This window comes from Mesorhizobium marinum (assembly GCF_040813675.1).
Classification (GTDB): Bacteria; Pseudomonadota; Alphaproteobacteria; order Rhizobiales; family Rhizobiaceae; genus Mesorhizobium_K; species Mesorhizobium_K marinum.
The window spans coordinates 54,204-109,137 of sequence record NZ_JBFOCI010000005.1 but is presented as its reverse complement, the minus strand read 5'-3'; the positions used below and the strand labels follow the sequence as shown (position 1 = coordinate 109,137).

Here is a 54,934-nt window from a genome sequence, read left to right as displayed (position 1 = left end):
ACACGCTCGCCGTCCAGAAGCTGGTCGGCCCGGTCAACGTCATCGACTGCTCGAAGGAAGCGGCGGCCGACGCCGACTTCCTGCTCACCGTCGACCACATCAAGGCCTGGGAAGCCGAGCACGGCGCGATCAACGCCGGCGAGTGGGTGGTGATGCGCACCGACTGGTACAAGAAGAACGGCTCGGAAGCCGCCTTCCTCAACGCCAACGAAACCGGCCCGCACACGCCCGGCCCGACGGCCGAGGCGATCCAGTACCTGATCTCCAAGGATATCGTCGGCTGGGGTTCGGAGACGATCGGCACCGACGCCGGCGCCGCCGGCGGCATGGAGCCGCCGTTCCCGGCGCACACCCTGATGCACAAGGCCAACAAGTTCGGCCTCGCCAGCCTCTGCCATCTCGACCGGCTGCCGGCCAAGGGCGCCGTCCTCATCGCAGCGCCGCTGAAGATCGAACACGGCACCGGCAGCCCGATCCGCGCGCTGGCGCTGGTGCCGAGGAAGTAAGGGAAGGTTCGGAGAGGAGGTTCCCATGATACCCCCCTCTGGCCTGCCGGCCATCTCCCCCTCATGGGGGGAGATGGATCTGTATCACGACCTTTGCCAATCTCCGAGGTTGCAGGAAGTGCGTCTCCATCGAAGCCGCCAATCTCGCCCCTTGCGGGGGAGATGCCCGGCAGGGCAGAGGGGGGCGAGCAGCGCCGCACCCAGGTGGCTGTCATGAACGCCCCCGACCACATCATCGTTGGCAGCGGCATCAACGCGCTGGTCTGCGCCGCCCTGCTGGCGGGCAAGGGCCGCAAGGTGCTGGTGCTCGAGCGCAACGACACGATCGGCGGCTGCATCCGCACCGAGGAGATCACCGCGCCGGGCTTCGTGCACGACGTGATGGCGACGACCTTCGTGCTGTTCATCACCTCGCCGGCCTATGCGGCGCTCGCCGCCGACCTCGGCCGCCACGGGCTGCAGTTCTGCAACACGAAGGCGCCGACCGGCGTACTCAGGCCCGACGGCAGCCACCTCATCCAGCGCACGGACCGGGCGGCCAACGTCGCGGCGCTGGGCGGCGACGGCGCGCAATACGCCATCGATGTCGGCGACATCGAGAAGAACGCCGGCCTGCTGTTCGGCCTGCTCGGCGGCGGTCTGTGGACCTATCCGACCTTCAAGCTGCTCGCCGGCGAAGCCTGGCGCAGGAAGCCGCGCAACCTCGCGGCCTTCCTCGGCGATGCGCTCGTTCCGGCGCGCGGCTGGCTGGAAACGTCCTATGATTCGGAGCTTTCCCGCGCGCTCTGGGCGCCCTGGTCGCTGCATGCCGGCCTCGGACCGGAGGATGCCTTCTCCGGACAGATCGCCAAGGTCATCGCGTTTGCGCTGGAGGCCGCCGGCGCGCCGGTCGTCAAGGGCGGCGCGAAAAACCTGCTCGCCGCCTTCGAGGCGCTGATCGAGGAAAAGGGCGGCGTGATCCGCACCGACGCCGACGTCGCGTCGATCATCGTCGAGGACGGACGCGCCGCCGGCGTAAGCCTGGCCTCCGGCGAAACCGTCCATGCGTCCAGGAGCGTCATCTGCTCGGTCACCCCGACCCAGCTCTACCAACGCCTGCTCGGCAAGGCGGCCCCCGAGGCCGACGTCGCGGCGACCAGGAAATACCGCTACGGCAAGGGCAACTTCCAGATCCACTATGCGCTCGACCGCCCGCCGGCCTGGCGCCACCAGGCGCTCGGCGAGGTCGCGCTGCTGCACCTGACGCCCGGCCTCGACGGCGTCTCGAAGGCCGGCAACGAGGCCGCGCGCGGCATGCTGCCGGAGACGCCGACCATCTGCGTGGGGCAGCCGCATGCGCTCGACCCGTCGCGCTGCCCGCCCGGCAAGGCGATCCTCTGGCTGCAGCTTCCCGAGGCGCCGCGCCACATCAAGGGCGACGCGGCGGGCAAGCTTGCCGCGCCCGCCGACGGACAATGGACCGAGGCGCTGCGCGAGGCCTATGCGGACCGCGTCGAGGCGATCCTCGCCTCCCACATCGACGCCTTCTCGGCCACCGTGCTCGGCCGCCGCGCCTATTCGCCCGCCGATCTCGAGGCGATGAACGTCAATCTGGTCGGCGGCGATCCCTATGGCGGCTCATCGACCATCGACCAGTCGTTCCTGTGGCGACCCTTCAAGACCAGCCGCAACCACGAGACGTCGATCAAGGGCCTCTACCACATCGGCGCATCGACCCATCCAGGCGCGGGCCTTGGCGGCGGGTCGGGCTTCCTGCTGGCGCAGAGGCTGTGATGGAAGCGAAGGCTCCCGAGCGCCGCGAGCGCATCTCGACGCTCGGCCAGATCGGCCTGGAGCAGTTCGCGCCCTATCTGATGAACCGCATCATGGGCCGCTACAACGCCACGCTGCGCGACGATTTGCGCCGTCAGCACCGCACCATCCCGCAGGTGCGCACGCTGGCCGTGCTGTCGGTGACCGATGGCGTCACCGTCGGCGATCTCTCCGTCTACACCGTCATCGAGCAGTCGACGCTGTCGCGCACGCTCGACGCGCTCGAGGCGCACGGCCTCGTCCGGCGCGAACCGGGCGACACCGACAGCCGCGTGCGCAAGGTGTTCCTGACCGACGAGGGACGCGCCGAGTTCAACCGTGCATGGCCGGCCATGCACGAAGCCTTCGAGCAGATGTTCGAGGGGATCGAGGACAGCGAATATGCCGGGCTGGTGTCGACGCTGCAGAAGATGCTGAGAAACATCCGCAAGCACGACATCTGAAGACGCAGCGCCGCGTGTGTCAGCGGCGGCAACGGAGTTGAGACAAGATGGCCGAGCGGTCATTCGCCAGGGAAGTGGAGAAGCTGAGGCTGGGCGACGGCGAGGAATTCGCCGGCGAGGGCATCTTGGCCATCACCAAGGCGCTACTGCAGTGCGGCGTCGGCTATGTCGGCGGCTACCAGGGCGCGCCGATCAGCCACCTGATGGACGTGCTGGCCGACGCCCAGGACATTCTGGGCGAACTCGGCGTGCATTTCGAGGCCTCGGCCTCGGAGGCCACCGCCACCGCCATGCTCGCCGCCTCCGTGCACTACCCGATCCGGGGCGCCGCGACCTTCAAGTCGACGGTCGGCACCAACGTTGCCTCCGATGCGCTCGCCAACCTCGCGTCCGGCGGCGTCACCGGCGGCGCGCTCCTGATCGTCGGTGAGGATTACGGCGAGGGCTCCTCCATCATGCAGGAGCGCAGCCACGCCTTCGCCATGAAGAGCCAGGTCTGGCTGCTCGATCCGCGCCCCAACCTGCCGTCGATCGTCAAGGCGGTGGAGGACGGCTTCGAACTCTCCGAGGCGTCGAACACGCCGGTCATGCTGGAAGTTCGGATTCGCTGCTGCCATGTGCACGGCAAGTTTACGGCGAAGGACAACAAGCGCCCCGAGATGACGGTTGCCGACGCGCTGGAGACGCCGCGCCGCGACACCGGCCGCATCGTGCTGCCGCCGGCTTCCTTCCTGCACGAGAAGGAAAAGGTGGCGAAGCGCTGGCCGGCCGCCGTCGACTTCATCAAGTCGCGCAAGATCAACGAGTTCTTCGGGCCGGACCACGGCGCGATCGGCATCGTCATGCAGGGCGGCATGTACAACGCGGTGATCCGCGCGCTGCAGCGGCTCGGCCTCGCCGACGCCTATGGCGAGACCGACATTCCGCTCTATGTGCTCAACGCCGTCTATCCGCTCATCGACGACGAGTTTTTGTCCTTCTGCGAGGGCAAGGACGCTGTGCTGGTGGTCGAGGAAGGCCAGCCCAACTACATCGAGCAGGCCTTTGCCGCGATGCTGCACAAGGCCGGCCGCGGCACCAGGCTGGTCGGCAAGGAATACCTTCCGATGGCCGGCGAATACACCGGCCAGGTGATGCTCGACGGGCTCGGCGCCTTCCTGCGCGCCGAAGCGCCGCTGCTGCTCTCGGCCGAAATCCGCGCGCCCAACAAGCAGGACCACGGGGAGGAGATTCCCGACCTGTCAAAGGTCGTTCCCGGCCGTCCGCCGGGCTTCTGCGTCGGCTGCCCCGAACGGCCGATCTTCGCCGCGACGAAACTGGTCGAGCAGGAACTCGGCAGGCACCACATCGCCTCCGACATCGGCTGCCATCTGTTCTCGATCATGCCGCCCTTCGAGCTCGGCGCGACCACAATGGGCTACGGCCTCGGCCCCGCCTCCGCGTCGGCGTTCAATTCGCCGGACGCCAAGCGCCGCTCGATCTCCTTCGTCGGCGACGGCGGTTTCTGGCACAACGGCCTGACCTCGTCGATCGGCAACGCGGTGTTCAACAAGAACGACGGCGTCATCGTCATCGTCGACAATTTCTACTCGGCGGCCACCGGCGGGCAGGACATCCTGTCGTCGCGCGCCGACAACCGCACCAAGGCGACCAAGCACCCCATCACCAAGGCAGTCGAGGGAATGGGCGTCAAATGGCTGCGCCATATCGACCGCACCTACGACGTCGGCAAGATGCAGGCCACGCTGAAGGAAGCGCTGACGACGGAAGAGAGCGGCCCGAAGGTCATCGTCGCCTCGTCGGAATGCATGCTGAACCGCCAGCGCCGCGAAAAGCCGCTGGTCGCCAAGGCGATCAACAACGGCGAGCGCATCGTGAAGCCGAAATTCGGCGTCGACGAGGACATCTGCACCGGCGACCACGCCTGCATGCGGCTCTCCGGCTGTCCGTCGCTGTCGGTCAAGTCGCTCGACGATCCGCTGCGCGACGATCCGGTCGCCAGCATCGACCAGAACTGCGTCGGCTGCGGCAATTGCGGCGAGGTGGCGGACGCCGCCGTGCTCTGCCCGTCCTTCTACCGCGCCGACGTCGTGCACAACCCGAGCGGCTGGGACCGTTTCCTCGACCGCACGCGGTCGCGCGTTATCGCGTTCCTGCAGCGCCGTCGCGAAAGAAGCAGGCTGGTCTTCGCCGATGCTTGACGTGGTTTCCCAATCGAATGGCCAGGGCAAGGCCGGCGATGGCGGCATGATAAAGCTCGCCATCCTGGCGGTCGGCGGGCAGGGCGGCGGCGTGCTGTCCGACTGGATCGTCGATGTCGCCGAACGCAATGGCTATCTCGCCCAGTCGACCTCGGTCGCGGGCGTCGCCCAGCGCACCGGCGCGACGATCTACTATATCGAGATGTGCCCGGATGCCGGCCGTCTCCCGATCTTCGCGCTGTCGCCCTCGCAGGGTGACGTCGACATCCTGATCGCCGCCGAGTTGATGGAAGCTGGACGCGCCATCATGCGCGGTTTCGTGACGCCCGACCGCACCACGCTGATCGCGTCGTCGCACCGTATCGCCGCCGTGTCCGAGAAGATCGAGCCGGGCGACGGCCGCGCGTCCTCGGCCAAGGTGCGCGAGACGGCGGAACTGGCCTCGAAACGTTTCATCTCCTTCGACCTGGAAAAGGTCGCGGTGGACAGCGGCTCGGTCATCTCTGCCAGCCTGTTCGGCGCGCTGGCGGGTTCGGGCGCGCTGCCCTTCCCACGCGAAGGCTACGAGCAGACGATTTCCGAATCCGGGCGCGGCGTGAAGGCGAGCCTCGCCGCCTTCGCCGGCGGCTACGAGGGAGCGCGGGGGCAGTCGGCGGGGTCGACGCAAGCACCCTTCTCCGAGTCCTCACGGGGAGAAGATGGCGGCAGCCAGATGAGGGGCGGCGCTGACCTCTCAGGCAGGGAACCTTCCGGCCCCTCTCGCCTTCTCGACAACTGGAAACACCTTGCCGCCCGCGTCGAGCGCCTGCCCGAAGAGGTCCGCGACATGGCCGCGCGCGGCCTGCGCAAGGTTGTCGACTTCCAGGACGCCCGCTACGGGCAGGAGTATCTCGACCGGCTGGAGCGGGCCGTCGGGCGCGACGATGCCGCGCGCGGTTTCGCGCTCTCGACCGCGGCGGCGAAACATCTCGCCAACGCGCTCTGCTACGACGACGTGATCCGCGTCGCCGACCTGAAGACGCGTTCGACGCGCGGCGCGCGCGTGCGTCGCGAGGTCGGCGTCAAGGACGACGCGATCCTGCAGACCACCGAATATTTCCACCCGCGCGTGGAAGAGTTCTGCGGCGCGATGCCGGCCGGGATCGGCCGCTACATCGAGGCGCGGCCAAAACTCGCCGCGTTCATCGACCGCCGCATCAACAGGGGACGCCGCATCCGCACCGACAGCTTTACCGGCTTCGCGATGCTCTGGATTGTGGGCGGCCTGCGCCGCTGGCGGCGCTCCCTGCTCAGGCATGAGGTCGAGCAGGCGCATCTCGACCGCTGGTACGACCTGGCGCTCGACACCGCGCCGCAGGACTATGCGCTGGCGGTGGAGGTGCTGAACACACGCCGGCTCATCAAGGGCTACAGCGACACCCATGTCCGCGCGCAATCGAAGTTCGACCGCGTGTTGTCGGCGCTGCCGATGCTGAAAGGCCGCCCCGACGCCGCCGACTGGCTGCGCCGCCTGCGCGAGGCCGCGCTGAAGGACGAGAAGGGCGACATGCTCGACGGCGCGCTGAAGACGGTGGCGACGCTGGGTGAGGGGCCGATTTAACAGCGTTGCGCGGTTCGCGCAGGGCTTAGCATATGAGAATTCGACCCCCACTCCGTCTCGCCTTCGGCGAGCCACCTCTCCCCCGATCGACGGGGGAGAGGAAGGCCGGTGGCACGGCTTGGCGTCTTTCCTCTCCCCCACTGTGTGGGGGAGAGGTGGCTCGCCGAAGGCGAGACGGAGCGGGGGAATATGCTCGCAAAGCCTTCACAAGGGCGAGGAGAGGGCACCAACCCCGCAGGACGCACTATTGCTCCCCGTCACACCAAAATTGACTTTTGTCAGCGGTCGTGACTATTGTCGGAAATGGCAATCCGACCGGCAGACCAGATCGTCCACAAGGCTGCGTGGCTCTACTACGCGCACGGCCTGAGACAGGACCAGGTCGCGCAGCAGCTTAACATTTCGCGCGCCTCGGTCGCCATGTATCTGCGCAAGGCGCGCGAGACCGGCATCGTCAACATCTCGACCTCGACGCAGCTCTTCACCGACGACGTGATGGCGCGCGAGATCGAGGACGCCTACGGCCTCGACGCCGTCTGGATCGCGCCGCATGGCGACCATGTCGATCCCGCCGCGGAAGTGCCGGTGCTGGCGTCCAGCGTCTTCCTGGAACTCGTCAAGAAGGGCGACCGCATCGGCGTCGCCTGGGGCCAGACCGTCTACGCCATCGCCGACGTCATGGCCTATGCCGACCTGCAGGACGTCACCGTCGTGCAGCTTTGCGGCAATCTCGGCGCGCCCTTCGCCTACCGGCCCGACCAGTGCACGATGGAAATCGCTCGCCGGCTGAACGCCAAAGGCCTCAATTTCTACGCGCCGCTCGTTCTCTCGACCGAGGGACTGGCGAAACAGCTGCGCGACGAGCCCGTCATCCGCGAACAGCTTGCCGGCATCTCCGACTGCGACCTCGCGCTCTATTCGATCGGCACGGTGGACGGCGAAAGCCATGTCGTCAAATGCGGCGCGCTGACGGTGGAGGCTATGGACGCGCTGCGCCGCGATGGCGCCGCCGGGGTCGTCGCCGGCCAGATCATCGATAGCAAGGGCGCGCTGCTCGACTGCAGCTACAACCGCCGCTGCATCTCGGCCGACCTTGCCTCGCTGCGCGCCATCCCCCGGCGGCTGGTGGTGGTCCAGGAGGAAAACAAGTTCGATCCGCTGCTGGCGGGTCTCGCCGGCGGGCTCGCCACCCATCTCGTCGTCAACCATGCGATGGCCCGGCGGCTGCTCGACCACGCCAGGAGCGGAGCCTGGCGCAAGGCGTCCTAGCGGGCCGCCCTGTCATCCGCCTGTCGCCCATTTCCTTTCAAACCCGATATCGAACAACCGGACAAAGACCATGAAGAACCTTTGGAACGACGCCGAAGCCGAGAAGCTGGTCGCGCACTATGCCGAAAAGGGCGTTGGCCGCGACCTCGCGCTGCGCGTCTACACCACCCGCCTGCTCGGCGGCGACCCGCGCCTCGTGCTGCACGGCGGCGGCAACACATCGGTCAAGACCAAGGCGACCGACCTCATCGGCGACGAGTGGGACGTACTCTGCGTCAAGGGCAGCGGCTGGGACATGGGCGTCATCGAGCCGCAAGGGCTTCCCGCCGTAAAACTCGGCGCGCTGCTCAAGGCGCGCAAGCTGGACAAACTGTCGGACGAGGACATGGTGGCGCTGCAGCGCGTCAACCTGCTCGACCCCTCATCGCCCAATCCGTCGGTCGAGACGCTGCTGCATGCCTTCCTGCCGCACAAGTTCGTCGACCACACGCATTCGACGGCCGTGCTCGGCCTCGTCGACCAGGACAACAGCGAGGAGATCTGCCGCAAGGTCTACGGCGACACCTTCGGCTTCGTGCCCTACATCATGCCGGGCTTCGACCTCGCCAAGGCGGCGGCGGAAGTTTTCGAGCGCGACACGTCGGTGATCGGCCTGATCCTCGACAAGCACGGCATCTTCACCTTCGGCGATGACGCCAGGCAGGCCTACACGCGGATGATCGACGCCGTCACCAAGGCCGAGGAGTTCATCGCCGCCGGCAGGCAGCCCCGGCCCGCCGCGATCGCGCTGCCGGCGAAGGTCGCCGCTGCCGCCGAGATCGCCTCGACCATCCGCGGCGCAGTCGCCGTCGACAAGGGCGAGGGCCGCTTCGACCGTATGATCTCGGACTTCCGCGTCTCCGAAACGATCCTCGACTTCCTGGCCTCCTCGAAGCTCGGCGAACTGGCCGGACGCGGCGTCTCGACGCCCGATCTCTCGATCCGCATCAAGACCGGCCCGATGGCGCTGCCCGCGCCGGAAGCGGGCAAGCTCGGCGACTACCGCAACGTCGTGAAGGAGCATGTCGCTGCGTTCGCGAAAGACTACCGCGCCTATTTCGAGACCAACGACGCGCTCGACGACGTCAAGCGCACCATGCTCGACCAGATGCCGCGCCTCTCCCTCGTGCCGGGCGTCGGCATGTTCGGCCACGGCCGCACGCTGAAGGACGCGAAGATCGCTTCCGATGTCGGCGAGATGTGGATCGAGGCGGTCAAGGGCGCGGAAGCCATCGGCGACTTCAGGCCGCTTTCCAAGGCCGATCTCTTCCCGCTCGAATACTGGTCGCTGGAGCAGGCCAAGCTCGCCTCCAGCAAGCCGAAGCCGCTCACCGGCCAGGTCATGCTGGTGACCGGCGGCGCCGGCGCGATCGGCGCGGCCACCGCAAAACTGTTCGCCGACTACGGCGCGCATGTGGTGGTGGTCGACCTCGACGCCGACAAGGCGGCCGAGGCCGCGAAGAAGGCCGGCAACGCCTCGATCGGTGTCGGCGCCGACATCACCGATCCCGCGCAGGTGCGCACCGCCTTCGACAGGGCGGTCGCCGTCTATGGCGGCGTCGACATCCTCGTCTCCAATGCCGGCGCCGCCTGGGAAGGCAGGATCGGCGAGATCGACGACGCGCTGCTGCGCAAGAGCTTCGAGCTCAACTTCTTCGCCCACCAGACGGCCGCGCAGAACGCCGTGCGCGTCATGCTGGAGCAGGGCACCGGCGGCGCGCTTCTGTTCAACACCTCCAAGCAGGCGGTAAACCCCGGCCCGAAGTTCGGCGCCTACGGCCTGCCCAAGGCGGCGACGCTCTTCCTTTCGCGCCAGTACGCGCTCGACTACGGCGCCGACGGCATCCGCTCCAACGCGGTCAACGCCGACCGCATCCGCTCGGGCCTTCTGACCGACGCCATGATCGCCAGCCGCTCGGGCGCGCGCGGCCTCAGCGAGAAGGATTACATGTCGGGCAACCTGCTCGGCCAGGAGGTGACGGCGCATGACGTCGCGCAGGCCTTCCTGCATCATGCGCTCGCCGACCGAACCACCGCCGACGTCACCACCGTCGACGGCGGCAACATCGCGGCGGCGCTGCGCTAGGGCAGCCTATCAAGGAGCGCTGGTCGAAGACCGGCGTTCCTTGTCCTATTTGATGCGTGATGCTTGATGCTGGTTGGAGATGCACGCGCATGCGAACGACCCTGGCCATTGACGATGACGTTCTCATGGCTGCGAAAGCCATTGCCGACCAGCAAGACCGTAGCTTGGGCGATGTCATCTCCGATCTCGCGCGCAAATCCCTGCGTAAGCCGCAGCCGCCCGCCGAGCGCAATGGCGTCCCCTGCTTGGCGTTCGACCCGGCGCACCACCGGTGACGCTGAAGACGGTGAACACGCTCCGCGACGAACTTCCGTGATATCTGCTCGACGTTAATGTACTCGTCGCCTTGATCGATCCCGGCCACGTTGCGCACGACGCGGCTCATGGCTGGTTCGCAACCTCAGGGCAACCAAGACTGGGCAACCTGCCCGATGACCGAGAATGGGGTGATCCGGATTGTCGGAAGTCCGAAATATCCGAACACGCCGGGATCGCCCGCCGCTGTTGCGGCGATAATGACCAAGCTGTGCAGCCTTTCCGGCCATCGTTTCTGGCCAGATGACCTCAGCCTGATTGCGTCCGACCTTGTTGACCCGGGCCGCATCCTCACTTCGACGCAGGTTATCGACACCTACCTGCTGGCGCTTGCCAAAACCAACCGCGGCAAGCTGGCGACGTTCGACCGCCGGCTTTCCGTCGCCGCCGTCAAAGGCGGCAAGGCGGCGCTGCACATCATCGAAGGATAATGCTCGAGTCAAAAAAGGGCGGGCCCTCCAGCCCGCCCTTCCTGCTTCAGCCCTGCGGCCGAAAAGTCACTTCGCGTTCGGGTTCGGCATCCAGGCCGGCATGGCGACATCGGCATGCGCGAACTGCGGCATCTTCGCCGACAGCTCTTCCATGTTCTTGATGTCGTTGTCGTTGAGGTCCTTCTGCGTGATCAGCGTCGGCGGCACGATCACGCTCTTGCCCGGATCCTCGCCGGCGAGCAGCTGCGCCAGCGCGCGCACCGAAACCTGGCCGACGACGGCCGGGTTGGTCGCCGCGGTCGCCGCCCAGGCGCTGCCGGGCTCCCGCATCGCCGCGATGTCGGAGGTCGAGACGTCGGCCGAGTAGATCTTGATGTCCGACGACAGGCCGGCCTCGTCGACCGCGATCTTCACGCCCTTGGCGAACTCGTCATAGGGCGCGAACATGACCTGGATGTCCGGGTTCGCCGTCAGCACGGAGCGCGCCTGGTTGGCGACCGAGTTGGCGATCGGGTTGTCGAGCGTGCCGAACATGGCCTTTTCCTCGATGCCCGGATACTTGGCCTTGAACTCCTTCCAGGTCTCGTCGCGGCGGTCGAGCGGCGCGATGCCGGCGACGTAGACATAGCCGGCCTTCCAGGCTTCGCCGTTGTCCTTGACCGCCTGCTCGAGCGCCAGGCGGGCGAGGTCGCGGTCGGACTGCTCGATCTGCGGGATCTTCTCGTTCTCGACGTTGACGTCGAAGGCCACGACCTTGATGCCGGCGTCGACCGCGCGCTGCGCGGCTTCCTTCATCGATTCCGTCAGGCCGTGCTGGATGATGATGCCCTGCACGCCGAGCGCGATCGCCTGGTCGACCATGTCGGCCTGCAGCGCGGCGTCCTGCCGGCTGTCGAAGACACGAAGGTCGACGCCGAGCGCCTTGGCCTGCGCTTCCACGCCGCTGAGATAGGCCTGGAAGAAGTCGCCGGTCGAGAGATAGCGCACCAGCGCGATCTTGACGTCGGCGGGCTTGTCGAACGGCGCCGGACGGTCCTGCGCCAGGGCCGGCGCCGAGATGAGGCAGCTGGCGGCGGCGAGGCCGATCGCAAGTCTGCCGAAGGTTCTACGCGTAAAGTTCATTCCTTCCTCCACTTTGTGTCTGGTCGGTTGATGTTTAGGTTCTGCCCCGGTTCGAAAGGGCAAATGTGAAGACGAGGGCCACGACCAGGACCGCCCCCTTCACGAAGTCCTGCGTGTAGTAAGGCGCATTCATCATCGTCAGCCCCTGCAAGAGGACGCCGACGAACAGCGCGCCGATGGCGGTGCCGAAGGCATTGGGCTTGGCCGCACCCAGGACCGCGAAGCCGATGAGCGCCGCGGCGACTGAATCCAGCAGCAGATTGTTACCCGAGGCGATGTCGCCGCGTCCAAGCCTGGCGGCGAGAAGAATGCCGCCGATCGAGGCGAAAACTCCCGAAATCACATAGGCCCAGATCTTGTATGCCTTGACAGGCGCGCCGGCGAGTTCGGCGGCCTTCGGATTGCTGCCCACGGCGTACATCATGCGCCCGAAGCGGGTGTATTCGAGGAAGAACCAGATCAGCACCGCCAGCACCAGCAGCACCACCACCGACACCGGGATCAGGTTCGGGATGAAGAAGTCGAAGCGGTGGCGGCCGAGCGCCAGGAAGGCGGCGCTGAACGTGCCCTCGGCGGTCGAGCCGTCGGGCATGGTCATGCCAGTGGCGATGGAGCGCCCTTCTGTCGGGATGCGCTGCAGGCCGACCAGCAGGAACATCATGCCGAGTGTCGCCAGCAGGTCGGGCACGCGCATGTAGACGATCAGGAACCCGTTGATCAGCCCGACCACCACGCCGATGACCAGGCAGATCGCGACCGCCACCAGTGCGTTCTGCTCCAGCACCACCATCGCGTAGGCCGCCGCCATCATCGCCGTCGTCGCCACCGAGCCGATCGACAGGTCGAAGCCGCCGACCACCAGCGTCGCGGTGACGCCGAGCGCCAGCACGCCGGTGATCGCCACCGACTGGAAGATGAACACCGCCGCCTGCGGCGAGCCGAAGCCGTCCGTCGATAGCGTGAAGAACACGATCAGCCCCAGAAGCAGGGCGATGAAGCCGTATTTGATGGCGAAGTCGCGGAGAGTCATGAATGTGCCTGAGGTATTTGTTTGCGCACATCGCGCGTGTTGCCACCCCCCTCTGGCCTGCCGGCCATCTCCCCCTCAAGGGGGGAGATTGGCGGCTTTGACCACATCGCCTTATCGGCGCCTTTGGAGATTGGCGAAGGTTTCGATGATGGCTGATCTCCCCCCTTGAGGGGGAGATGGCCGGCAGGCCAGAGGGGGGCGCGAAGGAATGAAGCGCCTGTCATCATGCCGCCCCCTTGAGGTGCTGTCCGGCGATCTCGGCAAGCAGCCGGTCGATGTCGACGTCGGCGTTGCGGTGTTCGCCGACGATGGTGTGTTCCGACATCACGAGGATGCGGTCGGCCGTCTCCAGCGCCTCGTCGAGTTCGGTGACGAAGATCAGCGTGGCGCGGCCGGCCGCACTGGCGCGCAGTTTCGCCGCGATGTCGCGTCGTGCCGCGATGTCGACGCCCTGGAACGGCTCGTCGAGAATGAACAGGCCGGCCGGCTGCGACATCCAGCGCGCCACCATCACCTTCTGCTGGTTGCCGCCCGACAGCGTCGCCATGTCGTCCTTCTCGGACCGGCAGACGATACCGAGGTCGGTGATGGCGTCGCGCGCGACCGCGCGCTCGGCGCCGCGCCGCGCCACCCCGAAGCTCGAGATGCGGTCGAGGAAGGGCAGGCTCATGTTCTCGTAGAGATTGAAGTCCTTGACGATGCCGCTTTCGGCGCGGTCCTTCGCCACCAGGAAGACGCCGGCTGCGATGGCGTCGGCCGTCGATGCCGGTGCATAGGGCCGGCCGCGCAGGCTCATCGTGCCGCCGAGCGGCCGGCGCACGCCGAACAGCGTCTCGGCGAAGGCCGTCTTGCCGACGCCGACAAGGCCGGTGACGGCGACGATCTCGCCGTCGCCGAGCTTCATCGAGAAGGGCCGCGAATGCGCCGCAATCGACAGGTTCTCCGCCGAAAAAACCGCGCCGTCGCCGTCGCGCGCGGCGATCTGGGCGCGATGCATCTTCTGGCCCAGCATGGCGTTGACCGCGCCTTCGTAGTCGAGCGGTTTTTCGTCGAACACGCCGGTGATGCGGCCGTCGCGCAGGCTGACGATGCGGTCGGCAAGCCGCCTTATGTCCGACATGCGGTGCGAGATGTAGAGGATCGCCACGCCGTGGTCGCGCAGCCGGTCGATCACCTCGAACAGCCGGTTCGCCTCCGCGCTAGACAGCGACGAGGTCGGCTCGTCGAGGATCAGCACCTTGGGTTCGTGCGCCATGGCGCGCGCGATCGCCACCATCTGCCGGTCGGCCAGCGACAGGTCGCCGATCTCGGCGTCGAGATTGACGTCGAGGCCCATGCGAGCCGCCACTTCCTGTGCCTGGCGGCGCACGCGGCGTGGATTGAACAGGAATTTCGCGCCGGCGCCGTTCAGCCGGTCCAGCGTCAGGTTGGTGGCGACATCGAGCGCCACCACCACGCCGTCGTTGATGTTCTGGTGCACGGTCACCACGCCGGCGCGGATCGCCTCGGCCGGGCTTGCCGGCGCAAAATCCTTGCCGTCGAGCGTGATCGCGCCGCCGTCGCTCCGGTAGACGCCGGAAACGACCCTCACGAGTGTGGACTTGCCGGCGCCGTTTGCGCCCATGAGCACGGTGACCTCGCCGGCGTGGAGCTCAAGGCTCACGCCGCCCAGCACCTGCGTCGGGCCAAAGGACTTCCTCAGGTCCGCTATGCGGAACGCGGGGTCTGCCATTCATCCTCCCATGGACCAACGCTATGGAGGAAGTCGGCAATTGTCAATACGATTGACAATTGCCAGAACACTCCCTTAGGTTCGCCGAAAAAGGGAGGCCAAAGGGAGGTCAACCATGAACGGATCCGAGGCTTTTGAAGCGCTCACAGTCGAGACCCTTCCGGCGCGCCTGGGCGGCGTCGCGGCGCTGTCGTCGCGCATCGGCGCGGATGCGTCCGCCTGGAAAGTGCGCGAGGTCGGCGACGGCAACCTGAATCTCGTCTTCATCGTCGAAGGCGGCGAGGGCGCGGCCATCGTCAAGCAGGCGCTGCCCTATGTGCGCCTTGTCGGCGAGAGCTGGCCGCTGCCCCTGAAACGCTCCTTCTTCGAGTACCACGCGCTGGTCCGCCAGGAGGCCCGCGCGGGCGAGGGAACCGTTCCCGCCATCTACCATTTCGACGAGGCGCAGGCGCTCATCGTCATGGAATACCTGACGCCGCACGTGATTCTCCGGCGCGCGCTGATCGACGGCCGCATGCCGCCGAAGATCGCCCGCGACCTCGGCCTCTTCATGGCCCGCACGCTGTTCCGCGGCTCCGACCTCAGCATGAAGGCGCGCGCGCGCAAGGAAGATGTCGCCCTGTTCGCCGACAATGCCGAGCTCTGCGACATCACCGAGAATCTCGTCTTCACCGATCCCTACTACGAGGCCGAGCTCAACCGTCACACCACGCCGCAGCTCGACGCGCTGGTCGCCGAACTGCGCGCCGACCGCGACCTCAAGGTCGAGGCGCAGAAGCTGAAGCACATGTTCGCGGCGAACGCCGAGACGCTGGTGCATGGCGACCTGCATTCGGGCTCGATCATGGTGACCGATGAGGACACCCGCGTCATCGACCCGGAATTCGCCTTCTATGCGCCGATGGCCTTCGATGTCGGCATGCTGCTCGCCAATTTCTGGATGGCCTATTTCGCGCAGGCCGGCCACGAAGCGGCCGGCGATCGCGAGGCGCAGCGCAGCTACCTGCTTGGCGTGATCGACGAGACCTGGTCGGTGTTCCGCGCCGAGTTCTCCCATCTCTGGCGCACCGAGCGCACCGGGATGCTCTACGACCGCAGGCTCTTCGAGGATCGCGGCGACGCGTTCGGCGCGGAGCAGGCGCTCGACCGCATGCTGCACGACATCTTCGTCGACATGCTGGGTTTTGCCGGGATCGAGATCCACCGCCGCATTCTCGGCCTCGCCCACAATGCCGACTTCGAGGCCATTGAAGATGCCGACCTGCGCGCCAGGTGTGAGGCGAAGGCGTTGAAGTTCGGCCGCCACCTCGCCGTCAATCGCGAGCGCATCCAGGGACTGGACGAGGCCAACGCGCTTGCCGTCCGTATCGAGAAGGGAGTCGTCGCGTGAAAGTCGCAGACCGCCACTACCGCACCATCTGGGTCGGCGAGGACGGCCGCTCCGTCGACATCATCGACCAGCGCTGGTTGCCGCACGAGTTCCGCGTCGTCAATGTCGGCACGGTCGACGGCATCGCGACCGCCATCCGCGACATGTGGGTGCGCGGCGCGCCGCTCATCGGCGTGACGGCGGCCTATGGCGTCGCCATCCAGATGAACGACGACCCGTCCGACGCCGCGCTCGACCGCGTCTGGGATCACCTGCACGAGACGCGCCCCACCGCCATCAACCTGCGCTGGGCGCTCGACGAGATGAAGCGCGTGCTGTCGCCCTACGCCCCCGCCGACCGGGCCACCGCTGCCTGGCGCCGTGCCGCCGAGATCGCCGACGAGGACATCGAGCTCAACCGTTCGATCGGCCGGCACGGCCTGGAGGTGATCAGGCAGATCGCGGCCAAGAAGAAGCCGGGCGAGCCGGTCAACATCCTGACCCATTGTAACGCCGGCTGGCTGGCGACCGTCGACTACGGCACCGCCACCGCGCCGATCTATCTCGCGACCGAGGCCGGAATTCCCGTCCACGTCTATGTCGACGAGACCAGGCCGCGCAACCAGGGTGCCCAGCTGACCGCCTGGGAAATGGCCGGCCACGGCGTGCCGCACACGCTGGTCGTCGACAATGCCGGCGGCCACTTCATGCAGCACGGCATGGTCGACATGGTCATCGTCGGCACCGACCGCACCACGGCCAACGGCGACGTCTGCAACAAGATCGGCACCTACCTGAAGGCGCTCGCCGCGCACGACAACGGCGTTCCCTTCTACGTCGGCCTGCCGTCGCCGACCATCGACTGGACTGTGCGCGACGGCGTGAAGGAAATCCCGATCGAGGAGCGTTCCGCCGACGAGGTGTCCTTCGTGCAGGGCAAGACCGCGTCGGGCGAGATCGCCCAGGTTCGCATCTCGCCGGAGAACTCGCCGGGCGCGAACCCCGCCTTCGACGTGACGCCGGCGCGGCTGATCACCGGCCTCATCACCGAGCGCGGCATCGCCGAGGCCTCGCCCGAGGGCTTGCTCGCGCTGTTTCCCGAGCGGGCAAGAAGCGCTGCCTGAGCAGGTTCCCTGGATGGGAATAGTGCTTGTGTTCTGAGGCGTCCGTCGTTATCTTCCCATTATGGGAATGATGGCGGCATGCGGGTAATTGCCCAGAACACGCTCGTCGAATACTGGACAAAGCACCCTGCCGCAAAACGGTCGCTGGTGCATTGGCATCAGGTAACCAAATCGGCGCGATGGGATCAGCCGCAGGACGTCCTCGTCGCGTTCTCGAAGGCCAAGGTGCTGAATGCGGAGCGGGTGCGTTTCGAGATCGGTGGCGGAGACTATCGTTTGGTCGTCGCGTTCGATTTTCGCAGGCAGATTGCCTTCGTGAAGTTCCTCGGCACGCATGCTGAGTATGACCGTATCGACGCGCTGAAGGTGTCGATTTTCTAGGAATGATGCCATGGATATTCGGCCGATCCGAACGCATGAAGACCACAAGGAGGCGTTGCGCGAGATCGAGCGTCTCTGGGGCGCGGATGTCGGTACGCCCGCGGGCGACAAGCTTGATGTGCTTGTGACGCTCGTGGAGGCGTACGAGAACATGCATTGGCCCATTGAAGCGCAGGATCCCGTTGAGTTGATCAAGGCCCACATGGAGACGTCGGGCCTGACGCAGGCGGACTTGGGTGCCGTACTCAGATCTACGCCCAGGGCATCGGAGATTCTCAATCGCAAGCGGGCTCTGTCCATGGATATGGTCTATCGTCTCAGCCGGGAGTGGCATCTCCCGGCCGATCAACTTGTCAGGCCCTATCATCTGGCGGTCACTCGACCGTCCACCAAACAAGCTTCGCAACGGGGCGGGTCGCGCCCATGACCGTAACCATCTACGGCATCAAGACCTGCGACACCGTCAGGAAGGCGCGCGCCTGGCTCGAGGCGAACGGCGTCGAGCATCGTTTCGTCGACTTTCGCGTCGACGGGCTCGACCCGAGGAGCCTCGCGCGCTGGAAGGGCGCGGTCGGCTGGGAGAAGCTGCTGAACAAGGCCAGCACCACCTTCAAGGGGCTCTCCGATGCCGACAGGGCAGGCCTCGACGAGAAGAAGGCGCTCGCGCTGATGCAGGCGCACCCGACGCTGATCAAGCGTCCTGTTCTCGACGTCGACGGGGCCGTCACCGTCGGCTTCAAGCCGGACATCTACGAGCAGGCCGTTTCGGCCGGCTGAACGATCGCAGCGCCGGCTGTCGGTTCAGCCCGGTCGCTGGACGGCGTTGCCGAACTGCGGCGTCTTTTCGGCCTCCTCGCGCAGCCAGCGCTTGAAGGCCGTCACCTTGCGGCCCGGTCTCTTCGCGGATGACGTCGCCATGTAGTATCCGAGCCCGCTCTCGGCGCTGACGCCGAACGGCGCGACCAGGCGGCCGTCGGCGAGCGCGTCGGCGGCGAGCAGTTGCGACGCCAGCATCACGCCCTGGCCGCCGATCGTCGCCTCCAGGCAGAGGTTGGGGTCGGTGAAGCTGGCGCCCATCTGCAGCGTCACGTCTTTCACCCCGGCCTGCTCGAACCAGCGCTTCCAGTCGACCATGCCGGCTTCCTCGCGGATCACCCACTCGTTGCCGAGGTCCTCGACCCGTTTCAGCCGGGCGGCGATGTCGGGCGCGCAGACCGGGAAGATGCGCTGCGCAAACAGCAGTTCCGCGTCGACCCCCGGCCAGGATCCGTCGCCCATGCGGATCGCCAGGTCGACGTCGGAGCGGTCGAGGTCGGCGAGTTTCGTCGCCGCGTCGATGCGCAGCATGATTTCCGGATGCTTCCGGTAGAAGCGGCTCAGCCTCGGCACCAGCCAGCGCGCCGCGAAGGCCGGCGCCACCGACACCACCAGGCGGTTGCCGGCATCGTCGGCGGCCAGCGCCATCGCGCCGGAAAGCTCGCGAAAGGCCGCCGTCAGCCGCGCGCAGAACCGGTTGCCGAACTCGGTCGGCGCCAGCCCCGTGCGCGTGCGCTCGAACACCGTCCGGCCGATCTGCTTCTCGGCCCGGTTGACCAGTTGCGACACCGCGCTCGGCGACACGCCAAGCTCGTCCGCCGCCTTCTGCAGCGTGCCAAGCCGCGCCACCGTCTCGATCGCGCGCAGGCCGTTCAGATGCACTTTTCCGAGTCCGTCCATAAACCGACAATATCCAGTTTTTCTAAACCTAGCCATCCCCACATCTGGATTGCGAGTACCGCCGACAAGCCGAAGAATGAAAGGAAGCAAGCCGAACGCGGAGCAACGTCATGAAGATTTCCTCAATCCTGGCCGGTTTCCTGGCGTTTCCGGCCGGCCGCCGCTGCGGCGACGATGCGGCCTGGGCGGACGACCCCTATGCGCATCCCGCCATAGACGCGATGAGCGAGCGCGAGCGCGCCGACCTGCCGCCGGCCCACCTGCCGGTGGCCTATGTCTCCGAGGCGGCGCGGCCCGGCCGCTGCGTCCCCTGACCTCAGTTCGCGACCCGCCGCCGACGCGCCTTCGTGCCTTGGCGGCGGCGGATCCGTTTCCTGCCACGTCCCGTCAAATTCGCCACGATTGGATGCTTCAGAGCGGGCGGTCCCCGGCGTCTCCGGCATTTCCTTTCGCCGGGAAGTGTGGATGATGCCGGGCAGACGCCCGTTCGCGCCCTATCCAAGGAGCCGCCGCTTGTTCTTGTCGTTCTTCCCGCAGCCGAAGCTGTTCTTCACCTCGGCCGCCGCCTGGAGCCTTGTCCTCGTTCTCGTATGGTTTGCCGGGGGAGAGCAGTGGGGTGCCCTGATTGGGCTTCCGCCCGCCGCCGCCGACGCGCCGCCCATCATCGGCGTCGCCGTGTTCTGGTCGAAGCCGTTCCTCTGGTTCTACCTCTACTTCGCGCTCGGCGTAGCGCTCTTCTATGCCTTCTGGAGCCGGTATTCGCCGCATCCCTGGCAGCGCTGGTCGATCCTGGGGTCCGCGCTCATCCTGTTCATCGTCTACTTCCAGGTGCAGGTCAGCGTCGCCGTCAACAACTGGTACGGCCCGTTCTGGGACTACATCCAGAACGTGCTCTCGAAGACCATCACCACCACCACGCCCGAGTTCTACTCACAGGTGGCCAGCTTCGCGGGGCTCGCGCTGGTCGGCATGAACGTGTCCGTGCTGAACGCATTCCTCGTCAGCCACTGGGTCTTCCGCTGGCGCAACGCGATGAACGACTACTACATGTCCCACTGGGATCGCCTGCGCCACATCGAGGGCGCGTCGCAGCGCGTCCAGGAAGACACGATGCGCTTCTCCCAGATCATGGAGGGGCTCGGCACGGCGTTCATCGATTCGATCATGACGCTCATCGCCTTCCTGCCGGTGCTGATCGCGCTGTCCACCCACATCACCGCGCTGCCCATCGTCGGCGCGATTTCGCATCCGCTCGTCGTGGCGGCCATCGCCTGGGCGTTTTTCGGCACCATCAGCCTCGTCGTCGCGGGCTACAAGCTGCCGGGGCTCCAGTTCAGAAACCAGCGGGTCGAGGCCGCGTATCGCAAGGAACTGGTCTATGGCGAAGACGACGCGTCGCGGGCGCAGCCGGCCACGGTGACGGAACTGTTCGGCAATGTCCGTCGCAATTATTTCCGGCTCTATTTCCACTACGTCTATTTCAACGTGGTGCGCTACACCTACCTGCAGGCGAACAACATTTTCTCGCTGCTCATCCTCGGGCCGTCCATCGTCGCCGGCACCATCACGCTCGGCCTGCTGAACCAGATCAGCTACGCCTTTTCCCAGGTCACCGGTTCGTTCCAGTTCCTGGTCAATTCCTGGCCGACGATCGTCGAGCTTCTGTCGGTCCACAAGCGCCTGCGCGCCTTCGAGGCGACGCTGGAAGGCGAGCCGCTGCCCGACATCGACCAGCATTATCTGGAGCGCCAGCGGGCCGGCATGCGGCCGGAAGACCAGCCGGCGTCCTGATCGGCGAAGAAACCGAGGCCGGCGGTTCAGCCGCCGGCCGAGGAAGCCCCGATCTCGCCGGTCGCCGTATCGCTCGCGTCGGCGTCCGTGCGCTTCAGATAGTCGGCGTAGCTGGTGCAGACCACGTCGGCCTTGCCGCAGACATCGTCGGCGAACTGCTCCAGCGCGCCCCAGTAGGCGCCGCCGTTCATCAGCGTGAAATGGAAGCCGAGTTGCAGCGGGATGCGCTCGCCCCGGTACTGCGCGTCGAACGCCGCCTTGAACGCCTCGTAGCTGCGCGCCTGGAAGGCCGCGGCCCCGTCCGGGCGCTCCAGCCCGCCCGAATGGCGCACGAACAGATTGTAGTCCATGGCGATGATGCGCCGGGCATTCGGCCCTTCCGGGATCTGCGGCAGCGAGAAGCGGTCGATCCCGCCTTGCGCGGCCGGCTCGACCGGACCCCTGGAGACCGCGCTGGCGTCGTAGTGCAGGCCTGCTTCGCGCAGCGCCTCGTAGAGCGCCGGCCCGGTGCTGAGATAGGGGGCGCGAAACCCGGTCACGGCGGTCTGCGCGAAACTCTTCCAGTCGGCCGGTTCGCCGTCCAGGCCGTTGAACGCATAGGCGCCGGCCATGATGCGCTTGAAGGCGTCGAATTCCTTCAGCCAGTCGGCCTTCGACCAGCCCTTGCCGTCGAAATGGCCGCAGGCGTGGCTGGCGATCTCGTGCCCCTCGTCCGCCGCCAGCCGGATCTGGCCGAGCCGCTCGGCGACCTCTGCCTTCGTCTGCGCAAAGCCGACGGCCGAACGTCCGGCGGCCTCGCCCGGCGCCTGGTAGTCGCGCCGCTTGTCCTTCGAAAGCAGGAATACGCACGACAGGAAGTAGGTGAAGCGCGCGCCGGTCTTCTGCGCCAGCGCGCGGCTGCGCCGCCACTGCGCCATGTCGTGCGCGCCGTCGAAGGAGATGATCACGTATTGCGGCTTTGCCGGCTGCTTCGCGGCGCCGGCCGGAGGGCCGCCGTCGCTGGACGCCTTGAAGATCGTCGTGCCTGCCTGGGCCGGCTCGGCAAGCGCGATCGGCGCTGACAGGAGGACGCTGAGGACGACGCGGACGGCAACGGACATCGGAACCCGGACATGGAATGCAGGACCCGCCACGGCTATGCGCCAAATGTGGCGTCGATGCGATCCGTGCCCGTTCGGATCGCAGGGAGCCGACGCACGAACTTCGTGCAGACGCCGTCAAAGGATGCTTTAAGACGACCGATCATGGCCGAAATCCTATTCTACCACCTGACCGAGTCGACGCTGGAGGACGCGCTTCCCGGTCTCCTGGAGCGCAGCCTCGGCCGTGGCTGGCGCGCCGTCGTGCAGACCGGTTCGGAGGAGCGGCGCGACGCGCTCGACGCGCATCTCTGGAGCTTCCGCGACGATTCGTTCCTCGCCCACGGCACCGACCGCGAGCCGCATGCGGCCGACCAGCCCGTCTTCATCACCACGACCGACGCCAACCCGAATTCGGCGCAGGTGCGCTTCCTGGTCGATGCCGCATCGCCGCCCGATCTTGCCGGCTACGACCGCGCCGTCTTCATGTTCGACGGGCACGACGCCGCCCAGCTCGAGGCGGCGCGCGCGCACTGGAAGACGATGAAGGGCGCCGGCCACGCGGTCACCTACTGGCAGCAGACGCCGGATAGGCGCTGGGAGCGCAAGGCATGAACCGGCTCGCCGCCAGAGCCAAGCGAGGCTGAACGATGCGCGTGGTGTTCTTCCTGATCCTGCTTGCCGGGCTCGGCGCCGGCATCGGCTATCCCTGGGCCGTCGCCAACTTCTCGGGTCGCGAGATCGGCACGTTCCGGGTCTACGATCGCGGCGGCGCGTTCCGGCCGGTCACGGTTGCGCTGTCGCCGTCCGACGCGCCGGTGCGCGTGCTCGTCGACATGACGGCGGTGGCGCCGCCGGAGTTCGCGTCGAGCGGCACGGCGCTCACGCTCACAGCCTCGGTCGACGGCCGCACGGTGCTGGCGCGGATGCTGACCTTCTTCGAGGCCAAGCCGCAGGAGAGAAGCCCGCAGCTGCGCGAGAAGATCTATCGCGACGAGGCAGGCGTCCTCTCCGACATCGCCGGGGGCGACTATGCCTTCGTCGTCGGCAGGGGCGATGCGGAAGGCATCGAGATCGCCGCTGTGGACCTGGTGCTGCGCGCCGGGGCAGGCCGGCTCGACCCGCGGCTGCAGCCGCTCGGCTTCGCGCTCGCCGCCGTCGGTTTCATCGGCTTTGTGCTGGCGATGCGGCGGGGCCGTCGCGCGCGCAAGCAGGCGTCCGCGCCGCCTCCGCCGCGCTGGGGCCGCGACGGCGGCGCCTCCGGCCAATGAACTACCGCCACGTCTACCACGCCGGCAATTTCGCCGACGTCGTCAAGCACGCCGCGCTGGCCCGGCTGGTCGAGTATCTGAAGCTGAAGGACAAGGCGTTCCGGGTGATCGACACCCATGCCGGCCTCGGCCTCTACGACCTCTCTTCCGCGGAGGCCCAGAAGACGGGCGAATGGCGGGGCGGCATCGGCCGGTTGCTGGATGCCGGGCTTTCGCCCCCGGCGCTGGCGCTGCTCGCGCCTTATCTGGACGCCGTTCGCGCTGCCAATCCCGAAGGCGGCGTCGAATGCTATCCGGGATCGCCCGGCATCGTGCGCCACCTGCTTCGGCCGCAGGACCGTCTCAGCGCGATCGAGCTTCACCCGCAGGATTTCCAGCGGCTGAAGGCGCTGTTTGCCGGCGACTTCCAGGTCCGCGCGATCGAGCTCGACGGCTGGCTTGCGCTCGGCGCGCATCTGCCGCCCAAGGAGAAGCGCGGGCTGGTGCTGGTCGATCCGCCCTTCGAGCAGCCCGGCGAGTTCGAACGCCTCCTCGACGGGCTGGTGCGCGCGCACCGGCGCTGGCCGGGCGGCATCTACGCGCTGTGGTATCCGATCAAGGACCGCGCCGCCGTCCGCGGCTTCCGGGAAATGCTTGGGGCTTGCGGCGTGCCGAAGATTCTCGACGTCGCCTTCGAGGTCCGCCGTCCTTCGCGCGAGGCCCGATTCGACGGAACCGGGCTCGTCGTCGTCAACCCGCCCTTCGTCTTCGAGAAGGAGATGCGCGTCCTGCTTCCCGAGCTTGTCGGCGCGCTTGCCGAAGACGACGGCGCCCGCTGGTCGCTCGAATGGCTGGCCGGCGAGAACGCTGACGCTTGACCCTGGCCGGGCTTGAAAGGATGATGGCGGCCCCGGTCGTCGTCCGGACCTGATTTTGCCCCGAGAGAGGCTTCCGATGCATCGCTTCCTTCGCCCCTTCCTCGCCGCGCTGCTCGGCCTTGCCTCGTCCTTTGCGTCCGCGCCCTCCGCGCTCGCCGCCGATCCCGCGGTCTATTCGTCCGATTCGGGCGTCTGCGCCGAGCGCTGGGTGCTTGGCCGGATCGAGCGCAATTTCGCCTACCAGGTCAGGCACGTGCCCAACCTGCCGCTGGTCGCCATCACGGCGTTCCAGAACATCCACGAGCACCGCTACCTGCCGGCGCAGGAAGATCGCCCGATCGGCCGCACCTATTGCGGCGCCAAGGTCGTCCTGTCGGACGGCGGCTACCGCGACATCTGGTACCTCATCGAGGAGGGGCAGGGCTTCGCCTCGATGGGCCACAATGTCGAGTTCTGCGTCTCGGGCTTCGACCGCTGGTACGTCTACAACGGGCGCTGCCGCGTCCTGCGCTGAGCGTCTTGCGATGAATGCCCGCCGCGCCGGCCTGGCGGCGCTGGCGTCGGTCCTGCTCGCGGCCGGCTGCAGCCAGGAAGCCGAGCGACAGCCCCGGGACGCGCGGCCGCCGACGCCGATCGCGCAGCCGATGCCGTCTGCGCCCCTGCCGGGGCCGACCGAATCCCGGCCGGCTTCGCCATCCCTGCCGCGCGGGTCGGGTTTCGATTTCTACGTGCTGTCGCTGTCATGGTCGCCGAGCTATTGCGAGGCGGAAGGGCAGGACGCCAACCGCCAGCAATGCGCGGCGGGCAGGCCCTACGCCTTCGTCGTCCACGGCCTGTGGCCGCAGTTCGAGCGCGGCTACCCGGAGAGCTGCCGCACCGAAGAGCCCGACGTGCCCCGCCAGACCTTGCGGACGCTCTACGACATCATGCCTTCGGCCGGCCTCATCCGCCACCAGTGGCGCAAGCACGGCTCCTGCGCCAGGCTCGGGCAGGACGACTATTTCGCCGTGCTGCGCGCCGCCCGCGAAGCGGTCTCGATCCCGGCGCGTTTCCGCCGGCTCGACGCCTATGTCACGCTGCCCCCCGGCGAGGTCGAAAAAGCCTTCCTGGAGGCCAATCCCGCGCTGCCCTCGGACGCCGTCGCCGTCACCTGCGACAAGCGGTTCTTGCGCGAGGTGCGCATCTGCCTGACCCGCGACCTGGAGTTCCGGGCCTGCCCGGAAATCGACCGACGCGGCTGCAGGCTGCCGAAGGTCGTCATGCCGCCGGTGCGCGGCGGGTGAGGGCCTGATGCCGCAGCCGCCGCGTTTCCCGGCGATCGGGACTTGCCGCGCGGCGCGCGTGCACTAAGCTCGCTGTCCTCTCGATATCCGCGAAAGAAAGCCCATGCCGAAAGCCCTCGTCGCTCCCTCGTCCCCCTACAGCTGCAAGGTATTGATGGCCGCCGCCCATGCCGGCATTCCGCTGGAGGCCGTCGTCGTCGAGACGTCGAAGCCGCCGGAGGACTTCCTGAAGGCCAATCCGCTCGGCAAGATTCCCGTGCTGGTCGCCGATGACGGCGAGGCGGTGTTCGACAGCCGAGCCATCACCCAGTACCTGAACCGCCAGTCCGGCAACCGGCTGTTTCCGCGCAGCGCCGCCAAGCGCACCGAGGCCGAGCGGCTGGAGGCGCTGGCCGACGGCATCTGCGACTGTGCTCTGGCGCATGTCTACGAGCGCCGCATGCGGCCGGCCGAGATCGTGCACCAGCCCTGGCTCGACAAGCAGTGGGCGAAGGTCGAGCGCGCGCTCGACGCGCTGAACGCCGATCCGCCGAAGTTCGGCCGGACGCTGCATGCCGGCCACATCGCGCTTCGCGCCGCGCTCGGCTACCTGGACCTTCGGTTCGCGGGCCAGTGGGACAAGGGTCGCAAGCGCCTGCGCCGCTGGGCGGCGCGCTTCGACGAGAAGCATCCGGAGCTGAAGGCGCTGCTGCCGTCCTGAGCGGACGCCCGCCCAAACGAAACCGGGCGCCGAATAGGCGCCCGGTCTGTCGTCACGGTGCTTTCCGGATCAGAACTTCACGCCGAGGCCGAAGTTGATGCGGTGGTTCTTGTCGTCCACGTCGGCCGAGGTGCCGCCGAGGTTGAACGTGTCGCTGCCGAAGTCGGTGTAGCGGTATTCGACACGCCCGAAGACGTTCTCCGTCACCATGATGTCGGCGCCGCCGCCGGCCGTCCAGCCGATCATCGTGTTGCTGTCGCTGAAGCCGCCGCCGGACACTTCGAGGTCCTTGGCCGCGCCGCCGGCGGTCGCGTAGAGCATGACGTTCGGCGAGATCACGTAGCCGAGGCGCGCGCGCAACGAGCCCTCGACGCCGGATTCGCTGGTCAGGCCGGCGTTGGAGCCGTCTTCCCAGCTGTAGCCGATGTCGGCTTCCGCGCCGGCCACCATGTTGCCGACCTGGTAGTTGTAGCCGACGAAGCCGCCGGCCAGGAAGCCGTCGGTGCCGATCTCGTTGTTGAACGGTGCGGCGGCGTCGGTGTTGCCGGCGAAGCCGTAGCCCAGCGTCACGCCCGCATAGGCGCCCGTCCAGGTGTTGAGCGGCGGCTCCTCCATCGGAGCGGCCGGGGCCGCCGGCACTTCCATCACGGCGTCGGCTGCATGAGCGGGGAGCGTGCCTATCAGGGCCGCCAGTCCGAGCGCGACCGCCGTCGGCCGTGCGAGATTGAGAACAGTAATCATTCCAGTTACTCCATGACCACAGAACATGTGGGTTCGCGAATAAGCATGCCCGGCCCCGCGGGAGGCAGAACGGACCGGGTGCCCGCCGGTTCCGAATGTCGTGTTCAATTGTGGCCCGAACGAACCTGAATTTGGGTCATTGGCCGGCGCGAATGAGGCTGAAGCTTGACGTTGCCGTCCGGCAACAGCGGTTGTCAGGAGGCTGCGTCCGCCGACGCCCAACCCGGCTTGGTGCAAGGCTCAGCGCGCTCTATATGTGCCGCAGGCGCCGGCGGACGAAGTGCGTTCGCGCGCCGTTTCGTCGGGGTTCGGACACAAAGCCGTCAAAACAACGAACGGAACGTTACCGGTAGGTCGCCGCGGTTCCCTCGGGAAACCTTGTTCGGCACAAGCATGGGGTTGACGGATGGCATCGGCCACGAGGACGGCGCTGGTGACGGGCGGCGCGAAGCGCATCGGCAGGGCGATCGCCGAGGACCTCGCCGCCAACGGTTTTGCGGTGGCGATCCACTGCAACCGCTCGCGCGACGAGGCCGAGGCGCTGGCCGCGCAGATCCGCGCTTCGGGCGCGCGGGCGGCCGTCGTGCAGGCCGACCTCTGCGACCCCGCGGCCACCGACGCGCTGGTCGACGAGGCGGCGCGGGCGCTCGGGCCGATCGGCCTGCTCGTCAACAACGCCTCGATCTTCGAGGATGATTCGGTCGCGGCCTTCGATCCGGCGCTGGCGGCGCGCCACTTCGCCATCCACGTCAACGCGCCGGTCATGCTGTCCAGGCGCTTCGCCGAGGCCCTGCCGGAGGATGCCGAGGGGCTGGTCGTCAACGTCATCGACCAGCGCGTCTGGAACCTCACCCCCCGCTATTTTTCCTACACGCTCTCGAAGTCGGCGCTGTGGACGGCCACCCGCACCATGGCGCAGGCGCTCGCGCCCCGCATCCGGGTCAACGCGATCGGACCCGGCCCGACGCTTGCCAACGCCAAGCAGCAGGCGCACGACTTCGCCGCGCAGATCGACGGGCTGATCCTGAAGCGCGGCCCGGATCTCGGCGATTTCGGCGCGGCGATCCGCTATCTCTTCGCGGCGCGCGCCGTGACAGGCCAGATGATCGCGCTCGACGGCGGCCAGCATCTTGCCTGGCAGACGCCGGATGTGACAGGCATGGTCGAATGAGTTCGAACAGCAAGCCGGGGCAGGGCCGCGGCGCCGCATCCGCCGACGACATCGCCGGCTTCGCGCCGGGCGACGAAGCCGAAGACGACGATCTGCCGGTCGATGAGCCCGAGGCCGCGCCGCCGGGCGCCGACCTGCCGTTCACGGCGATCGACTGGACGGCGCATGCCGGCGACGCCGACGGCAAGGTCGGGGCCGAGGTCATCCAGACGCTGGTCAAGCGGCTGCCCAATGCGCCGGGCGTCTACCGCATGATGAACGCCGCCGGCGACGTGCTCTATGTCGGCAAGGCGCGCAGCCTCAAGAAGCGGGTCACCAACTACGCGCAGGGGCGGTTCCACACCCACCGCATCGGCCGCATGGTGCGCGAGACGGCGACCATGGAGTTCGTCGTCACCCGCACCGAGATCGAGGCGCTTCTGCTCGAGGCGAACCTGATCAAGCGGCTGAGGCCCCGCTTCAACGTGCTGATGCGGGACGACAAGTCGTTTCCCTACATCCTGCTCACCGGCGATCACCCGTCGCCCGGCATCTTCAAGCATCGCGGCGCGCGCTCGCGAAAGGGCGACTATTTCGGCCCGTTCGCCTCGGCCGGCGCGGTCGGCCGCACCATCAACTCGCTGCAGCGCGCCTTCCTGCTCCGGACCTGCACGGATTCGGTGTTCGAAAGCCGCACGCGGCCCTGCCTGCTCTACCAGATCAAGCGCTGCTCCGGTCCCTGCACCGGCGAGATCTCGGCGGCGGGCTACGACGATCTGGTGAACGAAGCCCGCGACTTCCTCTCCGGCCGCAGCCAGAAGGTGAAGACCGAGATTTCCGGGCAGATGCAGCAGGCCGCCGAGGATCTTGATTTCGAGCGCGCCGCCGTCTACCGCGACCGGCTGGCGGCGCTGTCGCACGTGCAGAGCCACCAGGGCATCAACCCGCAGGGCGTCGATGAGGCCGACGTCTTCGCCATCCACCAGGAGGGCGGGCAGGTCTGCATCCAGGTGTTCTTCTTCAGGACCGGTCAGAACTGGGGCAACCGCGCCTATTTCCCCAAGGCCGACCCGGCGCTGGAGGCGCAGGAGGTGCTGTCCTCCTTCCTCGCCCAGTTCTACGACGACAAGCCGTGCCCGCGCACCGTCATGCTTTCGCATGCGGTCGAGGAGGCCGACCTTCTCCAGCAGGCGCTGGCCACCAGGGCCGGCCGCAAGGTGTCAATCGTCGTTCCCCAGCGCGGCGAGAAGAAGGATCTCGTCGACCACGCCGTGCAGAATGCCCGCGAGGCGCTCGGCCGGCGGCTTGCCGAGACATCGACGCAGGCGCGCCTGCTTGCCGGCTTTGCCGAGACCTTCGGCCTCGCCGCGCCGCCGCGCCGCATCGAGGTCTACGACAACTCGCACATCATGGGCACGAACGCGGTCGGCGCAATGATCGTCGCCGGGTCGGAAGGGTTCGTGAAGAACCAGTACCGCAAGTTCAACATACGCTCGCCCGACATCACGCCGGGCGACGATTTCGGCATGATGCGCGAGGTGATGCAGCGCCGCTTCTCGCGGCTCATCAAGGAGCACGCCGCCGAAGCCGGGCCGGAGGCCGCCGGCGAGGACGACCAGGAGAGCTCCGCGTTCCCGGCCTGGCCGGACGTCATCCTGATCGACGGCGGCCAGGGCCAGATGACCGCCGTCCGCGCCATCCTCGCCGAACTCGGCATCGAGGACCGCGTCGTCGCGGTCGGCGTCGCCAAGGGCCAGGACCGCGAGGCCGGCCGCGAGCGTTTCTTCGTCAGGGGCAAGGCGGCCTTCACGCTGCCGGTGCGCGATCCGGTGCTCTATTTCGTCCAGCGCCTGCGCGACGAGGCGCACCGCTTCGCCATCGGCTCGCACCGCGCCCGCCGCAAGAAGGAGATGGTGAAGAACCCGCTCGACGAGATCGGCGGCATCGGGCCGGCACGCAAGCGCGCGCTGCTCCTGCATTTCGGCACCGCCAAGGCGGTGCGCGGCGCCGCCATCGACGACCTGATGGCTGTGGAGGGCATCTCGGAGACGGTTGCCCGCCTTGTTTACAACCATTTCCACGAGAATTGATGGAATGTCGGATCAATTGGCGTGGTCCATCGAAATCAGCCAGTTGACCCCCTACATCGGCATCTGATTTCAGTACCGCTGGAAAAAAGCTGGAAAGACATGGCCAAGCGCGCATTCAACCTGCCCAACATGCTGACCTACGGACGGATCCTCGCCGTGCCGCTGGTCGTCCTGTGCTTCTTCCTGGAGGGGCGGCTGCAGTCGAGCGACTTCGCGCGCTGGTCGGCGCTCGCCATCTTCGTCGCCGCCAGCATCACCGACTATCTGGACGGATATCTGGCGCGGGCATGGCAGCAGACCTCCAATATCGGGCGAATGCTGGATCCGATCGCCGACAAGCTGCTCGTCGCCACCTGCCTGCTGCTGCTCGCCGCCGATACCGACCGGACCATCGCCGGCTGGACGCTGTGGGCGGCGATCATCATCCTGTGCCGCGAAATCCTCGTCTCGGGCCTGCGCGAATACCTCGCCGCGCTCAAGGTGAGCGTGCCGGTGACCCAGCTCGCCAAGTGGAAGACGACCATCCAGATGATCGCGATCGCGGTGCTGCTCGCCGGGCCGGCGCTCGACAAGATCGTGCCCTATGCCACGGAAGCCGGCATCGTCCTGCTCTGGGTCGCCGCGATCGTGACGCTCTACACCGGCTACGACTATTTCCGCGCCGGCGCCAAGCACATCATGGACGAATGACGTGACCAAGCTCGTCTATTTCGCCTGGGTACGCGAACGCATCGGCAAGCCCGAGGAGGAGGTGGTCCTGCCGGCGAGCGTCGTGACGGTCGGCGACTTGCTTGTCTGGCTCAAGGCGCAGGGCGACGAATACGCCCATGCGCTGAGGCACCCCGAGGTCATCCGCGTCGCCATCGACCACGAGCATGTCGACCACGGCGAGAAGATCGCGGGCGCCGGCGAAATCGCGCTGTTCCCGCCGATGACGGGCGGCTGATCCATGGCTGGCCAGCCGGTTGCGGTCGTGCGCATCCAGGCAGACGACTTCGACGTCGCCCTGGAGACGGAACGGCTGCGCGCCGGCAATTCCGACGTCGGCGCGGTCGTCACCTTCCTTGGCGTCTGCCGCGACGAGACCGGCACGCTGTCGGCGCTCGAACTCGAACACTATTCCGGCATGGCCGAGGCCGAGGTGGCCAGGATCGCCGGCCAGGCCATCGGCCGCTGGCCGCTCGCCGGGCTCACCGTCATCCATCGTTACGGCAGGATCAGGCCGGGCGAGAACATCGTGCTGGTGGCGACCGCGTCGAAGCACCGCGGCGCCGCCTTCGAGGCGGCGGAGTTCCTCATGGACTACCTGAAGTCGAGTGCGCCCTTCTGGAAGAAGGAGCACCGCGCCGACGACTCGGCAGGCGGCTGGGTAGACGCCCGCGAAAGCGACGACGCGGCCGCCGCGCGCTGGAAAAAATAGCGGCGGCGTCACGACGCGGTCACGGAACCGACTCAATCGGCATCGAGTCTGGCCTCGAAGACAGGAGGTCGTCGCATGATCGGGAAACTCGCCGAATTGGTCCTGTTCGGGATCGCACCGCTGTTCCTGGGCGGCTTGTTGCTGCCCGGCGCGCTCGCCGCGGCCGAGATGACCGTGGAAGGCGAGGTCTTCTATCGCGAGCGGATCGCGCTCCCGCCCAATGCCGTCGTCGAGGTCAAGCTGATGGATGTGTCGCTGGCCGATGCGCCGGCGACCATTATCGCCGAGCAGAAGATCGAGCCGGCGGGGCAGGTGCCGGTCGCCTTTGTCCTCAAGTTCGATCCGACCGTCATCCAGTCCAGGCAGACCTACGCCGTCCAGGCGCGCATCACGGTCGACAACCGGCTCTGGTTCATCACCGACCAGCGCTACGCGGTCGATCCGCTCAACCCCGAGCCGCAGAAGATGATGCTGAAGATGGTCCGGGAGGCGAGGGCCGCGCCCTCGCTGTTTGGCGCGACTTGGCTGGCCGAGGACATCGACGGCGCCGGCGTCATCGACAACGCGCAGACGACCTTCAGCGTTGCGGCGGACGGCAAGGTTGCCGGCAGCGGCGGCTGCAACCGCTATTTCGCCGAGGCCGAGGTCAAGGGCGACGCGATCAAGGTCGGCAAGGCCGGCGCGACCATGATGGCCTGCGCCCCGGCGCTGATGGATCAGGAGCGCAAGTTCTTCGCGGCGCTCGAGAGGGTCGCGAGCTACCGGATCGACGCAGGGCAGGGCAAGCTGTTCCTGGTGGACGCCGGCGGCGCCGACATCCTCCGCTTCGCCCGGATGGACTGACGGTCCGGCGCGGCGCGCGGCATCGCCGAACAAAAAAGCCGGGTCGAGGACCCGGCTTTTCTTTGCGTTCGGCTGTTCAGGCCGGAATCAGCCGACCAGCTCGATGTCGGAGAACCAGTACTTGATTTCCTGCGCGGCGGTCTCGGGCGCGTCCGAGCCGTGCACGGAGTTCTCGCCGATCGACAGGGCGTGAACCTTGCGGATCGTGCCCTCGTCGGCGTTGGCCGGGTTGGTGGCGCCCATCACTTCGCGGTTCTTGGCGATGGCGTTCTCGCCCTCGAGCACCTGGACGACGGTCGGCGCCGACGACATGAACTCGACGAGTTCGCCGAAGAAGGGGCGCTCCTTGTGGACGGCGTAGAAGCCTTCGGCCTCGCGGCGGCTCATCCAGACGCGCTTGGAGGCGACGACGCGCAGTCCGGCGTCCTCGAGCATCTTCGTGATCGCGCCAGTCAGGTTGCGCCGGGTCGCGTCCGGCTTGATCATGGAGAAGGTGCGTTCGATCGCCATTGTCTGTTCCTGTATGGTTTGAGAGGTGGCGGGCTCTATACAGGCCGCCGCCCGCCTTGCCAAGCAGGGCCTAGGCCGCCGCGACCGTGCGCCCCAGCGCGCCGTGCAGGTCGAGCAGCCTTTCGAACCAGGCCGCGACCGGGTCGTCGGCGGCCAGCACCTGGAACGGCGACATGATCCGCATCCACTGGAACGCGCCGAACACCACGTAGTCGGGATAGAGCGGGCCGTCCCCGCCGATGAAGGGCTGGTAGGTCAGCATGCCGCGCAGCGGCTCCAGCGACGACCGGAAGGCGGCCAGTCCCTCGGCGCGCGGCGCCGACACGTCCTCGAGCGTGCGGCCGTAGCGCTGTTCGCGGCTGTCGCGGAAATAGGCCTGGTCGGCCGGCGCCAGCCTGGCATGGATGTCGGCCAGCGCCGCCGCGCCCAGATAGGGGTGGATGGTCAACTGCGACCAGCGTTCGATGAAGCGGGCCATGGCTTCGCCGCCCTTGCCGCCGAACAGCGTCGGGCGGTCGGGATAGGCTTCGTCCAGATAGAGCGCGATGGCGAAGGAATCCGCCACCACCCTGTCGCCGTCGCGGATGACCGGCACCGTCTTCGAGACGCCGCCCTCGACCTGCGGCACCGCGGTGAACGGCGTCGGCTCGCGGCGGAAGGCCAGCCCCTTGTGGGCGAGCGACATCGCCGCCTTCCAGCAATGCGGGCTGAACGGCCGCGAATGGTCCTCGCCGACGAGGTCGTAGAGCAGGATTGTCATTGGCTGTGCACTCCATGGCATCTATGAAGGTGCCACTATTGCCGATCCGAGCCGAAGGGGAAGCCCCTTGAAGAAGCACTACATGATGTTTGCGGCCTACAATGCCTGGGCCAACCAGCGCATCTACGACGCGGCCGCCGGCCTGACCAGGGCGGAGTTCCAGCGCGACACCGGCGCCTTCTTCAAGTCGATGCGCGGCACGCTGAACCATCTGCTCGTCGCCGACCGGATCTGGCTGAAGCGCTTCACCGGCGAAGGCGACGCCCCGGCTGCGCTCGACACGATCCTCTACATCGACCTGCCCAAGCTGCGCGCGGCGCGCGAGGCCGAGGACAGGCGCATCGTCGACTGGGTGGGCGGGCTCAGCGAGAAGGCGCTTGCCGGCCGCTTCACCTACATGACGGTCACCGATATGCGCACCGTGTCGCAGCGCCTGGCGCCCGCGCTCTCGCACCTCTTCAACCACCAGACCCACCATCGCGGCCAGGCGCACACGATCCTGACCGTGCTGGGCAAGGAAGCGCCGACGCTGGACCTCATCTACTTCCAGCGCACCGAGGAAGGCCGCGCCTACGCCTGACTTCGCCGGCTGCACCGCCAGCCGGTGGCGCAAGGCAGCGAAACGGCCCATCTTTTTCGCCTTGCTCCGGGCCGCCGCCTTGCGGTCCGGGCGGTCCCGGTGCAAAAGCCGCGGGCCATGCTAGTTATCAACGACCTTTCGCTCCGCATCGCCGGACGCCTGCTGCTCGACCACGCCTCGCTGACGCTGCCGGCTGGCACGAAGGCGGGCCTTGTCGGCCGCAACGGCACCGGCAAGACGACGCTGTTTCGCGCCATCACCGGCGACATGCCGTCCGAGACGGGCTCGGTCAGCCTGCCGAAGAACACCCGCATCGGCCAGGTCGCGCAGGAGGCGCCGGGCACCGAGGAGCCGCTGATCGAGATCGTGCTCAAGGCCGACCTCGAGCGCGCCGCACTTCTGGCCGAGGAGAAGACCGCCACCGACGCCAACCGCATCGCCGAGATCCACATCCGGCTCGCCGACATCGACGCGCACTCGGCCGAATCCCGCGCCGCCACCATTTTGGCCGGCCTCGGCTTCGACGAGGCGGCGCAGAAGCGGCCGGCGTCCTCCTTCTCGGGGGGCTGGCGCATGCGCGTCGCGCTCGCCGCCGTGCTGTTCTCGCAGCCCGACCTCCTGCTGCTCGACGAGCCGACCAACTATCTCGACCTCGAAGGCTCGTTGTGGCTGGAGAACTACGTCGCGAAATACCCGCACACCGTGCTGCTGATCAGCCACGACCGCGACCTCCTGAACCGCGCCGTCAATTCGATCGTGCATCTCGACCAGAAGAAGCTGACTTTCTGGCGCGGCGGCTACGACCAGTTCGAGCGGCAGTGGTCCGAGCAGCGCGAGCTGCAGGAAAAGGGCCGCGTCAAGCAGGAGGCGGCCCGCAAACACCTGCAGTCCTTCGTCGACCGCTTCCGCGCCAAGGCATCCAAGGCGCGCCAGGCGCAGTCGCGCATCAAGGCGCTGGAGAAGATGAAGCCGATCGCCGCCCTCGTCGACGACACGGTGCGGCCGTTCTCCTTCCCCGAGCCGGTCAAGACGGTGGCCTCGCCGATCGTCGCGCTGAACAACGTCAATGTCGGCTACATGCCCGGCGCGCCGATCCTCAGGAAGATGACGCTGAGGATCGACGCCGATGACCGCATCGCGCTGCTCGGCGCCAACGGCAACGGCAAGTCGACTTTTGCAAAACTGCTCGCCGGCCGCTTGAAGCCGGAGCAGGGCAGCATGACGGTGGCGCCCGGCCTGAAGGTCGCGATCTTCGCGCAGCACCAGCTCGACGACCTCCGCCCCGAGGAAAACGCCTACGAGCATGTCCGCCGCCTGATGCCTGAAGCGCCCGAGTCAAAAGTGCGCGCCCGCGTCGCGCAGTTCGGCCTGGCGACCGAGAAGATGAACACGCCGGCAAAGGACCTCTCCGGCGGCGAGAAGGCGCGCCTGCTGATGGGGCTCGCCGCCTTCGACGGGCCGAACCTGTTCATCCTCGACGAGCCGACCAACCACCTCGACATCGATAGCCGCGAGGCGCTGGTCCACGCGCTCAACGACTTTCCGGGCGCCGTGATCCTCGTCAGCCACGACCGCCACCTGCTGGAAGCGACCGCCGACCGGCTCTGGCTGGTCAAGGACGGGCAGGTGAACCCCTATGACGGCGACCTCGACGACTACAAGACGCTGGTCACCGGCGTCTCGGCCAACAGCCGCGAGAAGCGCGAGGCCGAAAAGGCGTCCAAGGCCGACCGCCGCCGCGAGGCCGCCGCCCGCCGCCAGCAATACGAGCCGCTCGCCAGGGAGATCCGCGCCACGGAATCGCTCATGGACCGACTGCGCAAGCGCATCGACACGATCGAGGACGAGCTCGCCAACCCGGCGCTCTACGAGAAGGACCCGGTCGGCGCCACAAGGCTCGCCAAGGAACGCGCCGACCTCTCGGGACAGCTCGCCCGCAACGAGGAAAAGTGGCTGGAGATGTCGGCCGAGTACGAGGAAGCGACCTCGGACTAGGCGGCCCGTCGGCGCTCCTGGCGGCGGGGGTTGGCATCCGGTCCAAGCCGGTCAACCCCGCGTCGAGGCAGGGAGCGCGTGCGGCGCGATGTTCGAGCCCAACCTGGGCGCGACTGATAGCTCCGGAATCCGGAAACCTATGTCAGCGGTGCGAAATTGGCGTGGGCGCTCAGCAGCCAGCGACCGTCTTCCTTCCGGAACACCGACAGGCGGGGCGAATTCCCCTTCGCGGCCTTCCCGTCCACCGTCTGGTCGCTGTCGATTCTGTACCGGATCACCATCACGTCGGCGTTTCCGGTCGCGATTATGTCGCTCAACACGATCGGGGCGTTGTGCTTGGGCAGGGCCTTGAGATACCCGGCCTTGTCGTGCCCTGTGCCGTCCGAGCGCAGGATCTGAAACTCGGGGCCGAGCACGCCGTCCACCCTTGTCGGGTCGCCCGAGTAGACCGCTTCGATCCACGGGTCGAGCGCCGCGCGCGCCTGTTGTTCCGAAAGCGGCTCCCCGGCGCTGAGCGGTCGTACGCCTGCAGCCAACACGGAGAGCCCGGCCAGCGCCAGAAGCGAAAAATCCCGGCGGTTGGGGCTCTTTGCCTCGAAATATGTCATGTCGCGCACCTCGCAATTTCCCCTGGGTAAACCTCTAGGGCGCGGCCGACCGGCTGTCCAGCCGGCGCCAGCGTTCCGCTGTTCCTGGAACATGAGGCCGTTCTGTCGCGATCGGAGCATATGAAAGCCGCAGGCCTGGCCGCGTCGACCGTCGCAGAAAATGCGGGGAATGAGCCGCCGGCGGCCGGAGACGAGCTTCCGGGAAGACGCCCTTCCCGAAGGTAGCGGTGCACCACGCAGTCGCCGCCTTCCGCGCACCGCCGCTTGCGCGCGCTTGAAGGACGCAGCGGAAGAGACGCCAACTGTGGTTGCCCCTGGCCAGGGATCCCGTGGATCGATCTTCAAGCGATTCTTCGCCACCGCAGCTTAGCTTTGTCGCTTCTCCGACCACTTCCGTCACCGCAAAGCTCCAAATCCATCCACGCCGCTCCGTCCTCGTGCGAAAATCCCGCCGCCTGAAAGGAGGCGGCGATGGACTGGAACCTGGCGATCGAGCGGAACACCACGACGCTGAAGCGCGTCGCCGCCATGCTCTGCGCCATGGCGGGGCTTGCCGGTCTTACCTCTCCCCTTGCGGGAGAGGATGGTTCGGCCCGGCGAGGCAAAGCCGGGTCGCCGGCCGAACCTGGCGAGGGGTGTGTTTCCCCGCCGCTCGTCCTGCCGCGCCATCTCCACCGCGCCATCCTGCGGCTGCTCAGGCCCGCCGAATCCGCCGTGCGCCGGCTCATCATCGTGCTCGCGCGCGGGCTCGTCGTGACGCTTGCGCCGCCGCGCGGGACGAAGCCAGCCGCGGCGGCCTCACAAGACGGCATCGCCATCCCGAGGCCCGGGCATGCCCCCGCGTCCCCCTCCCCCCTGTGGGGAGGGGTAAGGGGTGGGGGTACCCTGCCGCTGCTCGATCCCCTCAAGCGATCCGTCAGCCCGCTTCGCCCGGCCGCCATCCCCCGCATCTCGCTGCCGGGCGTCACCCAGCCGTTCCCGCTCGCGCCCCGCAACCCGCCGGCGCCCGACGACCCGCTCGACGCGACCCGCCTTGCGCTCCGTCTCCAGGCGGTCGTCACCGCGCTCGATGACCTGCCCGCGCAGGCCCGCCGCTTCGCCCGCTGGCGCGCGTTTCGCACGCAGGAAAAGGACACCGCCGCCGCCCCGGCCAGAAAAAACCGCCGGGCCTGGCCGCTGCGGCCGGGCCGGCCGCCCGGCCAGCGCCCGAAACGGCTGCGCGGCCATGCCGTCCACGACATCCTGAGCGACCTGCATGGCCTCGCCTTCGACGCGCTGGAGCGGCCCGACACGTCATGACACCGCCGCCGCCCTCTCGCGACGAAATCAGCGCGCATCATCGGATCGCCGCGCACCCTTCCGCGCGTCAACTCCCCACTCCAAAATCCCGATTGCCCTTTCCCTTTCCCCGCTCGGGCCCAACCCCGCAGCGCGTCTGGCCCTACACGGAGCCGCCGTTTCCGGCTATGGACTGACCATGAACCAGCACGCCGACATCCAGCAGGCCAGGTTGAAGATCGGCCATTCGGCCTGCCCGCACGACTGCCCGTCGACCTGCGCGCTCGACGTCGAGCTGTTGTCCGACAACCGCATCGGCCGCATCCATGGCGACCGCAAGAACAGCTACACGGCCGGCGTGATCTGCGCCAAGGTGGCGCGCTACGCCGACCGCATCCACCACCCCGACCGCCTGCTGAAGCCGCTGGTGCGATCCGGCGCCAAGGGCGAGGGTGCCTGGAAGGAGGCGAGCTGGGATGCCGCGCTCGACCTGGTGGCCGAAAAATTCGTCGCGGCCGAGGAGAAATACGGCAGCGAGACGGTCTGGCCCTATTTCTACGCGGGAACGATGGGGTTGGTGCAGCGCGACGGCATCGAGCGGCTGCGTCACGCGAAAAAATACTCCGGCTTCTTCTCGTCCATCTGCACCAACCTCGCCTGGACCGGCTGGTACATGGGGGCAGGGGCGCTGCACGGTTCGGACCCGCGCGAGATGGCGAAGTCGGACTGCGTCGTCATCTGGGGCACCAACGCCGTCGCCACCCAGGTCAACGTGATGACGCATGCCGTGAAGGCTCGCAAGGAACGCGGCGCCAAGATCGTCGTCATCGACATCTACGACAACGCCACCATGCGCCAGGCCGACATGGGCCTGATCCTGAAGCCCGGCACCGACGGCGCGCTCGCCTGCGCGGTCATGCACGTGCTGTTCCGAGACGGCCTCGCCGACTGGTCCTATCTGGAAAGATACACCGACGACCCGCACGGGCTGGAGGCGCATCTGAAGGACCGCACGCCCGAGTGGGCGTCGGCCATCACCGGCCTGTCGGTGCAGGAAATCGAGGCCTTCGCCGAACTCGTCGGCATGACCGAGCGCACGTTCTTCCGCCTCGGCTACGGTTTCGCGCGCCAGCGCAACGGCTCGGTGAACATGCATGCGGCGCTGTCGGTCGCCGCCGTCACCGGGTGCTGGCAATATGAGGGCGGCGGCGCCTTCCACACCAATTCCGGCATCTTCAAGCTCGACAAGGGCCTGCTGGAAGGGACGAAGCTGCGCGATCCCGCCATTCGCTACCTCGACCATTCGCGCATCGGTCCGGTGCTGATGGGCCATGATGACGCGCTGTACGGCGGACCGCCGGTCACCGCGCTGCTGATCCAGAACACCAATCCGGTGAACGTCGCGCCCGAGCAGCGGCTGGTGGTCAAGGGTTTCATGCGGGACGACCTTTTCACCTGCGTGCACGAGCAATTCATGACCGACACGGCAAAACTCGCCGACGTCGTCCTGCCGGCCACAATGTTCCTCGAGCACGACGACATCTATCGCGGCGGCGGCAACCAGCACATCAATCTCGGCCCCAAGCTGATCGACCCGCCCGAGGGGCCGCGCACCAACCATTTCGTCATCGAGGAACTGGCCAAACGCCTCGGCGTTGCCGACAGGCCTGGCTTCGGCATGACCGAACGCGAGCATATCGACCTCATGCTGGACAGGCGGGGTCTGGGCGACTTCGCGTCGCTCAAGGAAGCGAAGTGGCTCGACGTGCAGCCGGAGTTCGAGACCGCGCACTTCCTGAAGGGTTTTGGCCATCCCGACGGAAAGTTCCGTTTCAAGCCGCATTGGGTCGGCGGCGCGGCGCCCGGCAAGCCGCCCAGGAACATGGGCGTCGCCTTCGGTCCCTACGACCAACTGCCGGAGTTCCCCGACCATGTCGACCTCATCGAGGTGGCCGACGCCGAGCACCCGTTCCGGCTGGCAACGTCGCCGGCGCGCAGCTTCCTCAATTCCAGCTTCGCCGAGACGCAGTCGTCGCGTACCAAGGAAGGCGGCCGGCCGGAACTGCTCGTCCACCCCGACGACGCTGCCGCCCTCGGCATCGCCAGCGGCGACCGCGTCGAGATCGGCAACGCCAGGGGCGAGGTCGTGCTGCACGCAAAGCTCTTCGCCGGTCTGAACCGCGGCGTGGTCATCGCCGAGGGTCTGTGGCCGAACGACGCCCACGAGCGCGGCGAGGGCATCAACGTGTTGACCGGCGCCGACGCGCCGGCGCCTTACGGCGGCGCGGCCGTGCACGACAACAAGGTCTGGCTCAGGCCGGCGTGAGGTCTTTCGGCCGCAGGAAGTGGGTCAGCCGGGCGGTTCCGGGTTTAAGCGTCGCCCATGCCCCGTCGAACTCGAAACGGGCGAGCGCCCCGGTCGGGAATTTTTCTGCCATGCGCCCCAGCGCCTTGCCTGCCGAGCCGCTTCCTGCAAGCGCGGCGGCCAGCTCCTCCATCCCCGGATTATGGCCGACCAGCACGATGTCGCCCACGCGCTCGGGCGTCCGCCGGATCGCCTCCAGCAGGGTATCGCCCGCAACCTCGTACAGTGCTTCGTGGTACGACACGGCCGGCTTGCCCGTCAGTTCGGCGGCCACGAGGTCCCAGGTCTGGCGTGTGCGCAAGGCTGGCGAGACGAGCGCCATCGCGGGCGTCCAGCCGCGCCTGGCGATCTCGCGCCCCATGCGCGGCGCGGCCTGGCGTCCGCGCGGCGCCAGCGGCCGGTCGAAATCCGAAAGGTTCGGGTCGTCCCAGCTCGATTTCGCGTGGCGCAGGAGCAGGAGCTTTTTCATGCGCGGGTTCCTGTCCACGCCTGCGGGCGGTTCAGGGCGTGAAGCGCGCCAGCGCCTCGAAGTCGAGCTCTTCGCTCCATGGGGCGGGCGAGAACAGCCGGGCGTTGCCGTCGCGCGGGCTTGCGCCGAGGCCGGACAGCACGGTGCGTCCGTTCTCCATCGTCGCCTTGCCCTCGGCGACCAGCCCGAGCGCGAGCGGATAGAGCTCATGCTCCGCCTTCAGCACGCGGGCGGCGAGTTCGGCCTCGCTGTCGTTGGGCAGAACCGGCACCGCCGACTGCGCGATGATCGGCCCACCGTCCATCTCGGCGGTGACGAAGTGCACCGTGCAGCCGTGGATGCGCACGCCGGCTTCCAGCGCCCGCCGGTGCGTGTCGAGCCCCTTGAACGAGGGCAGCAGGGCCGGGTGGATGTTGATCATTCTGCCCTGCCAGGACTCGACGAAGCTGGCGGTCAGGATGCGCATGTAGCCGGCGAGGCAGACGATGTCGGCGCCCAGCACCTGCAGGGCCGCGTCGATCGCGTCGTCATGCGCCTGCCTGCTCGCGAACGCGTCGCGCGGGATCGCCGCCGCGCCGATGCCCTTGTCGGCCGCGTAGACCAGCCCGGGCGCGTCGGCCACGTCCGAGATGACGCCGGCGATCTCGGCCGGGTAGTTGGGGTCCTCGGCCGCCTCGATCAGCCGGGCCATGTTGGTTCCGCGGCCGGAGATGAGGATCGCGACGCGCTTGCGGCCTTCGGTCATAGCGCGATCGAGCCCCTATACAGGACGCCGGCGTCGCGCCGCGGAACGATCCTGCCGATCGGCGTCACCGTCTCGCCGGCTTCCTGCAGCACGGCGGCGACCTGGGCCGCCTGGCCGGAGGCGACGACCATGATCATGCCGACGCCGCAGTTGAAGGTGCGCATCATCTCGGCGGGGGCGACGCCGCCGGTCCTCGCCAGCCATTCGAACACCGGCGGCACGTCGATCGCGTCGAGGTCGAGCTCGGCGGAAAAATCCTTCGGCAGCACGCGCGGGATGTTTTCGGGGAAGCCGCCGCCGGTGATATGGGCGAGCGCCTTGATGCCGTGCGTGCCCCGGATCGCCTGCAGGACGGGCTTCACATAGATGCGCGTCGGCTCGAGCAGCGCCTCGGCCAGTGTCTGCCCCTCGGCGAAGGGCGCGCGGTCGGTCCATTTCAGGCCGGACATCGCGGCGATGCGGCGCACCAGCGAGTATCCGTTCGAGTGCACGCCTGACGAGGCGAGGCCGAGCAGCACGTCGCCCTCCACCACGTCGTCGGTCGGCAGCAGCTGGCCCCGCTCGGCGGCGCCGACCGCGAAGCCGGCGAGGTCGTAGTCGTTGCCGTGGTACATGCCCGGCATCTCGGCCGTCTCGCCGCCGATCAGCGCGCAGCCGGCCTGGCGGCAGCCCTCGGCGATGCCGCTGACGATCGCCGCGCCCTGGTCGGGGTCGAGCTTGCCGGTCGCGAAGTAGTCAAGGAAGAAGAGCGGCTCGGCGCCCTGGACGACGATGTCGTTGACGCACATGGCCACGAGGTCGATGCCGATCGTGTCGTGCTTGCCGGCTTCGATGGCGATCCTGAGCTTGGTGCCGACGCCGTCATTGGCGGCCACCAGGACAGGATCGGAGAAGCCCGCCGCCTTCAGGTCGAACAGGCCGCCGAAGCCGCCGATCTCGCCGTCCGCGCCCGGACGCCGTGTCGAGCGGACGGCGGGCTTGATCCTGTCGACCATGAGATTGCCGGCGTCGATGTCGACCCCGGCCTCTGCATAGGTCAGCCCGTTCTTTGTCATCGCACCATCCCGTCGGACCGTCTTTGTGGGCTCTTCGCATGAACGCGACCCGCCCGCAAGGAGCAGCGTCCCGCCGCTGCGGTCCGGAGGCAGGCCGACGCCTTGCCATGCCCCCGCCCGCGGACCATCTATCAGTCGTCCGCGACATTTGCAGAGGAGGACGGGGAGCGTGACCGTCGCCAACATGATCACGATCCTGCGGTTCCTGCTGGTGCCGGCGGTGGTGTACTGGCTGCTCGCCGGCGACTGGCGGCTGGCCTTCGCCGGATTCCTGATCGCCGGCATCTCCGATGGCGTGGATGGCTTCGTCGCGCGCCACTTCAACCAGCGTTCGACGCTCGGTGGCTACCTCGATCCGATGGCCGACAAGCTGCTTCTGGTCAGCGTCTTCGTGGTGCTCGGCGTGCTTGGTGAGCTGCCGCTCTGGCTCGTCATCGTGGCGGTCAGCCGCGACGGCCTGATCGTCTGCGCGGTGCTCCTGTCGTCGCTGATGGGAAGCCCGATCGAGGTGCGGCCGCTGATGGTCTCCAAGGCCAACACGGTCATGCAGATCGTGCTGGTGGCGGTGGTCCTCGCCGAACGCGCGTTTTCGTTCGATTTCGGCGCGGCGCGGCCGGCGCTCATTATCCTGTCCGGCCTCTTGACCGTGGCTTCGGCGGGAGCCTATCTCGTAGCCTGGTCGAGGCACATGAGCAAAAATGGCGAAGGCGGACCATACGCCGGACAGTGAGATAGCCGAGGTGATCGCCGCGGCGAATTTTCGCCGACAGATCCGCTTCTGGCTGATCGCCGCGGCGCTGCTCGGCCTGTTCATCTACATGTTCAGCGACATCCTGCTGCCCTTCGTGGCCGGCATGGCGCTCGCCTATTTCCTCGACCCCGTGGCCGACAGGCTTGAGCGAATCGGGCTGTCGCGCACGGCGGCGACCCTGCTCATCCTGTTCGCTTTCATCATCGTCGTCGCGCTGGCGATGATCGTGCTGATCCCCGTCCTGGCCTCGCAGCTGGCCGGCCTGCTCGCCAAGCTGCCCGAATATCTCGCGCAGCTGCAGGCGCTCATCACGAGCTTCAATCCGCAATGGCTGGAACAGCGCTTCGGGCTCGACGCCAACAGCCTGCGCGACGGCCTGAACTCGCTGCTGACCTCGGGCGTCGGCTTCATCACGACCGTGTTCCAGTCGATCTGGAGTTCGGGCGTCGCGCTGTTCAGCATCGCCGGCCTGTTCGTGGTGACGCCGGTCGTCGCCTTCTACATGCTGCTCGACTGGGACCGCATGGTCGCCACCGTGGACAGCTGGGTTCCGCGCGACCATGTCGAGACGGTCCGGCAGATCGCCACCGACATCAATTCGGCGACGGCCGGCTTCGTGCGCGGGCAGGGCACGCTCTGCCTGGTGCTCGGGCTGATGTACGCCGTCGGCCTGACGCTGACCGGGCTGAACTTCGGCATCCTGATCGGCCTGTTCGCCGGCCTTATCAGCTTCATACCCTATGTCGGCTCGATGGTCGGGCTGGTGCTGGCGGTCGGCGTCGCCTTCGTGCAGTTCTGGCCGGACTGGATCATGGTGGTGACCGTCGCCTGCGTCTTCTTCGCCGGCCAGTTCATCGAGGGCAACATCCTGCAGCCGCGGCTGGTCGGCAAGAGTGTCGGGCTCCACCCGGTCTGGCTGATGTTCGCCCTGTTCGCTTTCGGCGCGCTGTTCGGTTTCGTCGGCCTCTTGATCGCCGTGCCGGCCGCGTCGGCGGTGGCCGTCCTGGTGCGCTTCGCGATTTCGCGCTACCTCGAATCGCCGCTCTACACCGGCCATGCCGAGCCGGCCGAGGATGCCGAGGTCGACGTCGTGGTGGTCAGGCCGAAGCCGGCGCGCGCTTCGAAGAAGTCGGGCACCGCAAAGCCGTGACGCCCTCCGACGGACCCAGGCAGATTCCGCTCGACCTCGGCCACCAGCCGGGGCTTTCCCGCGACGAACTCGTCGTTTCCGAGGCCAATCGGCAAGCCGTCGCGCTGGTCGATTCCTGGCCGGACTGGCCGGCGACCGTGGTCGTGCTCGCCGGGCCGGCCGGCTCGGGCAAGTCGCATCTCGCGGCGATCTGGGCCGCATCGGCGGACGCCGTCCTTCTCGACCCCGCCGGCATCGAAAGCTGGGTGGAGGGCGCTCCGCTCGAACATCCGGTGGTGATCGACGACGCTGATGTGGGCCTTGACGAACACGGGCTTTTTCACCTGATCAACGCCGCGCGGGCGGCCAAGACGAACGTCCTGCTGACCTCGCGCCGCTTTCCGTCCGCCTGGGGAGTGAGGCTGCCGGATCTTGCCTCCCGGCTGCAGGCCGCCGCGACCGTCGAGATCCTCGAGCCGGACGACCATCTGCTCGCCGCCGTGATCACCAAGCTTTTCGCCGACCGGCAGGTGGAGGTGGAGCCGAGCGTCGTGCAGTTCCTGGTCCGGCGCATCGAGCGCTCGCTGTCGACCGCCATCGACGTGGTGGAGAGACTGGACCGCGCCGCGCTCGAACAGAAGAGCCGCATCACGCGCGCGCTGGCGGCGCATACCGTCAATGCCATGGACCGCGGCCAGTCCGAGCTCGAACTCTAGCGCCAACGCACTGTCGACGGGACGGCAAGCGGCCGTCCTCTCAGGCCCTGCCGTCAGTTCGCCCCGGCGCCGATCGGGAAGGACAGCGTCAGGTAACCGGCATTGCCCTCGAGCCGGTTCTCGGCCGCGAATTCGTGGTAGACCTTGGCGCGGAACGACACGGGCGTGGCGCCGACCTGGAAGTTGTAGGCGGCCGTTGCGCCGAGCGCCGCGACGCGGCCCTTGAAGTCGCCGAGATTGGCGCCTTCCCCGCTGTCGCCGGTGATCTGCTGGTAGTAGTAGCCGACGAGACCGGCCGAGAACGCCTGCGTGAAATTCTTCGATAGCGCCCATTCGGCGTGGAATTCGGTGCCCGTCGTGTAGTCGGTGTCCGGGTTCTCGCCGTTGAAGGTGAAGCCGATCGCGCCGGACAGGTCGATGCCGGTATCGGGGTCGAGCCAGGTGAGCGCCGCCGAGAGGTCGGCGCCCCAGCGGTTGAAGGCGACGTTGGCAATCTCGCCTTGCTGGTAGTCGCCGACCGGCACGTTGACCAGCGCGCCGACGTTCCAGTGGAAATTACCGGAATGCCACCCGATCTGCGCGCCGAGCACGGGATCGCCGATCGTGAAGACGTCGTCGTCCACCGCGGCGCCGAGTCCGACATTGGGGATCGACACGGCCGCCGACACGTCCTGGCTGCCGATCGGCAGGATGCCGAGCAGCGCGACATTACCGCCGAGGACCTGCCACTCCGTCGACCAGACGCCGGTCGTCAGGTTGATGTAGGCGTGGGCGTCGATGTTGGCGACGATCTGGCCGCCGATCGGCAGGTCCCGGTTGGCGCCGGCCGAGCCCGAATAGAAATAGAGGTCGTTCTGGATGTAGGCGCCGGGCGGCGGGACGATGCCCGCCATCGGGCCCTTGGAACCGAGCAGGTAGAAGCCGACGCCGCTCTCCGCTGCGTTGGCCGGCGCGGCGGCGAGCACCGAGAGGGCGAGCGCCGAGCCGACAGCCCAAGCAAGCGGAAGCCGGTAGCGGTTCGCCGGGGAGGCAGTCTGCCGTTCACGTCTCATGTGAAGTCCCCCGGGCTAGGGTTACTTGGGGAAGAGCAGGGTGACGGCGCCCCGGAAGCCCAGCCCGTCGGGACCGGCGTCGGGACTTTCGGCCCAGTAGCGCACGCCGGCCTGGAAGCTGACCGGCTGCTCGCCGAACTTGACCAGCTTGCTGACCATGAAGTTGATGGGCACCGACCATTGCTCGGCTTCCCAGTCGTAGGTCGATTCCGTGTTGAAGGCGAATGTCCAGGCGTCGTCGGTCGTGTAGGTGAGGAAGGGCTGCACGAAGGTCGCGTTCACGTCCGGCGCGGCGTCGGGGCCGGCGAACGACCAGATGTGATTGGCGAGCACGCCGTAGGTCCACGGGCCGCTCTGCTTGAGCACCACGCCGGTCGGCCCGGCCCCCCAACGGTCGCCGCCGAGCAGCGGATCGGTCGATGTCGGCAGCATGAAGACCGGTCCCGCGCCCCAGATGATTCCGCCCGGCCCCGGCGCGCTGGGCGACAGGAACAGGCTCTGCACGGTGTCTCCGAGGCCGAACTGCGAGCCGGACGGGCCGGCGACGTCCTCCTGCCAGATGACGGGGATGATGGTACGCGAGATCAGGTTCCAGTCGCTGCTGAGCTCGAAGGGGATGACCGGCTGGATGTTGAGGGTGACCCGGTGCCCGTCGTCCGGCCCGAAGCCGCTGTCGTAGTTGAACTGGAAGGGCAGGCTGATCAGCGACGCGACCGGATTGGAAAGCTGCTTGGCAAGATCGGTGTCCTGGGCCGAGGCAAGGCCCGTCGCCGCGAAAAGGCCCGCGGCTGCAACGATCAGTCTGCGGATGGTCCGCATTTCTTGTCCCTCCTACGCACCGCCGACCCCAGCGCCTGAAAGTGTGCACGACTCCCGGAGGTCGGGCAATAGACTTGAACGGAAATGACACTACGAACACGGCTCTATCCGGCCGAATATTCGTTTTCTTCTTCGGTGTTGCAGGGAAAGCGCATTGATCGTCTCGCCGAGACGATAGAATCCGTGCTTGCAGGATGGCGAACTCGTTTCAGCCCCAGAACTGACAACGCCGCGCGAAGGCGGCGTCAGGACATCGGCGGTGCTTTCCTACTACGACTGCCCTGAAACCAATGCCGGACCATTGCTGGCTGCAACTTTGACCAGCGTTTCGCCGCTCACCGGCACCGGCTTTTCGTCGGACTTTTGCATGGCTATCGCTTGTTCCGCTTGGCCTTGAAAAATCCAACGGATTGGTCGCATGGTCAACACGGCCCGAGGCCGATGTCGACCTGATCGACCGGCGCGTGGAGGTCGAGGCCTGCCGTACGGCAATTTGCCCTCGCCGGCGTTTGCGAGGCATTCGATCGTTTTTGACCCATCTCAATGACAAACAACTCATGCTGTGGACTCTGCCAGGCCACGAGCGGCATATTTGTTCGGCCGAGTGCTCAAGCTACGCGCAGTTCCTACCGAGAACCCGCAAGGAGCTCCATGACATGGCAAGATACACCCTTGATCGTCGTGCATTGCTGACAATCGGCGTATTCGGCGCCATGGCAGCGATGTGCACAGGCTCGGCGTTGGCGCAGCAAACCGCGTCGACGGCCGCCACACTCTTCACCAACGTCAACGTTTTTGACGGCAAGAACGAAACACTCATCAACAACGCCAATGTCCTGATCGAGGGCAACCTGATCAAGACCATTTCGACCAGTCCAATAAACGCCGAGGACGCGACCGTGATCGACGGCGGCGGACGCACGCTCATGCCTGGCCTGATCGACATGCACTGGCATTCGAACTTTGCCACGCTTCGCGTGCAGGAGGGATTGGACACTGACCTTGCCTATCACGCGCTGAAGGCGGCAAAGGCCAACAACGACGCTTTGCTGCGCGGTTTTACATCCGTGCGCGATATGGCCGGCAACTCATTTTCTCTGCACAAGCTGACCGATGCCGGCGTGTACGACGGTCCGCGGATGTTCCCCAGCGGTCCGGCGATTTCGCAGACCTCGGGCCACAGCGACTGGCGGCCCGCGACCGGTGCGCCGTTCGATATCGCCGCACCGCTGGACTATGTGCAGCGCTCCGGCCACTTCCTGATCGCCGACGGGGTGCCGGAAGTCCTGAAGCGCACGCGCGAGGCGCTGCGCATGGGAGCGACACAGATCAAGGTCATGGCCGGCGGTGGGGTGAGTTCCAATTTCGACCCGCTCGATGTCACGCAATATTCGCTGGAAGAGCTGGAGGCGGCCGTCGAGGCCGCCCGTGAATGGAACACCTATGTCGGTGTCCATGTCTTCACTGACGTCGCGGCGCAGCAGGCTATCGCGGCCGGCGTCAAATCCATCGAACACGGGCATCTTCTGCATGAGGAAACGCTCAAGATGATGGTGGAGAAGGGCGTCTTTCTGAGCATGCAGCCGATCCTCGACGACGAGGACGCCATCCCCTTCCCGCCGGGCTCTGCAAACCAGGCCAAGTTCGAACAGGTCACCCAGGGAACCGAGAACGTCTATCCATTGGCCAAGCGCCTGGGCGTGAAGATCGTCTTCGGCACCGACACGCTGTTCGATCCCGAACTGGCGAAGAAGCAAGGCAAGCAGTTGGCAAAACTCGGACGGTGGTTCACGCCGGTGGAAGCGCTTCGGCAGGCGACCTCAACCGCCGGGGAACTGCTGGCGCTGTCGGGCCCGCGCAACCCCTACCAGGCCGGACCGCTCGGCGTGATCGAGGAGGGCGCCTACGCCGACCTGATCCTGGTCGACGGCAATCCCCTGGAGAACCTCGACCTGGTTGCCGATCCGGAGGCAAATTTCGACCTCATCATGAAGGACGGGAAGATCTACAAGAAGACAATCGACTGACCTGCGACGGTCCACGCCGGGCACGCACGTCACGCCGCCGCATGGTCGGCAACCAGCGCCAAGCGGATTGAAGGCACGCAGTTCGACGGACTTTCGTGGCCGCCATGCGCCACGGCAAGCCATATCTTCCCTTTTCGGCTGCCGAGGGCTTGCTATCGAAAGGCCGGAACCCTATAGCCCGCAACGTCCGGAGTGTAGCGCAGCCTGGTAGCGCACCTGATTTGGGATCAGGGGGTCGCAGGTTCGAATCCTGCCACTCCGACCACGGCGATGCGCGCGTTGAACCCGGGCGCGCATTTTTGCTATGGATTCGAAGTCGAGCAAGGAAAGCCAGCCATGTCAGCGCGCATATTCAGCCCCGCCAAGACCGCGATGCAGTCGGGCAAGGCCAAGACCGGCCGCTGGATCCTGGAGTTCGATCCCGAGGTGCCGCGCAAGATCGACCCGCTGATGGGCTATACCAGCTCGCGCGACATGAAGAGCCAGATCAGGCTTACCTTCGAGACGCGCGAGGAAGCGGTCGCCTATGCCGACAAGAACGGCATCGCCTACCGCATCCAGGAGCCGAAGGAATCGAAGCGCCGGCAGATTTCCTACTCGGACAATTTCCGCTATGACCGCAGGATTCCCTGGACGCACTGACGCGGTTCAGTCGTCCCGGGCGGAAGCCGGGCTCGCCCCGGCGCGCGGTCCCGTAGCTCAGCTGGATAGAGCACCGGCCTTCTAAGCCGATGGTCGCAGGTTCGAATCCTGCCGGGATCGCCAGTATTTCAAGGATCGGGAGGACAGGCTTGATCGACCGTCGTTCTCACCCCGGCTATCGCACGAGCGCCAGATAGCGCCCGGCATACATGTTGCGGCCGCCGAGCACCGCGCCGCAATCCGATTTCAGGTCGGAGTTGCCGGTCATCTCGATGGTGTTGCCGATGATCCTGAGGCAGGCCGATTCCGTCGTGGTCAGCGAGTTGCCGGCGTAGAAGACGTGCGCGCCCGGCGCGTAGATGAACCCCTGCACATAGGAGTCGGACGTGCCGTTGATCGAGATCGTGTTGTCGTTGCTTTTTTCCTGGTAGATCACGATGCCGGCATAGGGACCGCTCGTCGGCGGCTTCAACTGGATCAGTTCGTTGCCGTTGATGCTGAGTTCGGCATCCTCCATCAGGAAGAGGGTGACGCCGTCTCCCTTGAGAAACCCGTTGCCGCCGAGGGCGATGCTGCCGTCGCGGAGGATGTAGGTGCCCGGTTCGAGGGTGATCTCGCCGGAGAACTTCTGGTTGCAGTAGGTGCCGGGAGAGAGTGTCTTCTTCTTGCCGCCGGGTACGCTTTGACAACCGGTGTAGCTCGGGGGAACGACGCCGGCGAGCGGGTCGAACGACGGGTACTGGTGTTCCAGCGGTCCGCTGCAGTCGAGATGAACGTTTGAGCTGGACTTGATGCCGGTGGTGGCGCCGACGGAATTGGTGCAGGCCGCGGTGAGCAGGGCCGAACCGCCGCGTGAAATGGCGGTGTCGGAGCGGGAGTTCGCGGCGATGACGCAGCCTTCGAGCGTGATGTCGGTCGATCCCTGGAATTTCACGGCGGCCGCGGCGCTCGGATCGAGCGCCAGAACGCAGGCAAGCGGGCCCCGCTTGATCTTGACGACGCTGCGGCTCCTGATCGGCCAGCCGAGCCCGCCCAGTATGCCGACATGCTTGATGGCGCCGCGGGCGATGATGAAGTCCTCGTCGCCTTCGGAGCTGGCAATCGCGCTGAGGTCGCCGGTCAGTTCGTCCTCGAAGGCGAAGGGGTCGGCGTCGTCGCCGAGGATGCCGCCCATATTGTTCTTGTAGTAGTCGATGCCGAGTTCGGTCAGTTCCTCCTCGGACATCCCGAGATCGTAGACCGTGGCGATCGCCAGCGCCGACGCGTCGAGCGAGTTCTGCAGCTGGCCGGACTTGTTGATGGCGAAGGTGTAGTCGACGGCGGCCGCGACTCCCGCCATCAGCGGTATGGATGCGATTGCGGCGAGTATGCCGAAATTGCCCGATTCCGAGCGCCAGAAACTGCCAAGCACAGCATTGTTCCCCAGCCCATTTTCCGAGCGGACTTTGGCACTCAAGAATTTCCAACCCGTATGCTGGATCGTTGGGAATTTATGCAAATTAGCATGCTGAAACCCTTGCGTCACAAGGCAGATCAGCAGATGCTAATCCTTGCTGGGCAAGGACTTGCGCCCGGCAGGGCCCGGCCGACGTGCCCCCCGAACACCCAAGCTGCCGGCCGGGCCGCTGCACTTTTTTTTGAGATACTTGGCAGAAATGCCCCGTGCAGGGTGCCTGCGGATCGGTCGGCCTGGCCTTGAAGCATTCGCCCTGACCGTGCCTCTCGGCGGACCGGTCGACAGAATCTGAGGCACTCTGGCGCACACGGCAACGTGACAAGCCTCGCTGTTGACAACGGCTAACGTTAGGTAAAGGATTGCTTAATGGCATTGGGACACGCCAACTCTCGTTGCGTAGGGGCGAACAATGCGTGGTGGGCTTTTCCGGCTCGTGGGCGCCGGCGTCATTCTTATATCAGCTTCGATCGGCGCTGCTGCTCAGCAGGTCGGCGAGGCGATGTTGATCAAGACATCCGTCACGGGTGACGGACGGACGCTGGCCGTCAAGTCGCCGGTGTATCGCGACGAGCGGATTCGAACGTCCGCCGGCGGTCTCGGCGAGTTCGTCTTCCGCGACGGGACAAGGTTTGCCGTCGGCGGCAACTCTTCGGTGGTCATCGACAAGTTCGTCTACGACAGCAGCAACTCGGCCAAGAGCATCAGCGTCAAGGCGGCGAAGGGCAGCTTCCGCTGGATTAGCGGCGGCGCGAACTCCTCGGCCTACAAGATCGCGACGCCAGCCGGGACGATCGGCATTCGCGGCACCGCGTTCGACATCTTCATCGGATCCGGCGGCCAGACGGCGGTGGTTCTGCTGAAGGGTTCGGTCCGGTTCTGCGGCTCCAACGGATGCCGCGACCTGCGCCGCAGATGCGACTACATCGCAGCGACGCCGCGAGGCGGCGTCAGCAATCCCAAGCGGGTCAGCCGCGACGCCCTGCGCGAAATGCGCGACGACCGGGCTTTGCCATTCATGACGGGCAAGCAGCGCCTGTCCAGCCGGTTCCAGGTCGGCGCCGACTGCATGTCGACGGCCTCGCTGAACCCCAGCCGGACGCCGGCGCGCGCGAGTGCGCCAGCTTCTGGACCGGAGCCTTCGCCTGCCCCTGAACCGGCCCCGTCCCCATCCCCGTCCCCAGGCAGGGGAAACAACGGCAAGGGCAATGGCGGCGGCGACGGATCGCCGAACGGTCGGGGTGACGAAGGCCGCTAGGTTCTGGCCGTAAGGGAATGCGGGCGTCGTCGGGGCGCCGAAGCAGAAATCCGGTGCGCTCCACTCGCTCCACTCAACGCCAATGAGGGAGGATGTCATGCACCTGTGCTCACCATATTGCCTGGCCGTTCTCGTCGGCCTTTGCTTTCCCGGCGTTGTCCTGGCAGCCGACATGACCGACGATCAATTGATCGAGAACGCGATGTCCGCGGCGCCGGATGCGGTTGCGCGCAACGCGACGATCGTCGCGGTTGACGCAAGCGGTCACATGCGGACGCTTCGGCAGGGCACCAACAACTTCACCTGCATGGCGGACGATCCGAGCCCCGGCAACAACCCGATGTGCCTGGACAGGAACGCCATGGCGTGGGCCGAGGCGTGGATGAACAAGTCCGAACCGCCCAAGGGCAAGGTCGGTTTCGGATACATGCTGGCGGGCGGCGTGACGCCGAGCAACGTCGATCCGTTTGCCGAACCGGTCGAGGGCGCCCAGGCGCAGGAACCGCCTCATGTCATGATCTTCAGCATGCCGGAGCTGCCCGCGGACTACCCGAGCCCCGGCACCGAGCCCGACATGACGCAGCCATGGGTGATGTGGGCGGGCACGCCCTACGAGCACCTGATGATACCTGTCCAATAGCTGCAGGCGCCATCGATCGGCGTGTCGCGCCAGACCGTCGTCAGGCCTAGTCGGCCAGGTGCGGGCGCGCGACAGGTCCCTGTCAGGCGAAGGTCGCCTGTCGCTCCGCCCGGATTGGCCGGAGCGTGACCGCCGGCGCCGGCGGCACATTTCAAACGCATCGATGCGCCGCACTTCCGGAACGGGGCCTATCTCACAGCCCGCCACGCCGTCGCCGGCTATCGCGTTCGGCTCGAGTTCACGTCCAGCGCCTCCCGGCACTGCCCCCGGATTTCGCTTGTCAAAATTTCGAAAGGTGCTGCCTTATGTCAGGTAGGCTTCGCTGGGGCGCTTCCGCGGAGGTCCCGGCCGGCCGGAATGCGGACTGAAAAAGTCGGACCGTGCACACGGGAGATGGCGCAGTGAAGCAGCTCGACTTCTTCTACTTCTTCGGCAGCGGCTACTCGTATCTATCGGTGATGAGGATCGGAAATGTCGCTCGCGAGGCCGGCGTGACCGTCCGGTGGCGACCGTTCAATGTCCGCACGGTGATGGGCGAAAACAACATCGCGCTTCGAACCCAGCACGCCAAGGTTCGCTACATGTGGCGCGATATCCAGAGGCGCGCCGCCCGCCACGGAGTTCCGTTCACTGGCCCGCCGCGATGGCCGACCGACCCCGATCTCCTGGCAAACCGCGTCGGCATGGTCGCGGCCGAGGGCGGATGGTGCGAGGACTACACGCTGGCAAGCTTCAGGGCGTGGTACCTGGACGGCGTCGAACTGGGCAGCCGCCAGCACCTGGACGCGGTGCTCCCACCGCTCGGCAGGGACGTCGACGCCACGATCGCGCTCGCCGACGGCCCCGCTGCGCACGAAAGGCTCGTGCAAGAGACGGATGCAGCACGGGACCATGGAATTTTCGGCGCCCCGGCTTTTGTCGTGGACAACGAGACGTTCTGGGGTGACGACCGTCTTGAAGAAGCGTTTGCATGGGCCGCCGGCGACCATTCCCTTCAGGTTCAGCCGCAAACCTGATGGCGAAGCGCAGCCCGGTTCCGGCGGGACGCGGGCTGCCGTCTCTCAGGAACGGAGCGTGCGAGCGGATGGCGGTGGGGGATTGCCGGAACACCTGGACTTTGTGCCGCATGACCGACGGGCAACGGTGCTTGCGTCCGGAGCGGTCGGCGTGACGCCAGGCTTGCGGCCGCGGGAGGTCGCGTTCACCGCGACGGCGGCTGTCCGCGGGGCGCTGGCGCGGGTCGGCCGGACCGAGGACGTGCGCTTCTCGCCCGACAACCGCCTGCTGGCGATCGCCGGGTTCGAGCGCCGGGTCTGCCTGCTGCTGCGCGTCGCCATCGAGGCCGGCTCCGACGGACCGGTCGTCGTCACGGACGATTTCATGGAAATCACCTCGGACGGGATCGGCGAGCTACACGGCGTCGACTTCATCGACGGACAAACGCTGGCGGTCGCCAATCGTGACGCCGGGGTCGCCATCATCCGGCTGCCGCCGGGCGCGCCGGCCGGCCGCAAGCACCGTGCGGACGTGCTGCGGCATGTCGGCGGCGGCCCGTTTCGCCGCATCCGGACGCCGGGCTCCCTGGCCATCGGCCGGCTGCCCGCCGGGCAGGTCGCGCTGTTCGTCTGCAACAATTATGCGCACCGCGTCACCCGGCACGTGACGGCGCCGCGGTTCGGCT

The 54,934-nt window shown here is 67.1% G+C and carries 54 protein-coding genes, 2 tRNA genes and 2 pseudogenes (2 of these 58 only partly in view); 43 read left to right on the top strand and 15 right to left on the bottom strand.

The window, feature by feature from the left end; translation table 11 throughout:
* The 9 genes and pseudogenes from ABUE31_RS16410 to ABUE31_RS16370 form a co-directional block, all read left to right on the top strand.
* Nucleotides 1-506: the 3' portion of a cyclase family protein gene (locus ABUE31_RS16410; protein WP_367724754.1), read on the top strand. Its footprint begins 286 nt before the window's first position; the window shows 506 of its 792 coding nt (coding positions 287-792); its start codon lies beyond the left edge, outside the window; the stop codon is at nucleotides 504-506.
* A gap of 213 nt (nucleotides 507-719) precedes the next feature.
* Entirely contained in the window at nucleotides 720-2,279 is a 1,560-nt protein-coding gene (locus ABUE31_RS16405; RefSeq protein ID WP_367724753.1) for a phytoene desaturase family protein, read from the top strand.
* Nucleotides 2,279-2,761, top strand: a complete 483-nt coding sequence (locus ABUE31_RS16400) for a MarR family winged helix-turn-helix transcriptional regulator (protein ID WP_367724752.1) — start codon at nucleotides 2,279-2,281, stop codon at nucleotides 2,759-2,761. The genes ABUE31_RS16405 and ABUE31_RS16400 overlap by 1 nt, the downstream gene beginning before the upstream one ends.
* 47 nt (nucleotides 2,762-2,808) lie before the next feature.
* The gene (locus ABUE31_RS16395; RefSeq protein WP_367724751.1) at nucleotides 2,809-4,962 is read left to right on the top strand and encodes a thiamine pyrophosphate-dependent enzyme; all 2,154 of its coding nucleotides are present in this window, start codon (nucleotides 2,809-2,811) and stop codon (nucleotides 4,960-4,962) included.
* Nucleotides 4,955-6,562, top strand: a complete 1,608-nt coding sequence (locus ABUE31_RS16390) for an indolepyruvate oxidoreductase subunit beta family protein (protein ID WP_367724750.1) — start codon at nucleotides 4,955-4,957, stop codon at nucleotides 6,560-6,562. The genes ABUE31_RS16395 and ABUE31_RS16390 overlap by 8 nt, the downstream gene beginning before the upstream one ends.
* A gap of 303 nt (nucleotides 6,563-6,865) precedes the next feature.
* Nucleotides 6,866-7,831 (top strand): sugar-binding transcriptional regulator, encoded by a 966-nt coding sequence (locus tag ABUE31_RS16385; RefSeq protein ID WP_367724749.1) that lies wholly within the window; start codon nucleotides 6,866-6,868, stop codon nucleotides 7,829-7,831.
* A gap of 70 nt (nucleotides 7,832-7,901) precedes the next feature.
* Nucleotides 7,902-9,956: a bifunctional aldolase/short-chain dehydrogenase gene (locus tag ABUE31_RS16380; RefSeq protein WP_367724748.1), complete on the top strand. Its 2,055-nt coding sequence runs from the start codon at nucleotides 7,902-7,904 to the stop codon at nucleotides 9,954-9,956.
* An 89-nt stretch (nucleotides 9,957-10,045) separates the two neighbouring features.
* Nucleotides 10,046-10,272, top strand: a pseudogene (locus ABUE31_RS16375) (CopG family transcriptional regulator).
* Nucleotides 10,273-10,275: 3 nt separating this feature from the next.
* A pseudogene (locus tag ABUE31_RS16370) lies at nucleotides 10,276-10,702 on the top strand (TA system VapC family ribonuclease toxin).
* Between the two features lie 66 nt (nucleotides 10,703-10,768).
* Here the strand turns inward: ABUE31_RS16370 and ABUE31_RS16365 are convergent.
* The 3 genes from ABUE31_RS16365 to ABUE31_RS16355 all read right to left on the bottom strand — a co-directional run bounded on the left by ABUE31_RS16365 (nucleotide 10,769) and on the right by ABUE31_RS16355 (nucleotide 14,586).
* Complete coding sequence (locus tag ABUE31_RS16365; protein WP_367724747.1) at nucleotides 10,769-11,824, bottom strand: substrate-binding domain-containing protein; 1,056 nt, start codon at nucleotides 11,822-11,824, stop codon at nucleotides 10,769-10,771.
* Between the two features lie 34 nt (nucleotides 11,825-11,858).
* Entirely contained in the window at nucleotides 11,859-12,854 is a 996-nt protein-coding gene (locus tag ABUE31_RS16360) for an ABC transporter permease (protein ID WP_367724746.1), read from the bottom strand.
* 223 nt (nucleotides 12,855-13,077) lie between these two features.
* On the bottom strand, nucleotides 13,078-14,586 hold the full coding sequence (locus ABUE31_RS16355) for a sugar ABC transporter ATP-binding protein (protein ID WP_367724745.1): 1,509 nt from the start codon (nucleotides 14,584-14,586) through the stop codon (nucleotides 13,078-13,080).
* Nucleotides 14,587-14,701: 115 nt separating this feature from the next.
* Here ABUE31_RS16355 and mtnK point away from each other — a divergent pair, with 115 nt between their 5' ends.
* The 5 genes from mtnK (at nucleotide 14,702) to ABUE31_RS16330 (ending at nucleotide 18,237) form a co-directional block, all read left to right on the top strand.
* The gene (gene mtnK, locus ABUE31_RS16350; protein ID WP_367724744.1) at nucleotides 14,702-15,976 is read left to right on the top strand and encodes an S-methyl-5-thioribose kinase; all 1,275 of its coding nucleotides are present in this window, start codon (nucleotides 14,702-14,704) and stop codon (nucleotides 15,974-15,976) included.
* Complete coding sequence (mtnA, locus tag ABUE31_RS16345) at nucleotides 15,973-17,079, top strand: S-methyl-5-thioribose-1-phosphate isomerase (protein WP_367724743.1); 1,107 nt, start codon at nucleotides 15,973-15,975, stop codon at nucleotides 17,077-17,079. Before mtnK ends, mtnA begins: the two co-directional genes overlap by 4 nt.
* Nucleotides 17,080-17,157: 78 nt before the next feature.
* Nucleotides 17,158-17,460, top strand: coding sequence for a type II toxin-antitoxin system HigB family toxin (locus tag ABUE31_RS16340; protein ID WP_367724742.1), 303 nt, complete (start codon nucleotides 17,158-17,160; stop codon nucleotides 17,458-17,460).
* Nucleotides 17,461-17,470: 10 nt separating this feature from the next.
* On the top strand, nucleotides 17,471-17,887 hold the full coding sequence (locus ABUE31_RS16335; protein ID WP_367724740.1) for a helix-turn-helix domain-containing protein: 417 nt from the start codon (nucleotides 17,471-17,473) through the stop codon (nucleotides 17,885-17,887).
* Nucleotides 17,884-18,237, top strand: coding sequence for an arsenate reductase (locus ABUE31_RS16330; protein WP_367724739.1), 354 nt, complete (start codon nucleotides 17,884-17,886; stop codon nucleotides 18,235-18,237). The genes ABUE31_RS16335 and ABUE31_RS16330 overlap by 4 nt, the downstream gene beginning before the upstream one ends.
* 24 nt (nucleotides 18,238-18,261) lie before the next feature.
* Here the strand turns inward: ABUE31_RS16330 and ABUE31_RS16325 are convergent, their stop codons facing one another.
* Nucleotides 18,262-19,176: a LysR substrate-binding domain-containing protein gene (locus ABUE31_RS16325; protein ID WP_367724737.1), complete on the bottom strand. Its 915-nt coding sequence runs from the start codon at nucleotides 19,174-19,176 to the stop codon at nucleotides 18,262-18,264.
* 110 nt (nucleotides 19,177-19,286) lie between these two features.
* Between ABUE31_RS16325 and ABUE31_RS16320 the strand changes: the two genes are divergently transcribed.
* Nucleotides 19,287-19,490: a hypothetical protein gene (locus ABUE31_RS16320; protein WP_367724736.1), complete on the top strand. Its 204-nt coding sequence runs from the start codon at nucleotides 19,287-19,289 to the stop codon at nucleotides 19,488-19,490.
* 199 nt (nucleotides 19,491-19,689) lie between these two features.
* On the top strand, nucleotides 19,690-20,967 hold the full coding sequence (sbmA, locus tag ABUE31_RS16315; protein WP_367724735.1) for a peptide antibiotic transporter SbmA: 1,278 nt from the start codon (nucleotides 19,690-19,692) through the stop codon (nucleotides 20,965-20,967).
* Nucleotides 20,968-20,993: 26 nt separating this feature from the next.
* Here sbmA and ABUE31_RS16310 read toward each other — a convergent pair whose 3' ends face one another.
* Entirely contained in the window at nucleotides 20,994-22,067 is a 1,074-nt protein-coding gene (locus ABUE31_RS16310; protein ID WP_367724734.1) for a polysaccharide deacetylase family protein, read from the bottom strand.
* A gap of 144 nt (nucleotides 22,068-22,211) precedes the next feature.
* Between ABUE31_RS16310 and ABUE31_RS16305 the strand changes: the two genes are divergently transcribed.
* From ABUE31_RS16305 to ABUE31_RS16280, 6 genes are all read left to right on the top strand, one after another.
* Nucleotides 22,212-22,661 (top strand): DNA polymerase III subunit chi, encoded by a 450-nt coding sequence (locus ABUE31_RS16305; protein ID WP_367724733.1) that lies wholly within the window; start codon nucleotides 22,212-22,214, stop codon nucleotides 22,659-22,661.
* 35 nt (nucleotides 22,662-22,696) lie between these two features.
* Nucleotides 22,697-23,317 carry a hypothetical protein gene (locus ABUE31_RS16300; protein ID WP_367724732.1) on the top strand — a complete coding sequence of 207 codons (621 nt, stop codon included), beginning with the start codon at nucleotides 22,697-22,699 and terminating at the stop codon, nucleotides 23,315-23,317.
* A complete protein-coding gene (locus ABUE31_RS16295) occupies nucleotides 23,314-24,174 on the top strand; it encodes a 23S rRNA (adenine(2030)-N(6))-methyltransferase RlmJ (protein WP_367724731.1) in 861 nt (286 codons plus the stop codon). Before ABUE31_RS16300 ends, ABUE31_RS16295 begins: the two co-directional genes overlap by 4 nt.
* Before the next feature lie 76 nt (nucleotides 24,175-24,250).
* A complete protein-coding gene (locus tag ABUE31_RS16290) occupies nucleotides 24,251-24,688 on the top strand; it encodes a hypothetical protein (RefSeq protein ID WP_367724730.1) in 438 nt (145 codons plus the stop codon).
* 10 nt (nucleotides 24,689-24,698) lie between these two features.
* Complete coding sequence (locus ABUE31_RS16285; RefSeq protein ID WP_367724729.1) at nucleotides 24,699-25,457, top strand: ribonuclease T2 family protein; 759 nt, start codon at nucleotides 24,699-24,701, stop codon at nucleotides 25,455-25,457.
* Between the two features lie 103 nt (nucleotides 25,458-25,560).
* Nucleotides 25,561-26,157, top strand: a complete 597-nt coding sequence (locus tag ABUE31_RS16280) for a glutathione S-transferase family protein (protein ID WP_367724728.1) — start codon at nucleotides 25,561-25,563, stop codon at nucleotides 26,155-26,157.
* A 69-nt stretch (nucleotides 26,158-26,226) separates the two neighbouring features.
* Here ABUE31_RS16280 and ABUE31_RS16275 read toward each other — a convergent pair whose 3' ends face one another.
* Nucleotides 26,227-26,898, bottom strand: a complete 672-nt coding sequence (locus tag ABUE31_RS16275) for an outer membrane protein (protein ID WP_367724727.1) — start codon at nucleotides 26,896-26,898, stop codon at nucleotides 26,227-26,229.
* 406 nt (nucleotides 26,899-27,304) lie between these two features.
* On the opposite strand from ABUE31_RS16275, the gene ABUE31_RS16270 reads away from it, so the two are divergent.
* The 6 genes from ABUE31_RS16270 to ABUE31_RS16245 all read left to right on the top strand — a co-directional run bounded on the left by ABUE31_RS16270 (nucleotide 27,305) and on the right by ABUE31_RS16245 (nucleotide 32,401).
* On the top strand, nucleotides 27,305-28,069 hold the full coding sequence (locus ABUE31_RS16270) for an SDR family oxidoreductase (RefSeq protein WP_367724726.1): 765 nt from the start codon (nucleotides 27,305-27,307) through the stop codon (nucleotides 28,067-28,069).
* Nucleotides 28,066-30,138 (top strand): excinuclease ABC subunit UvrC, encoded by a 2,073-nt coding sequence (gene uvrC, locus ABUE31_RS16265; RefSeq protein ID WP_367724725.1) that lies wholly within the window; start codon nucleotides 28,066-28,068, stop codon nucleotides 30,136-30,138. Before ABUE31_RS16270 ends, uvrC begins: the two co-directional genes overlap by 4 nt.
* A gap of 99 nt (nucleotides 30,139-30,237) precedes the next feature.
* Nucleotides 30,238-30,828 carry a CDP-diacylglycerol--glycerol-3-phosphate 3-phosphatidyltransferase gene (gene pgsA, locus ABUE31_RS16260; RefSeq protein ID WP_367724724.1) on the top strand — a complete coding sequence of 197 codons (591 nt, stop codon included), beginning with the start codon at nucleotides 30,238-30,240 and terminating at the stop codon, nucleotides 30,826-30,828.
* 1 nt (nucleotide 30,829) lies between these two features.
* Nucleotides 30,830-31,084 (top strand): molybdopterin converting factor subunit 1, encoded by a 255-nt coding sequence (moaD, locus tag ABUE31_RS16255; protein ID WP_367724723.1) that lies wholly within the window; start codon nucleotides 30,830-30,832, stop codon nucleotides 31,082-31,084.
* Between the two features lie 3 nt (nucleotides 31,085-31,087).
* Nucleotides 31,088-31,558, top strand: coding sequence for a molybdenum cofactor biosynthesis protein MoaE (locus ABUE31_RS16250; protein ID WP_367724722.1), 471 nt, complete (start codon nucleotides 31,088-31,090; stop codon nucleotides 31,556-31,558).
* 75 nt (nucleotides 31,559-31,633) lie between these two features.
* A complete protein-coding gene (locus ABUE31_RS16245; protein ID WP_367724721.1) occupies nucleotides 31,634-32,401 on the top strand; it encodes a YbaY family lipoprotein in 768 nt (255 codons plus the stop codon).
* Between the two features lie 87 nt (nucleotides 32,402-32,488).
* On the opposite strand, the gene ndk is transcribed toward ABUE31_RS16245, so the two are convergent.
* Together ndk and ABUE31_RS16235 are read right to left on the bottom strand one after the other, a co-directional pair.
* Complete coding sequence (gene ndk, locus ABUE31_RS16240) at nucleotides 32,489-32,911, bottom strand: nucleoside-diphosphate kinase (RefSeq protein ID WP_367724720.1); 423 nt, start codon at nucleotides 32,909-32,911, stop codon at nucleotides 32,489-32,491.
* A 70-nt stretch (nucleotides 32,912-32,981) separates the two neighbouring features.
* On the bottom strand, nucleotides 32,982-33,671 hold the full coding sequence (locus tag ABUE31_RS16235; protein WP_367724719.1) for a glutathione S-transferase family protein: 690 nt from the start codon (nucleotides 33,669-33,671) through the stop codon (nucleotides 32,982-32,984).
* Between the two features lie 67 nt (nucleotides 33,672-33,738).
* Between ABUE31_RS16235 and ABUE31_RS16230 the strand changes: the two genes are divergently transcribed.
* Both ABUE31_RS16230 and ABUE31_RS16225 read left to right on the top strand, forming a co-directional pair.
* The gene (locus ABUE31_RS16230; protein WP_367724718.1) at nucleotides 33,739-34,251 is read left to right on the top strand and encodes a DinB family protein; all 513 of its coding nucleotides are present in this window, start codon (nucleotides 33,739-33,741) and stop codon (nucleotides 34,249-34,251) included.
* A gap of 117 nt (nucleotides 34,252-34,368) precedes the next feature.
* Nucleotides 34,369-36,246: an ABC-F family ATP-binding cassette domain-containing protein gene (locus tag ABUE31_RS16225; RefSeq protein ID WP_367724717.1), complete on the top strand. Its 1,878-nt coding sequence runs from the start codon at nucleotides 34,369-34,371 to the stop codon at nucleotides 36,244-36,246.
* 137 nt (nucleotides 36,247-36,383) lie between these two features.
* On the opposite strand, the gene ABUE31_RS16220 is transcribed toward ABUE31_RS16225, so the two are convergent.
* Nucleotides 36,384-36,854: a nuclear transport factor 2 family protein gene (locus ABUE31_RS16220; protein WP_367725033.1), complete on the bottom strand. Its 471-nt coding sequence runs from the start codon at nucleotides 36,852-36,854 to the stop codon at nucleotides 36,384-36,386.
* Between the two features lie 471 nt (nucleotides 36,855-37,325).
* On the opposite strand from ABUE31_RS16220, the gene ABUE31_RS16215 reads away from it, so the two are divergent.
* Both ABUE31_RS16215 and ABUE31_RS16210 read left to right on the top strand, forming a co-directional pair.
* The gene (locus tag ABUE31_RS16215; RefSeq protein WP_367724716.1) at nucleotides 37,326-38,153 is read left to right on the top strand and encodes a hypothetical protein; all 828 of its coding nucleotides are present in this window, start codon (nucleotides 37,326-37,328) and stop codon (nucleotides 38,151-38,153) included.
* A 178-nt stretch (nucleotides 38,154-38,331) separates the two neighbouring features.
* Nucleotides 38,332-40,458 (top strand): molybdopterin-containing oxidoreductase family protein, encoded by a 2,127-nt coding sequence (locus ABUE31_RS16210; RefSeq protein ID WP_367724715.1) that lies wholly within the window; start codon nucleotides 38,332-38,334, stop codon nucleotides 40,456-40,458.
* Here the strand turns inward: ABUE31_RS16210 and ABUE31_RS16205 are convergent.
* Genes ABUE31_RS16205 through purM form a run of 3 tightly spaced genes read right to left on the bottom strand, consistent with a single transcriptional unit; the run spans nucleotide 40,445 to nucleotide 42,766 of the window.
* Nucleotides 40,445-40,966 carry a SixA phosphatase family protein gene (locus ABUE31_RS16205; RefSeq protein ID WP_367724714.1) on the bottom strand — a complete coding sequence of 174 codons (522 nt, stop codon included), beginning with the start codon at nucleotides 40,964-40,966 and terminating at the stop codon, nucleotides 40,445-40,447. The genes ABUE31_RS16210 and ABUE31_RS16205 overlap by 14 nt on opposite strands.
* 31 nt (nucleotides 40,967-40,997) lie before the next feature.
* Entirely contained in the window at nucleotides 40,998-41,711 is a 714-nt protein-coding gene (purN, locus tag ABUE31_RS16200) for a phosphoribosylglycinamide formyltransferase (protein ID WP_367724713.1), read from the bottom strand.
* Nucleotides 41,708-42,766 (bottom strand): phosphoribosylformylglycinamidine cyclo-ligase, encoded by a 1,059-nt coding sequence (gene purM / locus ABUE31_RS16195; protein ID WP_367724712.1) that lies wholly within the window; start codon nucleotides 42,764-42,766, stop codon nucleotides 41,708-41,710. The genes purN and purM overlap by 4 nt, the downstream gene beginning before the upstream one ends.
* Before the next feature lie 169 nt (nucleotides 42,767-42,935).
* Between purM and ABUE31_RS16190 the strand changes: the two genes are divergently transcribed.
* The 3 genes from ABUE31_RS16190 to hdaA are packed head-to-tail and all read left to right on the top strand — an operon-like array spanning nucleotide 42,936 to nucleotide 45,362.
* Nucleotides 42,936-43,496: a CDP-alcohol phosphatidyltransferase family protein gene (locus ABUE31_RS16190; RefSeq protein WP_367724711.1), complete on the top strand. Its 561-nt coding sequence runs from the start codon at nucleotides 42,936-42,938 to the stop codon at nucleotides 43,494-43,496.
* Nucleotides 43,465-44,667, top strand: coding sequence for an AI-2E family transporter (locus ABUE31_RS16185; protein WP_367724710.1), 1,203 nt, complete (start codon nucleotides 43,465-43,467; stop codon nucleotides 44,665-44,667). The genes ABUE31_RS16190 and ABUE31_RS16185 overlap by 32 nt, the downstream gene beginning before the upstream one ends.
* Complete coding sequence (hdaA, locus tag ABUE31_RS16180) at nucleotides 44,664-45,362, top strand: DnaA regulatory inactivator HdaA (protein WP_367724709.1); 699 nt, start codon at nucleotides 44,664-44,666, stop codon at nucleotides 45,360-45,362. The genes ABUE31_RS16185 and hdaA overlap by 4 nt, the downstream gene beginning before the upstream one ends.
* A gap of 53 nt (nucleotides 45,363-45,415) precedes the next feature.
* On the opposite strand, the gene ABUE31_RS16175 is transcribed toward hdaA, so the two are convergent.
* Together ABUE31_RS16175 and ABUE31_RS16170 are read right to left on the bottom strand one after the other, a co-directional pair.
* Nucleotides 45,416-46,414 carry a SphA family protein gene (locus tag ABUE31_RS16175; RefSeq protein WP_367724708.1) on the bottom strand — a complete coding sequence of 333 codons (999 nt, stop codon included), beginning with the start codon at nucleotides 46,412-46,414 and terminating at the stop codon, nucleotides 45,416-45,418.
* A 21-nt stretch (nucleotides 46,415-46,435) separates the two neighbouring features.
* Nucleotides 46,436-47,233, bottom strand: a complete 798-nt coding sequence (locus ABUE31_RS16170) for a transporter (protein ID WP_367724707.1) — start codon at nucleotides 47,231-47,233, stop codon at nucleotides 46,436-46,438.
* Between the two features lie 410 nt (nucleotides 47,234-47,643).
* Between ABUE31_RS16170 and ABUE31_RS16165 the strand changes: the two genes are divergently transcribed.
* The 4 genes from ABUE31_RS16165 to ABUE31_RS16150 all read left to right on the top strand — a co-directional run bounded on the left by ABUE31_RS16165 (nucleotide 47,644) and on the right by ABUE31_RS16150 (nucleotide 50,025).
* On the top strand, nucleotides 47,644-49,260 hold the full coding sequence (locus ABUE31_RS16165; protein ID WP_367724706.1) for a metal-dependent hydrolase family protein: 1,617 nt from the start codon (nucleotides 47,644-47,646) through the stop codon (nucleotides 49,258-49,260).
* 188 nt (nucleotides 49,261-49,448) lie between these two features.
* Nucleotides 49,449-49,525: transfer RNA gene (locus ABUE31_RS16160), tRNA-Pro, on the top strand.
* Between the two features lie 71 nt (nucleotides 49,526-49,596).
* Nucleotides 49,597-49,902: an ETC complex I subunit gene (locus ABUE31_RS16155; protein WP_367724705.1), complete on the top strand. Its 306-nt coding sequence runs from the start codon at nucleotides 49,597-49,599 to the stop codon at nucleotides 49,900-49,902.
* Between the two features lie 46 nt (nucleotides 49,903-49,948).
* A tRNA-Arg gene (locus ABUE31_RS16150) sits at nucleotides 49,949-50,025 on the top strand.
* Between the two features lie 52 nt (nucleotides 50,026-50,077).
* Here the strand turns inward: ABUE31_RS16150 and ABUE31_RS16145 are convergent.
* Nucleotides 50,078-51,313, bottom strand: a complete 1,236-nt coding sequence (locus ABUE31_RS16145; protein ID WP_367724704.1) for a TadE/TadG family type IV pilus assembly protein — start codon at nucleotides 51,311-51,313, stop codon at nucleotides 50,078-50,080.
* 544 nt (nucleotides 51,314-51,857) lie between these two features.
* Between ABUE31_RS16145 and ABUE31_RS16140 the strand changes: the two genes are divergently transcribed.
* The 4 genes from ABUE31_RS16140 to ABUE31_RS16125 form a co-directional block, all read left to right on the top strand.
* Nucleotides 51,858-52,613: a FecR family protein gene (locus tag ABUE31_RS16140; protein ID WP_367724703.1), complete on the top strand. Its 756-nt coding sequence runs from the start codon at nucleotides 51,858-51,860 to the stop codon at nucleotides 52,611-52,613.
* A gap of 172 nt (nucleotides 52,614-52,785) precedes the next feature.
* Nucleotides 52,786-53,253, top strand: coding sequence for a hypothetical protein (locus ABUE31_RS16135; protein WP_367724702.1), 468 nt, complete (start codon nucleotides 52,786-52,788; stop codon nucleotides 53,251-53,253).
* Nucleotides 53,254-53,654: 401 nt separating this feature from the next.
* The gene (locus ABUE31_RS16130) at nucleotides 53,655-54,269 is read left to right on the top strand and encodes a 2-hydroxychromene-2-carboxylate isomerase (protein ID WP_367724701.1); all 615 of its coding nucleotides are present in this window, start codon (nucleotides 53,655-53,657) and stop codon (nucleotides 54,267-54,269) included.
* A gap of 151 nt (nucleotides 54,270-54,420) precedes the next feature.
* Nucleotides 54,421-54,934, top strand: the 5' portion of a protein-coding gene (locus ABUE31_RS16125) for a YncE family protein (RefSeq protein WP_367724700.1). 476 nt of this gene lie beyond the right edge of the window; only the first 514 of its 990 coding nucleotides appear in the window; the start codon lies at nucleotides 54,421-54,423; its stop codon lies off the right edge, out of view.

Bases quoted from the DNA above. Each gene is read 5' to 3' on its own strand.
- ABUE31_RS16405 (WP_367724753.1), top strand. From the start codon at position 720: ATGAACGCCCCCGACCACATCATCGTTGGCAGCGGCATCAACGCGCTG.
- ABUE31_RS16400 (WP_367724752.1), top strand. From the start codon at position 2,279: ATGGAAGCGAAGGCTCCCGAGCGCCGCGAGCGCATCTCGACGCTCGGC.
- ABUE31_RS16395 (WP_367724751.1), top strand. From the start codon at position 2,809: ATGGCCGAGCGGTCATTCGCCAGGGAAGTGGAGAAGCTGAGGCTGGGC.
- ABUE31_RS16390 (WP_367724750.1), top strand. From the start codon at position 4,955: ATGCTTGACGTGGTTTCCCAATCGAATGGCCAGGGCAAGGCCGGCGAT.
- ABUE31_RS16385 (WP_367724749.1), top strand. From the start codon at position 6,866: ATGGCAATCCGACCGGCAGACCAGATCGTCCACAAGGCTGCGTGGCTC.
- ABUE31_RS16380 (WP_367724748.1), top strand. From the start codon at position 7,902: ATGAAGAACCTTTGGAACGACGCCGAAGCCGAGAAGCTGGTCGCGCAC.
- ABUE31_RS16365 (WP_367724747.1), bottom strand. From the start codon at position 11,824: ATGAACTTTACGCGTAGAACCTTCGGCAGACTTGCGATCGGCCTCGCC.
- ABUE31_RS16360 (WP_367724746.1), bottom strand. From the start codon at position 12,854: ATGACTCTCCGCGACTTCGCCATCAAATACGGCTTCATCGCCCTGCTT.
- ABUE31_RS16355 (WP_367724745.1), bottom strand. From the start codon at position 14,586: ATGGCAGACCCCGCGTTCCGCATAGCGGACCTGAGGAAGTCCTTTGGC.
- mtnK (WP_367724744.1), top strand. From the start codon at position 14,702: ATGAACGGATCCGAGGCTTTTGAAGCGCTCACAGTCGAGACCCTTCCG.
- ABUE31_RS16340 (WP_367724742.1), top strand. From the start codon at position 17,158: ATGCGGGTAATTGCCCAGAACACGCTCGTCGAATACTGGACAAAGCAC.
- ABUE31_RS16335 (WP_367724740.1), top strand. From the start codon at position 17,471: ATGGATATTCGGCCGATCCGAACGCATGAAGACCACAAGGAGGCGTTG.
- ABUE31_RS16330 (WP_367724739.1), top strand. From the start codon at position 17,884: ATGACCGTAACCATCTACGGCATCAAGACCTGCGACACCGTCAGGAAG.
- ABUE31_RS16325 (WP_367724737.1), bottom strand. From the start codon at position 19,176: ATGGACGGACTCGGAAAAGTGCATCTGAACGGCCTGCGCGCGATCGAG.
- ABUE31_RS16320 (WP_367724736.1), top strand. From the start codon at position 19,287: ATGAAGATTTCCTCAATCCTGGCCGGTTTCCTGGCGTTTCCGGCCGGC.
- ABUE31_RS16310 (WP_367724734.1), bottom strand. From the start codon at position 22,067: ATGTCCGTTGCCGTCCGCGTCGTCCTCAGCGTCCTCCTGTCAGCGCCG.
- ABUE31_RS16305 (WP_367724733.1), top strand. From the start codon at position 22,212: ATGGCCGAAATCCTATTCTACCACCTGACCGAGTCGACGCTGGAGGAC.
- ABUE31_RS16300 (WP_367724732.1), top strand. From the start codon at position 22,697: ATGCGCGTGGTGTTCTTCCTGATCCTGCTTGCCGGGCTCGGCGCCGGC.
- ABUE31_RS16295 (WP_367724731.1), top strand. From the start codon at position 23,314: ATGAACTACCGCCACGTCTACCACGCCGGCAATTTCGCCGACGTCGTC.
- ABUE31_RS16290 (WP_367724730.1), top strand. From the start codon at position 24,251: ATGCATCGCTTCCTTCGCCCCTTCCTCGCCGCGCTGCTCGGCCTTGCC.
- ABUE31_RS16285 (WP_367724729.1), top strand. From the start codon at position 24,699: ATGAATGCCCGCCGCGCCGGCCTGGCGGCGCTGGCGTCGGTCCTGCTC.
- ABUE31_RS16280 (WP_367724728.1), top strand. From the start codon at position 25,561: ATGCCGAAAGCCCTCGTCGCTCCCTCGTCCCCCTACAGCTGCAAGGTA.
- ABUE31_RS16275 (WP_367724727.1), bottom strand. From the start codon at position 26,898: ATGATTACTGTTCTCAATCTCGCACGGCCGACGGCGGTCGCGCTCGGA.
- ABUE31_RS16270 (WP_367724726.1), top strand. From the start codon at position 27,305: ATGGCATCGGCCACGAGGACGGCGCTGGTGACGGGCGGCGCGAAGCGC.
- uvrC (WP_367724725.1), top strand. From the start codon at position 28,066: ATGAGTTCGAACAGCAAGCCGGGGCAGGGCCGCGGCGCCGCATCCGCC.
- pgsA (WP_367724724.1), top strand. From the start codon at position 30,238: ATGGCCAAGCGCGCATTCAACCTGCCCAACATGCTGACCTACGGACGG.
- ABUE31_RS16250 (WP_367724722.1), top strand. From the start codon at position 31,088: ATGGCTGGCCAGCCGGTTGCGGTCGTGCGCATCCAGGCAGACGACTTC.
- ABUE31_RS16245 (WP_367724721.1), top strand. From the start codon at position 31,634: ATGATCGGGAAACTCGCCGAATTGGTCCTGTTCGGGATCGCACCGCTG.
- ndk (WP_367724720.1), bottom strand. From the start codon at position 32,911: ATGGCGATCGAACGCACCTTCTCCATGATCAAGCCGGACGCGACCCGG.
- ABUE31_RS16235 (WP_367724719.1), bottom strand. From the start codon at position 33,671: ATGACAATCCTGCTCTACGACCTCGTCGGCGAGGACCATTCGCGGCCG.
- ABUE31_RS16225 (WP_367724717.1), top strand. From the start codon at position 34,369: ATGCTAGTTATCAACGACCTTTCGCTCCGCATCGCCGGACGCCTGCTG.
- ABUE31_RS16220 (WP_367725033.1), bottom strand. From the start codon at position 36,854: ATGACATATTTCGAGGCAAAGAGCCCCAACCGCCGGGATTTTTCGCTT.
- ABUE31_RS16215 (WP_367724716.1), top strand. From the start codon at position 37,326: ATGGACTGGAACCTGGCGATCGAGCGGAACACCACGACGCTGAAGCGC.
- ABUE31_RS16210 (WP_367724715.1), top strand. From the start codon at position 38,332: ATGAACCAGCACGCCGACATCCAGCAGGCCAGGTTGAAGATCGGCCAT.
- ABUE31_RS16205 (WP_367724714.1), bottom strand. From the start codon at position 40,966: ATGAAAAAGCTCCTGCTCCTGCGCCACGCGAAATCGAGCTGGGACGAC.
- purN (WP_367724713.1), bottom strand. From the start codon at position 41,711: ATGACCGAAGGCCGCAAGCGCGTCGCGATCCTCATCTCCGGCCGCGGA.
- purM (WP_367724712.1), bottom strand. From the start codon at position 42,766: ATGACAAAGAACGGGCTGACCTATGCAGAGGCCGGGGTCGACATCGAC.
- ABUE31_RS16185 (WP_367724710.1), top strand. From the start codon at position 43,465: ATGGCGAAGGCGGACCATACGCCGGACAGTGAGATAGCCGAGGTGATC.
- ABUE31_RS16175 (WP_367724708.1), bottom strand. From the start codon at position 46,414: ATGAGACGTGAACGGCAGACTGCCTCCCCGGCGAACCGCTACCGGCTT.
- ABUE31_RS16170 (WP_367724707.1), bottom strand. From the start codon at position 47,233: ATGCGGACCATCCGCAGACTGATCGTTGCAGCCGCGGGCCTTTTCGCG.
- ABUE31_RS16155 (WP_367724705.1), top strand. From the start codon at position 49,597: ATGTCAGCGCGCATATTCAGCCCCGCCAAGACCGCGATGCAGTCGGGC.
- ABUE31_RS16140 (WP_367724703.1), top strand. From the start codon at position 51,858: ATGTTGATCAAGACATCCGTCACGGGTGACGGACGGACGCTGGCCGTC.
- ABUE31_RS16135 (WP_367724702.1), top strand. From the start codon at position 52,786: ATGACCGACGATCAATTGATCGAGAACGCGATGTCCGCGGCGCCGGAT.